General features: G+C 29.0%; 52 protein-coding genes. 14 read left to right on the top strand and 38 right to left on the bottom strand.

Features of this window, described 5'->3' with window-relative positions; translation table 4 throughout:
- Positions 1 to 61 precede the first annotated feature (61 nt).
- Genes P695_RS0102110 through P695_RS06075 form a run of 8 tightly spaced genes read right to left on the bottom strand, consistent with a single transcriptional unit; the run spans position 62 to position 9,160 of the window.
- Positions 62 to 355, bottom strand: coding sequence for a hypothetical protein (locus P695_RS0102110; RefSeq protein WP_028126639.1), 294 nt, complete (start codon positions 353 to 355; stop codon positions 62 to 64).
- Positions 356 to 363: 8 nt separating this feature from the next.
- Positions 364 to 3,489 carry an Mbov_0399 family ICE element protein gene (locus P695_RS0102115; RefSeq protein ID WP_028126640.1) on the bottom strand — a complete coding sequence of 1,042 codons (3,126 nt, stop codon included), beginning with the start codon at positions 3,487 to 3,489 and terminating at the stop codon, positions 364 to 366.
- Between the two features lie 12 nt (positions 3,490 to 3,501).
- The gene (locus P695_RS0102120) at positions 3,502 to 4,935 is read right to left on the bottom strand and encodes an Mbov_0396 family ICE element transmembrane protein (protein ID WP_028126641.1); all 1,434 of its coding nucleotides are present in this window, start codon (positions 4,933 to 4,935) and stop codon (positions 3,502 to 3,504) included.
- Positions 4,925 to 5,320, bottom strand: coding sequence for a hypothetical protein (locus P695_RS0102125; protein WP_028126642.1), 396 nt, complete (start codon positions 5,318 to 5,320; stop codon positions 4,925 to 4,927). Before P695_RS0102125 ends, P695_RS0102120 begins: the two co-directional genes overlap by 11 nt.
- 4 nt (positions 5,321 to 5,324) lie before the next feature.
- Positions 5,325 to 5,909: a hypothetical protein gene (locus P695_RS0102130; RefSeq protein ID WP_028126643.1), complete on the bottom strand. Its 585-nt coding sequence runs from the start codon at positions 5,907 to 5,909 to the stop codon at positions 5,325 to 5,327.
- Complete coding sequence (locus tag P695_RS0102135) at positions 5,875 to 6,141, bottom strand: HU family DNA-binding protein (RefSeq protein WP_028126644.1); 267 nt, start codon at positions 6,139 to 6,141, stop codon at positions 5,875 to 5,877. The genes P695_RS0102130 and P695_RS0102135 overlap by 35 nt, the downstream gene beginning before the upstream one ends.
- Positions 6,134 to 8,980: an Mbov_0397 family ICE element conjugal transfer ATPase gene (locus tag P695_RS0102140; protein ID WP_028126645.1), complete on the bottom strand. Its 2,847-nt coding sequence runs from the start codon at positions 8,978 to 8,980 to the stop codon at positions 6,134 to 6,136. The genes P695_RS0102135 and P695_RS0102140 overlap by 8 nt, the downstream gene beginning before the upstream one ends.
- A gap of 12 nt (positions 8,981 to 8,992) precedes the next feature.
- The gene (locus P695_RS06075) at positions 8,993 to 9,160 is read right to left on the bottom strand and encodes a hypothetical protein (RefSeq protein WP_156922731.1); all 168 of its coding nucleotides are present in this window, start codon (positions 9,158 to 9,160) and stop codon (positions 8,993 to 8,995) included.
- 463 nt (positions 9,161 to 9,623) lie between these two features.
- Here P695_RS06075 and P695_RS0102150 point away from each other — a divergent pair, with 463 nt between their 5' ends.
- Positions 9,624 to 10,022: a hypothetical protein gene (locus tag P695_RS0102150; RefSeq protein WP_028126646.1), complete on the top strand. Its 399-nt coding sequence runs from the start codon at positions 9,624 to 9,626 to the stop codon at positions 10,020 to 10,022.
- Here the strand turns inward: P695_RS0102150 and P695_RS0102155 are convergent.
- The 11 genes from P695_RS0102155 to P695_RS0102210 all read right to left on the bottom strand — a co-directional run bounded on the left by P695_RS0102155 (position 10,000) and on the right by P695_RS0102210 (position 15,441).
- Positions 10,000 to 10,392, bottom strand: a complete 393-nt coding sequence (locus tag P695_RS0102155) for a P-loop NTPase family protein (protein WP_028126647.1) — start codon at positions 10,390 to 10,392, stop codon at positions 10,000 to 10,002. The two genes, P695_RS0102150 and P695_RS0102155, sit on opposite strands and share 23 nt — an antisense overlap.
- Positions 10,393 to 10,656: 264 nt before the next feature.
- Positions 10,657 to 11,223 carry a hypothetical protein gene (locus P695_RS0102165; protein ID WP_028126649.1) on the bottom strand — a complete coding sequence of 189 codons (567 nt, stop codon included), beginning with the start codon at positions 11,221 to 11,223 and terminating at the stop codon, positions 10,657 to 10,659.
- Positions 11,213 to 11,557 carry a hypothetical protein gene (locus P695_RS0102170; RefSeq protein ID WP_028126650.1) on the bottom strand — a complete coding sequence of 115 codons (345 nt, stop codon included), beginning with the start codon at positions 11,555 to 11,557 and terminating at the stop codon, positions 11,213 to 11,215. Before P695_RS0102170 ends, P695_RS0102165 begins: the two co-directional genes overlap by 11 nt.
- Positions 11,557 to 12,417: a ParA family protein gene (locus tag P695_RS0102175; protein WP_028126651.1), complete on the bottom strand. Its 861-nt coding sequence runs from the start codon at positions 12,415 to 12,417 to the stop codon at positions 11,557 to 11,559. The genes P695_RS0102170 and P695_RS0102175 overlap by 1 nt, the downstream gene beginning before the upstream one ends.
- Before the next feature lie 78 nt (positions 12,418 to 12,495).
- On the bottom strand, positions 12,496 to 12,747 hold the full coding sequence (locus P695_RS0102180; RefSeq protein WP_028126652.1) for a hypothetical protein: 252 nt from the start codon (positions 12,745 to 12,747) through the stop codon (positions 12,496 to 12,498).
- 272 nt (positions 12,748 to 13,019) lie between these two features.
- On the bottom strand, positions 13,020 to 13,427 hold the full coding sequence (locus P695_RS05395) for a single-stranded DNA-binding protein (RefSeq protein ID WP_051437336.1): 408 nt from the start codon (positions 13,425 to 13,427) through the stop codon (positions 13,020 to 13,022).
- A gap of 16 nt (positions 13,428 to 13,443) precedes the next feature.
- Positions 13,444 to 13,734 (bottom strand): hypothetical protein, encoded by a 291-nt coding sequence (locus tag P695_RS0102190; protein ID WP_028126653.1) that lies wholly within the window; start codon positions 13,732 to 13,734, stop codon positions 13,444 to 13,446.
- Entirely contained in the window at positions 13,713 to 13,913 is a 201-nt protein-coding gene (locus P695_RS0102195; protein WP_028126654.1) for a hypothetical protein, read from the bottom strand. Before P695_RS0102195 ends, P695_RS0102190 begins: the two co-directional genes overlap by 22 nt.
- 22 nt (positions 13,914 to 13,935) lie before the next feature.
- Entirely contained in the window at positions 13,936 to 14,610 is a 675-nt protein-coding gene (locus P695_RS0102200; RefSeq protein WP_028126655.1) for a hypothetical protein, read from the bottom strand.
- Between the two features lie 202 nt (positions 14,611 to 14,812).
- On the bottom strand, positions 14,813 to 15,097 hold the full coding sequence (locus P695_RS0102205; RefSeq protein ID WP_028126656.1) for a hypothetical protein: 285 nt from the start codon (positions 15,095 to 15,097) through the stop codon (positions 14,813 to 14,815).
- A 5-nt stretch (positions 15,098 to 15,102) separates the two neighbouring features.
- Positions 15,103 to 15,441 (bottom strand): hypothetical protein, encoded by a 339-nt coding sequence (locus tag P695_RS0102210; protein ID WP_028126657.1) that lies wholly within the window; start codon positions 15,439 to 15,441, stop codon positions 15,103 to 15,105.
- Between the two features lie 487 nt (positions 15,442 to 15,928).
- On the opposite strand from P695_RS0102210, the gene P695_RS0102215 reads away from it, so the two are divergent.
- From P695_RS0102215 to P695_RS05400, 5 genes are all read left to right on the top strand, one after another.
- The gene (locus tag P695_RS0102215) at positions 15,929 to 18,214 is read left to right on the top strand and encodes a type 2 periplasmic-binding domain-containing protein (protein ID WP_028126658.1); all 2,286 of its coding nucleotides are present in this window, start codon (positions 15,929 to 15,931) and stop codon (positions 18,212 to 18,214) included.
- Entirely contained in the window at positions 18,214 to 20,112 is a 1,899-nt protein-coding gene (locus P695_RS06390) for an ATP-binding cassette domain-containing protein (protein WP_028126659.1), read from the top strand. Before P695_RS0102215 ends, P695_RS06390 begins: the two co-directional genes overlap by 1 nt.
- On the top strand, positions 20,113 to 21,150 hold the full coding sequence (locus tag P695_RS0102225) for a carbohydrate ABC transporter permease (protein ID WP_028126660.1): 1,038 nt from the start codon (positions 20,113 to 20,115) through the stop codon (positions 21,148 to 21,150).
- An 8-nt stretch (positions 21,151 to 21,158) separates the two neighbouring features.
- Positions 21,159 to 22,388 carry a carbohydrate ABC transporter permease gene (locus P695_RS0102230; protein ID WP_028126661.1) on the top strand — a complete coding sequence of 410 codons (1,230 nt, stop codon included), beginning with the start codon at positions 21,159 to 21,161 and terminating at the stop codon, positions 22,386 to 22,388.
- Between the two features lie 405 nt (positions 22,389 to 22,793).
- The gene (locus P695_RS05400; RefSeq protein WP_051437338.1) at positions 22,794 to 24,254 is read left to right on the top strand and encodes a uracil-xanthine permease family protein; all 1,461 of its coding nucleotides are present in this window, start codon (positions 22,794 to 22,796) and stop codon (positions 24,252 to 24,254) included.
- Positions 24,255 to 24,541: 287 nt separating this feature from the next.
- Here the strand turns inward: P695_RS05400 and P695_RS0102240 are convergent, their stop codons facing one another.
- From P695_RS0102240 to P695_RS0102270, 7 genes are all read right to left on the bottom strand, one after another.
- The gene (locus P695_RS0102240; protein ID WP_028126662.1) at positions 24,542 to 25,510 is read right to left on the bottom strand and encodes an ROK family protein; all 969 of its coding nucleotides are present in this window, start codon (positions 25,508 to 25,510) and stop codon (positions 24,542 to 24,544) included.
- Positions 25,511 to 25,786: 276 nt separating this feature from the next.
- Positions 25,787 to 27,313: a lipoprotein gene (locus P695_RS0102245; protein WP_028126663.1), complete on the bottom strand. Its 1,527-nt coding sequence runs from the start codon at positions 27,311 to 27,313 to the stop codon at positions 25,787 to 25,789.
- A gap of 458 nt (positions 27,314 to 27,771) precedes the next feature.
- Complete coding sequence (locus P695_RS0102250; protein WP_028126664.1) at positions 27,772 to 28,635, bottom strand: type II restriction endonuclease; 864 nt, start codon at positions 28,633 to 28,635, stop codon at positions 27,772 to 27,774.
- Between the two features lie 12 nt (positions 28,636 to 28,647).
- Positions 28,648 to 29,478 (bottom strand): DNA adenine methylase, encoded by an 831-nt coding sequence (locus P695_RS0102255; RefSeq protein ID WP_028126665.1) that lies wholly within the window; start codon positions 29,476 to 29,478, stop codon positions 28,648 to 28,650.
- Between the two features lie 87 nt (positions 29,479 to 29,565).
- Positions 29,566 to 30,075 (bottom strand): topoisomerase DNA-binding C4 zinc finger domain-containing protein, encoded by a 510-nt coding sequence (locus tag P695_RS05405; RefSeq protein ID WP_035026272.1) that lies wholly within the window; start codon positions 30,073 to 30,075, stop codon positions 29,566 to 29,568.
- A gap of 203 nt (positions 30,076 to 30,278) precedes the next feature.
- A complete protein-coding gene (locus P695_RS0102265; protein ID WP_028126666.1) occupies positions 30,279 to 31,067 on the bottom strand; it encodes a TatD family hydrolase in 789 nt (262 codons plus the stop codon).
- Positions 31,068 to 31,159: 92 nt separating this feature from the next.
- Complete coding sequence (locus P695_RS0102270; RefSeq protein ID WP_035026274.1) at positions 31,160 to 31,972, bottom strand: TatD family hydrolase; 813 nt, start codon at positions 31,970 to 31,972, stop codon at positions 31,160 to 31,162.
- Between the two features lie 280 nt (positions 31,973 to 32,252).
- Here P695_RS0102270 and P695_RS0102275 point away from each other — a divergent pair, with 280 nt between their 5' ends.
- Positions 32,253 to 33,215: a GMP reductase gene (locus P695_RS0102275; protein ID WP_028126668.1), complete on the top strand. Its 963-nt coding sequence runs from the start codon at positions 32,253 to 32,255 to the stop codon at positions 33,213 to 33,215.
- A 117-nt stretch (positions 33,216 to 33,332) separates the two neighbouring features.
- Here the strand turns inward: P695_RS0102275 and P695_RS0102280 are convergent, their stop codons facing one another.
- From P695_RS0102280 to P695_RS0102300, 5 genes are all read right to left on the bottom strand, one after another.
- Positions 33,333 to 35,681, bottom strand: coding sequence for a S8 family serine peptidase (locus P695_RS0102280; protein WP_028126669.1), 2,349 nt, complete (start codon positions 35,679 to 35,681; stop codon positions 33,333 to 33,335).
- A 6-nt stretch (positions 35,682 to 35,687) separates the two neighbouring features.
- Positions 35,688 to 36,764 carry an AAA family ATPase gene (locus tag P695_RS0102285; protein WP_028126670.1) on the bottom strand — a complete coding sequence of 359 codons (1,077 nt, stop codon included), beginning with the start codon at positions 36,762 to 36,764 and terminating at the stop codon, positions 35,688 to 35,690.
- A gap of 275 nt (positions 36,765 to 37,039) precedes the next feature.
- A complete protein-coding gene (locus P695_RS0102290) occupies positions 37,040 to 37,858 on the bottom strand; it encodes a hypothetical protein (protein ID WP_028126671.1) in 819 nt (272 codons plus the stop codon).
- Positions 37,859 to 37,965: 107 nt separating this feature from the next.
- Positions 37,966 to 38,772: a hypothetical protein gene (locus P695_RS0102295; RefSeq protein ID WP_028126672.1), complete on the bottom strand. Its 807-nt coding sequence runs from the start codon at positions 38,770 to 38,772 to the stop codon at positions 37,966 to 37,968.
- Between the two features lie 139 nt (positions 38,773 to 38,911).
- Positions 38,912 to 39,283 (bottom strand): hypothetical protein, encoded by a 372-nt coding sequence (locus tag P695_RS0102300; protein WP_028126673.1) that lies wholly within the window; start codon positions 39,281 to 39,283, stop codon positions 38,912 to 38,914.
- Between the two features lie 462 nt (positions 39,284 to 39,745).
- Here P695_RS0102300 and P695_RS0102305 point away from each other — a divergent pair, with 462 nt between their 5' ends.
- The 4 genes from P695_RS0102305 to P695_RS0102320 all read left to right on the top strand — a co-directional run bounded on the left by P695_RS0102305 (position 39,746) and on the right by P695_RS0102320 (position 43,775).
- Positions 39,746 to 40,561 (top strand): hypothetical protein, encoded by an 816-nt coding sequence (locus P695_RS0102305; RefSeq protein WP_028126674.1) that lies wholly within the window; start codon positions 39,746 to 39,748, stop codon positions 40,559 to 40,561.
- 178 nt (positions 40,562 to 40,739) lie between these two features.
- Positions 40,740 to 41,528, top strand: coding sequence for a hypothetical protein (locus P695_RS0102310; protein ID WP_028126675.1), 789 nt, complete (start codon positions 40,740 to 40,742; stop codon positions 41,526 to 41,528).
- A gap of 190 nt (positions 41,529 to 41,718) precedes the next feature.
- The gene (gene mnmE, locus P695_RS0102315) at positions 41,719 to 43,074 is read left to right on the top strand and encodes a tRNA uridine-5-carboxymethylaminomethyl(34) synthesis GTPase MnmE (protein ID WP_420855368.1); all 1,356 of its coding nucleotides are present in this window, start codon (positions 41,719 to 41,721) and stop codon (positions 43,072 to 43,074) included.
- 8 nt (positions 43,075 to 43,082) lie between these two features.
- Entirely contained in the window at positions 43,083 to 43,775 is a 693-nt protein-coding gene (locus P695_RS0102320; RefSeq protein ID WP_169728736.1) for an alanine--tRNA ligase-related protein, read from the top strand.
- Positions 43,776 to 43,823: 48 nt separating this feature from the next.
- Here P695_RS0102320 and P695_RS0102325 read toward each other — a convergent pair whose 3' ends face one another.
- The 4 genes from P695_RS0102325 to P695_RS0102340 form a co-directional block, all read right to left on the bottom strand.
- Positions 43,824 to 44,162, bottom strand: coding sequence for a hypothetical protein (locus tag P695_RS0102325; RefSeq protein WP_028126678.1), 339 nt, complete (start codon positions 44,160 to 44,162; stop codon positions 43,824 to 43,826).
- 28 nt (positions 44,163 to 44,190) lie between these two features.
- A complete protein-coding gene (locus P695_RS0102330) occupies positions 44,191 to 46,293 on the bottom strand; it encodes a PTS fructose transporter subunit IIABC (protein WP_051437341.1) in 2,103 nt (700 codons plus the stop codon).
- A gap of 10 nt (positions 46,294 to 46,303) precedes the next feature.
- Positions 46,304 to 48,064 (bottom strand): class I mannose-6-phosphate isomerase, encoded by a 1,761-nt coding sequence (locus P695_RS0102335; protein WP_035026277.1) that lies wholly within the window; start codon positions 48,062 to 48,064, stop codon positions 46,304 to 46,306.
- A gap of 196 nt (positions 48,065 to 48,260) precedes the next feature.
- On the bottom strand, positions 48,261 to 49,577 hold the full coding sequence (locus tag P695_RS0102340) for an ATP-binding cassette domain-containing protein (RefSeq protein WP_028126681.1): 1,317 nt from the start codon (positions 49,575 to 49,577) through the stop codon (positions 48,261 to 48,263).
- Between the two features lie 289 nt (positions 49,578 to 49,866).
- Here P695_RS0102340 and P695_RS0102345 point away from each other — a divergent pair, with 289 nt between their 5' ends.
- From P695_RS0102345 to P695_RS0102355, 3 genes are all read left to right on the top strand, one after another.
- Positions 49,867 to 50,661, top strand: a complete 795-nt coding sequence (locus tag P695_RS0102345) for a hypothetical protein (protein WP_028126682.1) — start codon at positions 49,867 to 49,869, stop codon at positions 50,659 to 50,661.
- Between the two features lie 242 nt (positions 50,662 to 50,903).
- Positions 50,904 to 51,578: a hypothetical protein gene (locus tag P695_RS0102350; protein ID WP_028126683.1), complete on the top strand. Its 675-nt coding sequence runs from the start codon at positions 50,904 to 50,906 to the stop codon at positions 51,576 to 51,578.
- A gap of 764 nt (positions 51,579 to 52,342) precedes the next feature.
- Entirely contained in the window at positions 52,343 to 53,026 is a 684-nt protein-coding gene (locus P695_RS0102355; RefSeq protein ID WP_028126684.1) for a hypothetical protein, read from the top strand.
- Positions 53,027 to 53,114: 88 nt separating this feature from the next.
- Here P695_RS0102355 and glpK read toward each other — a convergent pair whose 3' ends face one another.
- Genes glpK through P695_RS0102370 form a run of 3 tightly spaced genes read right to left on the bottom strand, consistent with a single transcriptional unit; the run spans position 53,115 to position 56,569 of the window.
- Positions 53,115 to 54,623: a glycerol kinase GlpK gene (gene glpK / locus P695_RS0102360; protein ID WP_028126685.1), complete on the bottom strand. Its 1,509-nt coding sequence runs from the start codon at positions 54,621 to 54,623 to the stop codon at positions 53,115 to 53,117.
- A 10-nt stretch (positions 54,624 to 54,633) separates the two neighbouring features.
- On the bottom strand, positions 54,634 to 55,806 hold the full coding sequence (gene glpO / locus P695_RS0102365) for a type 2 glycerol-3-phosphate oxidase (RefSeq protein WP_028126686.1): 1,173 nt from the start codon (positions 55,804 to 55,806) through the stop codon (positions 54,634 to 54,636).
- A 10-nt stretch (positions 55,807 to 55,816) separates the two neighbouring features.
- The gene (locus tag P695_RS0102370; protein ID WP_028126687.1) at positions 55,817 to 56,569 is read right to left on the bottom strand and encodes an MIP/aquaporin family protein; all 753 of its coding nucleotides are present in this window, start codon (positions 56,567 to 56,569) and stop codon (positions 55,817 to 55,819) included.
- Positions 56,570 to 57,671 lie beyond the last annotated feature (1,102 nt).

The raw sequence follows: 57,671 nt of genomic DNA on the forward strand, positions 1-57,671 counted from the left end.
TTCACTATTTTTTATTCATATAACCGGATTTATGGTTTGAAATTGGCATATAGGTCAAACATTAAAACAAAGCAGATTTTATTAAAGGATTAAATAAAATACAAAGAATAATTATTGAAATTAATATGATTAAACACATCAATATTAAGCAATATTTAAAAATTTTGTTTGTATTATTGTTTAAAATTTTTCTTTTTTCTAGATCGCTTCTTAATTCATTTTCATTAAAGTCTGATTCTTTATCTAATTTTTTTATTTTTTTTCTTATAATTAGGTAAAAATAAGTTGTTGTTCCTATCAAATAAATAAACAAAAGGACCAAACCTATAATTAATGTAATTTGTTCAAATTTCATAAATTCTCCTATTTCAATTTAAATTTCTTCATTTTTTTACGTCTTTTGACAAACATGATTGTGAAAATAGTTCCAATTGCAACAATTGGTAAAATTAACAATCATCAAAATCCACCAAAACCTTTATTGCTTTTATCGTCAATAATTGGGGGTTCTGGTTTGTCTGGCTTTTCAGGGGTTGGTTTCGGGTCTGGAATATGACTGGATTTTGGGTCATTAATAATTTTATAATCAGTTCCACCCCCTAATAACACTGTTCCGCGAATAGCTTTGACTCTTACCCACATTGTTTCAAATTTTTTAGCATTTAAAAAATCATTAATATATTCTTTGGTACTTAATTCCTGTTCAATATCTAATTTGTTCCCATTAATAAAAATTGCATAATCTTTTCCATATTGATATTCAGGAATAACTTTATCAACTAAATTTCCAGTGACATTTCCATTTTCATCTTTTTCTGGAATTTGAATTAATGTTTCATTTTTAGCCTTACGATATAAGTCTAGGGTTTCTGAGACATAATCTAATAAATAATTTTTATAGAAACTTTCATTACTGTTGCCTTCTTGTTGCAATCATTTCCCCCAATTACCTTCATGATTTTTAAATTTAACAGTCGACAAATCAACATATAAATCCTCATCAAAACTTATATCATTATTTATTCCGACAGTTAATGAATTAACGATATTTAAGGATTCTGGAGTTGAGACAACCTTTAAATCCAACTTTTCAACAGGATTTTTTTCAGAAATACTAACAAATTGACTTAAATCCATTTTTTCAAAAGGAGTTCCATTCATCGATTCAATTGTGTAATCTTTTTGATAAATTGAAGTACCAATCCCAAGCATTTGTAATTTTATCTTTTGAATAATATATTCTCTTGCAGCTAATTCTTCTTTTTTTCTCATCGGGAAATAAATAGGACTTCAGTTTTCTAGATTAGCACGGTCATCTTTTTCTGGATCATAAGTCATATGCCCATTGATTGCTGCAGACACATATTGACGTCAATATTTAACTATTTCTTCATATTTAATTAGCTCTAACTTTTCAGTTGGTGTAATTAAATTATTTGATAACATAAATGTTCTCAAGTGTCCTCCACTGGGAACTGTGAACCATTCGTGGACTTTAGAATTTTTTTGAGAAGCTTCCAAATCTAAAAAACGACGATAATTTTCTTTAGCACTATCTAAAGTAATTATTTTATGGATCGCAGAACCTTGTGTTGCTAAAATATCCTTTCCGTTTGGGGGATTTTGAATACTATTTTCTCCTCAAGATGTTTTGTTGACATTATCTTTTAAATAAAAAATGTAATGTCATGTACCTGGGTTTGAAAACTGTAATTCTTTTTTAACGTCAACAGTTTCCCTATGTCCAATTTCTTGAAAGTTTTCGGGATTGATTTCTACACGTTCAATTTTTGCAAGTTGCTCCAATTGTTCCTTCTTAAATTCATATAATATCCCTTTGTTGACAACATATGCTTCTGCAAAATATCCTCAACGATAATCACCATCAGCAATTTCTCCACCAATAATTTGTCCATATCTATCTTTGGGATCAATTAAGAAAGGTTCTTTTAATGGTTTTTCGTTTACAAAAATGGATTGCGTTCTTGTTCCTGTTTTGGGATTAATATATGGGTCATATAATTCATTTTTCACACCCCCAATAAATGGTTGAGTTAAAACCCACTGGTCATATTTATTTTTATCACCAGGTGTATTTTGTGGGTCTCACCCCATTCATTTGAAGTCAACGTTTGGATTTAAAGAATTAATTTTAATTGTTCTTTTAAATTCTTCCTTGCCATCAACTTCAACAGTGATAACGTAAGTATTCTTATCATCCATTATTGAATCAGTCGTACTTCTTCCATCAGTTAATGTTGCTGTAAAAACATTTTGTCAAACTTCAGTGTCTTTTCCATTAACTAGCAATTTCTCATTACGATTGTTTCCTGAGGCAAAATTGATTGTCATCGCATTGTGATAAATAAAAGTTTGTTCATTTGCCCCTGTTTCTTCATTCTTTTTTTGAATTAATTCAGGCACATCTTCAACGGTTTTAGCAGGATTTGTTAAATCCACAACCTTACCAGGCTTAATTTCTAAACGTTTCAAAAAATTCATATCTCAAAAGTCTTGATCAACAATCAACTTTATTTTTGTTGTATATCTCAAAAATTCTTGATTATGTAACATGTATACTGTTGTCACTTCATTTTTAATGCTATCCCAAGCAACTAATTGATATGTCACCCCATAATCTTTATATGCCGTTCATTGACTGCCAAAACTTTCTTCAGCTCTGATTCTCAATAATTTGTCAATTTCTGTTTTATTAGCCTTACCAGTTGGTTTTAATGTAGCTGGGTCAATTGTACTTTCAGAATCAATTGTTGAACCAGTTCTAGAATGGTATGTAATGGTTTTTTGGCCATTATTAATAACTTGCTGCTTAAATTTATCTAGATTGTATTTCGATGAAATTTTAAAATTATTTGCTTTTGTAAAAGCAATTGTTTCATAATAAGCGCATGAACCTCCATTTTTCCAAACATTAGCTTCCATATAAATAGTTATTTCAATATCATTATCAGAAGTATTCATACTATAATAACTCACAGAATTTGACCTATCACGAGCATTAGCACCATCATCTTTATAAAATTTTGTTTTGTTGTAATTTTTAGACAAATCTAATGTTATTAAATCTGGATGAGTACGAAACTTAAAACCCAATTTGTCATCAGTGTGTGAATGTGTCAAATCAAAAGAAATGTCTTTATATTGATTTTTAAAATCATCAATATTTTTAGCATATTTTGTTGTATCAATTGTAATTGAACTTTGGGTAGTGTTATGAGTTGTGTCTCCATTGGTTCCACAACCAGAAGTCATTGCTTGTGCTTTTGAAGTTCTCACTTCTGTATTTAGTTCTATATTTGGATACATCGGATTCACGACTCGTGCAGATTCACTTTGTGCAAATCTATTTTGCAAACTAACATTATTTTTTTCAATGGTAGGTTTTGAAGTTTTTGAAAAACCAGCACCAATAAAAAAACTCATTAAAGTTAATAAAACTAAAAATAATTGATTGAATATTTTTTTCATAATTTTTCCTTTCTAAGCAACTCCACCAATAACATTGCTTGCAACACCTTTAGCAGCACCACCAGGTCCTCTAAAGGCACCACCCTTGACAACACTACTTCCAAGTCTGGAAGCAGTTTGTGCATTAGCTCTGGTATTTGAACCAATTCTTGAGTAGTTTGAATTTTCTCCAATTGAACTTTCAACTTCTGCTGCTATTTTTTTAATCCCCATTAAAACAGCGATTGTAATAATTGAACTAATTAAAGGTTGAATAATAGTACCCACTTGTCCAGTTGCTGGAGGATAGGCAATTAAACCCTTCATTCCAGCAGCTACAGTTGTAACTAAATTGATTCCAAGCATAATGACGGCAATTGAAATTGTTTTAGCAATGATTTTTTCTCTTGTTTGATTAAATCTAGTCCCCCCATCAAACGCACTTGCACAAGCATAATAAATACAAGTAATAAATGTGAAGAATAATCAAAATGTTTTTTCCAACACTGAAACAAAAATTCCTAAAATAAAGATTAAAGTTGGAATAGCTGCTGCCATTCCGACAAATCCTCAACTTAAAAAGGCTTTAATTACAGGTTTTAATATTGCTGGTCCTCCTGAACCTGGTAATGAACCAGCACCAAGAAGTATATTTAAAATATGATATCGAGCAAAGAAATCACCAGATTGAATTATAGGTGCTCCAAAAAACAATAATTTATAAAGATTATCTGTAATTGCAAAATATTTATCATTTCCATTTTTATTTACCATAAAAGAAATGTATTCAATTCCAATGTTCAAGGCCGTTCCTAAAACAAAGAAGCCAACAGGAATTGCAAAAATATAAATAACTATTTTAACACTTGCTAAGCTTGCTTCCCTTAATCGCATGCCAACTGTTCGCTTATCATCCATATTTACCATTGAGATAATTTGAAATAAGAAGATAATAACTAAAATTAAAGGTACAGAAACAATAACAACTCAAAACGCTAATGGTATATTTTGAATATTTCATTCTTGTCCTCCAAAAATTAATTGGTTAATTCCTCCTGTTGAAAAATTAATTAACATATAATTCATTAAATATGAAATATACATAATAGGAAGAGTAAACATTTTAAGTAAAGTGATCATAAATTTCTGGCTTTTTGCTTCATTCATTTGTTTTAACATAAAAACTAATCTATCAAGAAATTCTTGCTGGTTCCACCCAGGAAATCCGGGAGTGGGAGGTAATGGAAGAATTGGTGTAGTTCCACCAGTTCCTGGTATTCTTGGTTGCAATGATCTATATTGCAAACTACCAATTTTATTTGTTATGTTAATAACTTCTGGAATTTCGGAGTACAAAAAAACAAAAAACATAGTTAATAAAGCACAAACTACAAAAAATATAAAAGCTTTGTTGTTTTTTTTCTCTTCTTTAATAAAACCTCTCTGTTTTTGTCTACTAAATAACATAGAAGAAATCCTGGATTCTAGGACCGATAAAACTTACTAATGCTTTAGCACCACCTCCAATAGTTCCACCAGTTAGTCCCATATTTTTTCCGATTAATGCTGAAGCAAAAACACCACACAACGGCACAACAACGCCTAAACCCACCATTGAGATAACTAAACCGATTAAGTGTTTATTGTATTCATCTTTTTTCTTTTGATTGTTTGCTGCGGCTGCGATGTTTTTTTGAATTAACATTCAAATTGCTACAGCAGCACATGCAATGAAACCAATTCCTCCAAATGCTGTAATTGCAGCTAGAATAATTCCTCCAATATAATCAGCGGGAGCTTGAAGATTTGGTAATTCAGCATCTGCTAAAAAATTTATTGTATTTAAAATCATTTTTCTATTTTCCTTTCTTGAATAACACTGTTTCAATAGTGTCGTTATTCGAATCTTTTCGAATTTTATTGTGTCATTTTTCAATGACTTGTTTTTTCATATTTTCGAATCCAATCGGGGTATCAAAGTATTCTTGTTTGACATCTCCAGATGGATCTAATGTAGCTTCAAAATAATCTGGAGCTAACGATTGCAAAATTGGTAAAATATAATTCAACATTTCTGTTATATATTCCATTTTGCTAATTAAACTAACTGTTGTTAGATTTTGACGCATGGCATTTTCTTTGTCTGCTTGATTTGTTACTTTTATTACAGCTTGTGCTGCAATGTCAGCAATTTCATCAGTTTTATTATCAAATAATTCCCTTTTCATTCCTCGAACTAAAGCATTTAAATAAAAATCATTTGTTTTAGGTTTGGGAGTTCTTTTTCCAGAATCTTTGTGTGCTAAAATTTTTTGTTCAATAAAACGATCAAACTCATAAATAATTGCTTGTTGTGCATCTGTTTTGAACACAATTTTTACTTGTTCTCTTTTGGGTAAACGTTTATTATTTATTGGATTTTCTATTTTGGATTTTGACATTTATCTCACCCCTTTCATTAAAATTTGTAATTTGAATTATTTGGATTTCTCATTTACCCCCATATAAAATTTTATTCAAAATCTCAACTTTACCAATTGGTGTGATAACCACACCTTCTTCAATTATTTTTTCTAATAAATGTGCATAAACACTATTGATTATTTTTTTAGCTTTAACTTGAGTTAAACCAGTACGATAAGCAAAATCTTTAATATATTCACTTTTAAGCATTGTCTCGTCCTCGAATTATATCTTTCTCCACTTTATTCAATTCCACTTGAATACAGTGTCTGTTATTGCTATTTTTCATAAATACACCACGTCCTTGACCAGCATTAAGAATATATTTCATTTCTTCTTGGGTCAAACCACCATCTTGGGTGAATAATGTATTAACATCTTCTGCCCCTTTGGAGTTACATAACATAATTAGTCTTGCTGGGGTGTTAGTTAAAATAGCTTGAGTTTTTTTACTACTTTCTCCATCTTTGATAAAGTCTTTAACATCTTGAGTAATAAAAGTTAACCCAGCATAATACTTTCTAAACATTTTGACAGCTGAGTGAATAAAGTTAAGTGTTACTTCACTATCATTCATAAACTTATGCCCTTCATCAATTAGAAGAGTTTGTTTTGGTAACATTGCAAAAGCTTCTTTTTCTGGATAAGGATGTTTATCTCTTTCAAATTGTTTAACAAGCTTGGCAAATTCAATATCATTTTTAATTCTTAAAGTATTAAAACGATTAGTTACATATGCAAATAGTAAATGTAATAAGGCATTACGAAGTTTTAGATTCGGAGTATCAAAGATTGCTTTAATGTTGTAAACAGTTAATGTGTAATTGCCAATTTCTAATGTTGAATGATTATTTAACAACAACTGATATTTTCCATTATCTAAAAAGTCTTGCGACAATGTATAAATTCATCTTTGGTGCATGACTTTTTGGTCTGGAGCAATAGTTTTTAATTCCAATTGCATTAAGTTAATTAAGTCAGTCATAATTGGAAAATCTTTAGTTTTTAAAGTATCTAAAGTTAATCTGTGATCAAGCGCATTTTTAATAGCTAAATTATTCATATATAAACTTGCTACTTCTTTGGTTAAATAACCAACTTCATAGTCGTTTGCATCTGGATACAATAGTTTAAATCAAGCTTCTAAATTAGTTAAGTGCATTTGCATATCATCAACCAAACTAGAACTCATTTCTTCGTTTGGTGTTGCTAAAATTTGCAAAGGATTAATAACTCCATCTTTAGTTCCAACAGAGACCACTTGTTCACCTAAATTTCTAGCTAAATTGGAATATTCATTTTCAATATCAAAAATGTGTGTGTCAACTCGATTCACAGTATTTCAGATAGCTAATTTTTTAATTGTATGAGATTTACCTGAGCCACTTTGCCCAACAATAATAAAGTTATGCGAAGTTGTTAATCCCTCAGGATAAGCAAACTGGTCATAAATAATCTGGTCACCAATTAAATTGACACCAACATATAAACCATTTTTGTCATTTAATTGTTGAGAAACAAATGGATATCCTAAAGCAATTGAATAGGCCGGAATATAACGAGAGATATGTTTTTTTAAGGGTGTATGTGGTTTTAAAGAAAAATGTTCTAAACCTTCAATTTGACGGTTTAATAGTTCATTTAATGACATTCCACTTTTTTGCAATTCGGCACTCATTGTTAAAACTTGTTCTCTTAAGTCGTCTTCAGTATTGCCAGAAAGAATAATCATTGAACTTACTTCTTTTAATTTTTCTCGTCCTGTTGCTAAATCAGCAACAATTTGGGAATACACTTGATGTTCATATTCCATCGCTTTAATATCAACAACTTTTGTTTGATTAATACTTTCTTGATTACTTTTTAAATTCATTAAGTTACTACTTAAGAATTTGTTTTCATTGACTAAAGCTTCTTTGACAGATATAACAACACTTGTCGTACTTCTAAAGAGGGTTGTTAATCAACCTAACCCAACATTCATTGGATATTTATTAATTGTTGCGGTTTTAAAGTATTTTTCTTCACCATTAGCTTGAAAACAATTACGTTTAAATGTGATTTCTTTAAAAGCTAAAAATTTCCCTAAATCATCTTTATTTTGCTCAATTAATGATGGAGAAATCGGGTCTGCTAGTGGAGTGTAAACCCCAGCAATTAAATTAACATTTTCATAATAATTCATTTTTTTAGCAGATAAACCTTTTTGGTTTAACAAAGCAGTAATGCGATTAATTTCTGTCATTAGCTCTTTTTCTTTTTCACCATACAAAACCAAATGATAACGATCTTCTAAAAAGTCTTTACGATTATCTGTTGCTTTGTAAACATATTTTTTTGTATATTCTTCTAAAACCTTTCGTCTAGAAGAATATTGTTTAATATCAATTTTTTGTTGCTCAAATAATTCGTCATTCACATTAATCAGGCGAGAAATATGTTTGTTGTTTTTATCCCTATTTGACATAACCGACAATTTCACAATTTGAATATCAAATTCTGAATTGACAAAAATATCTCAAAAAGCTTCAACCATTAATTCTTGAGAAACTAAATCTTCTTGAAAAATGTTTTTTCCTTCAAAACTAATTCCACACATAAATAAGTTATCTGTTTCTTTAATGTTACTTAAGATTAAAAAATCTTTAGCCGCATCAATTGAAGAATTTCAATTAACTTTTTTATACGCATTAAATTTTCTTGTTGTATAAATTTCATCTTCAAATTTATAATGTTTTTTATCAATTCTTCGAAAAGAAATTGATCACCAAAATAAATGATACATTCTCACACTATTCCCAGAAACTGGGGATGGCATTAATGGGAGTAAAAATAAAAATAAGATAATTAATACAATTATAAATTTAACAACAATATCAATAATTAGACTTCCCAAACTTGGAATTGCTAAAGCAATTAAAATTCCCACCACAAGACCACCAAGAGCCATAACGATATCTGTTCAAAGAATTCCTCATTTAATTGTTGATTTTTGTGGGGGTTTAGGAATAACTCCTGTGAGTTTCTTTTCTATTTCTTCATTTTCCATATTGTTTCCTTTCTATTCTTTAATCTTTTTCAATAGTTCTTTAAATCCCGCAGTGCACACACGAGACGTTGAAATTTTAAAACTGTTTTTTTCTTCAAAATACCTTTTTAACTCCAACAACATTTCTTGTTCTTTGGGAGTTAAATAGATTGAAGTTTTAATAGCTTTTTTTGTTGACATTACTTCATCTCCTTTCTGAGTTGTTATGTAGTATGTAGTTTATTTTCAAAACCTAAATAACGTTTTAAAAATAAAAAAACATAGTGCTGATATACACTATGTTTTTATTGTGATGTAGGAGACTCCCGAGTTTCGCTTCACCGTCTCCTACCCGCTCGCTTTTCCAGTTAATTTTTATGTTCATCACTTCGTGAAAGGAGAAAAAATATGAAAAAAACCAACTGAATTAGGTTGGTAAAATTCATTATAAAGATAATTGTGCTACTCTTATCTATATAGATTTTACCATAACCACCAAATTTTTTGGTGGTTTTTTTCATTTTCTCCTTTGTCTCCGACTTTAACATAAAAATTGAACTTGCATGAGCTCGCTAACCTCTGCCCACCCACCCGCGATGGGTTTCTTTAAAACTTTAAATGATAAAATATCCTAGTGTTTTAAAACACTAGAAAGGAGAAAAAAATGTATCAAATAATTTTAAAAGAAATGAATGATGATAGTCTTATTGACGCGCCTTTTTCAAAAGAAGATTCGACAATATTTTTGAGTGGTATTGGCACAACTCAAAAATCTGAAATTATTCTTTCTACAATTTTAGAGCAATTATATTGAAATAATAAAATAACTTTAATTGTAAATTCATCAATGAATAATACCTTTACCTATATTTATGATGAGCATAAAAAAATAATGATTAACAATTTGTTTTGAATTGGCACTTTAGAGGGAGCTGCATCAAATGCTTTAATTAGATCTCTTAAAAAAACTTTTAAAGTTTCTGAAAACGAACTTGAAAGTATTATTAAAAATTTTAAATTAAATGGTGAACAATCATCAATTAAAATAGTTTTTGAAAAATAATTTCAAAATCTTCTTGTGAAGATAAATATATTTTATTAAGAGGAAGTGTTAATATTTCCTCTTTTATTTTATAAAATTGTAATTCTAAAATATGTAATTCATCTATAAAAACTATAGCAGGCTTGTTAGTATTTTTGATTTCTGAAATTAAAATGTTTAAATCTTGTGTAATTAACATTTTTTTATTCGGTAATTTAGAAAAATATTCATTTTCTGGATCTAAAATAAAAATATTATATTTTTGATCATCAATATTTTTTAATTCATTAACAATTCAACTAGTTTTTCTACTTCCTGCTTTTCCATTTATGAAAACAACATCATTTTGTTGTTGATATTTCATATAAGTTATAGTTAATTTTTTACTCATATTCTTTCTCCTTATTTTTTATTCTTATTTAAATCTTTTAATTTAGTTTTTTTAGCACCACTAAATATTGGTGACGATTCAGGTCTATTTGAATAAAATCTATTCTTGTTATTTCTCACTTGTTTACCAGTAAATTTTTGTTGGCAAGTTGGGCATTCAAATAGCACAAATGTGCTTTTATGAATTACCTTGTTTTTAAAACTTTTACAATCCTCATTTTGGCAACGGTAATTTATAACTCTTATTGGTTTTCTTCCAACAATGCTACTCATGATTATCCCCTTCTTTCTTTAAAAGATAATTATCTTCTGCTTTAACTAGTGCATCATTCATTGCTCTTAAATTGAAATCTTGTTTTTTATGTTTAAGAAATAGTTTTCAATAAAGTTCCCATTTATTTTTTGCTGGATATTGCTTATTTATTCAAATAAGAAAAATGAACAAGCAAGGGTTGAAATTAAATAAAATAAGACTAACAAGAAAGTAGGTTTTTGTATCTAGCTGATATTTAGACATATCTCAATTTTCTGCTTGTTTTAAATGCTCAATAGTTGTTCCAACAATTGCTACAAACATAAAAAACCAAAATGCAATAACTGAAGCCATCAAAGTTAGACTCAAGATATAAAATAGCATTCTTTTTCACATATGTTTTTGCCTATAGTTCATTTTAAATAAGCCAAACTCATCACTAATTTCATCGTGTGACTTGTTTTCAAAAATATAATCAACTAAGACTTTATTTTTAAGTGTTGTGTCTCAACAATCACTTTTGAAATTCAATTCTTTTTTAAATTGCTTTTCTTCTTTTGTTTGTTTTTTAATTTTCATATTTTTCCTTTTTTGTATTTAAAATTTCATTTTCTAATCCAATTCTAAAAATTTCAGAACGATTATACTTTAAACCTTTTTGAGCATACATCTCTTGAAGTTCTTGTTCTAAAGCAATTGCTTCAACACTTAATCAAATTGTCATATGACCAGGTTTACCAGGAACTCTTGCTAAGTTGTTAGTTGTTCTTTTTGGTTTAACGTATGTAGTAGTATGTAGTGTTTCAGAAGGATTGTTAATTGATGTATCTAAATCTAAAAAATCTAATTTCTTTTTCTTTGTTGTTTGAGCAAACTTTGCTGTTTGTGACAAATCAATAGTTTCTTTAGCCATTATAATACTCCCTTCTTGATCATTTCATTTACTAAATTTTTAAAAGGATTACCCTCAATCGCTTTAAGATTTTCTTCTTCAAGAAATTTAATTAATCCTTTAGTTGGTTTTCAATTATCAAATGTTTTAATATCAACAACCGATTTACCACCAGTAATTGTTGATTTTTCAATATTAGTGTTTTCTGGAATAAAAGTCGTAAATTTAATTTTTTCAATTAATTCAATCTTTTGTGCAGCTAATAACATTTGTTTTGACAACTTGTCTGATTTAATACGGTTGAGAATCACCCCATTCATATTATTTTGAATTTCATAAGCTTCTGCTTTTTCATTTCAATCATCTCAATTCTTGAGAAAACCTTTAATCGCAGATTCACTACGATCCATGACTTGAATAATGCTGTCAGATGCCAAATAAGCATTTAAAACATAAATATCTCAAGCTGGATTTAAATCAATGAATAAGTAGTCAAAAGAATTATTCACTTGTTCAAATAATGCTAAGTTTAGAGCTAAAATCTTTTCGCTAGCTACTTGAGATTTAATAATATCAGTTTCGTTATATAAATCACGACCCCCAGCAATTACAAAAATATTTGGATTGCTAGTTGGTTCTATTGTTTGTAGCAAAACCTGATGTAGATAGTTTTCGCGATTTTCTTTATTGGCTCGCTTTAGTCAGTGTTTTGAATATGACTCACTAGAATCAATATTGAAGTTATCTGTAATGGTTGCTTGACCATCTAGGTCAAGCACTAAAATCTTTTTGCCTAATTCTGCAAGAGTTTCCACTATTGCTTTTGTAATTGTTGTTTTACCAACACCACCTTTATTTTGGTGAATTGTAATTGTTTTCAATTTTCTCTCTTCCTTTCGAGTTCTATGTATGTACTATGTAGTACATAATTAATTTATTTATAGTCTTCGTGACTTGTTCTAATTTTGTTGGGTTGAATCAACATTTTTAAATATGTGGATTTCAATGACAACTGAGTCAGTTGCGTTTTTAATATTGGTTGAAATTAAATCAACTTCATAATCCAAGAATTTCAGATCATGTTTCTTATTCATAAACTCTTTTAGTTCAGAATAAGGATTGGCATTTAAAAAAAATTCTTGGTCCTCATTAAGCACCATCAGATATGTTTTTTGATCATAAATCTTTTCTAATAAATTTTTTAAAAGCATCTGTTCTCCTTTTCAAAAGAAAATCTTATTTGATTATTTCTATTGTGGTTGGATTCTATTCAATCGGAATAACAAAAATTATCACAAAAGATATTTGAATTCTTTTCAATAATGATATTCATCGATCAAGAATCACAGTTTTTAATATGAATTGTTCCATAGCACTCTGCACATTGGCTAACTTCCTTTTCGGGAAAACTATCAAATTCTTGATTGCATGAATTACATTCAAATGTAGTTCTTTCGCTTATCATAATATTTAACCCTTTCTTTTATTCAAACAAAGCAATTAGTTCTTCATCTGTTTTATTAAAGTCAACTGGTTCTGGTTCTATTTGTTCATTTCCATTAATAGTTTGTTCTTTATTGTTTTTAGTTTTTGGTTCTAGGTATTGAATTCGTTCAACAGTAACGCTAGTAGTAGTTTCAAACTTACCATCTTTGTTACTATTTCTCACACTTAATTTTCCTTCCACACAAATTAAACTACCTTTGTGTAAAAACTTAATCATGTTCTCAGCATTTTCATTAAATGCTAAACAATTGATGAAATTGGTGTATTCAGCACCATTTCTGTATTCTGATACAGCTATTGTAAAAGGGGTAAAACTTTCATTTTTAACTGTTTGTTTTAATTCTATGTCTTTAGTAATACGACCAATTAAAATTACTTTATTCATTTTTTTATCCTTCTTTCTATTTTTTATTTGTTTGAATTTTGATTTGTTTTTGGGTTTCTGGTTCTTGTTTATTAGAATTTAAAATTTTGTCTGCTTCATTTAACATTATTTCTAAATCTGTTTTAGGAGCTCTCCCCATGTACACTTCTTCAGCCTTGCCTAAAAGAGCAGTTAAATTAATTTGTCCTGGTTCAGTACCACTAACCTCTTTTTTAAATTTGGCTGATTTTAAAATGTTTTTTTCTTGATCTTTAATTTCACTTCATAAGATGTCAGCCTCTTTATCTAATTTTTTGCTTTTACTCATACTCGTTCTCCATTTTTCTTTTTTTGATTTTTTGTTAATATAAAAATATTTTTCATGCTGTTAAAGCATTTTTTAGTAGAACACTCACTCTCCAAGGTTATTTGACCTTCATTATTTAAATTTTGAATAACAGGATTGTGTTTTTTACAAGCTTGACATTCCCAATAAATATCTTTCATATTTTTTTACCTTCAGTTCTTTTTATCTTTTTTTAGTTTTTGTAAATTCTTGTATTTCTGTTTGGTTATTTTTAGGTTTTAAAATTGAATCAGCAGCATTTAAGGCCTTTTCGGTATTTAATGAAACTTCTTTAATTTCTTTAAGCAAATTTGATACTTCATTTGTTTTGTTTGTAAATGGATTAAAATTCATTCCAAATTTTTTACTGTAATGTTTTTCCATTAATTTTATGAAGTTTTTAATACCCGGGCTTCTAACTATTGATTTATACACAGAAGAGTTTTTTTCTTCTTTGTGGGTTCTTGTGGAAATTTCAAAATCTTTTTTTAATCCTATGCATCTCTCACCATTATTAGAAAATCACACTTCATTTGCCTTTGCTTTATTTACAATATTTATTTCTTTCTTTGTAAGTGGTTCTAAAATAAAATTAGATTTGCTTATGTGAAACTCACTAGAGTTGTTTTGTATATAGTAATAATCTCTAGAAGTTAATATAGTTCCATTTGATCTAATTATTAATCAATTAGTATCATCATTATCTTTGTTTGATAATAAAATTAAATTATATTTATTTGTAGCCTTATCATAACTTATAAAATATCCAGGTCTAATTTTTTCATCTTCGATTCTTTTGCTTTTACCGTGAATAGGTACTCCCGGAAAAATTTTTGGTTTTTTATAATTTTTGCTCATTTTTTAAAAATAAAAATCAACACTTCCAAAAGCGTTGATTAAAATGAATCATCAATTTAATAAATTAACCTTAATAAATTGACTTATAAAAGAATAACGGGTAATCGAACTTTTATAAATCTAGTTGTTCGGAACCACCCCGAACCTTGCATAAACATCGTTGAGAGGCTTTAGCTCACATTTATAATACAACACTTTTGGGTTAAATTCTATACTTATTGTTGTTTTTATTTGCACTTTCTATTTTTTTCTTTTTATTTTTTTGAATTCTATCTAAAGCAGATAAGATTTCAATTTTGTTGTAAGCTTCACTTTTCATGACTGAATTTAAAATTCAATAATCATTATGTGTGAGGTTAGTTTTGTTAGTTCATTTTTTAGATTTGTTTTCGAACTCAATTATAATTTCATCAATAGCTAGTTTGATATCGTCTTGAGAATATTTATAATCAAGAGTTTTTAAGTATTCATAATATTTTCACTGCATTAGTTCTATTCCTCCACTTCATTATTAACATCGACAAGATATCATTTGAATGTATTATCCGATTCATGCATGAATTGATGTTTTTTACTAGGTCAAATATTTAGATAAACCTTTAATGAGGGTACTATCCCGTTTCTCATATCTTCAGATAACTTGATCATTTTTAAAATTGTTTGATTGTCATATGAATGAGCCCAGATATAACTGATTTTTAAATCTGGTTCTTTAATCCTAATTTTAACTTTTACTCATTTTGAATCTTGATGTTGAATCGAATTGGAATAAATGATTTGTTCTAAAATAATGTTTTCTAAAGTTAAATTAACTTTAATTTCTTTTTTCAATTTTCTCTCTTCCTTTCGAGTTCTATGTATGTACTGTGTAGTACGTACTCTAATTTTTGAAAAGTTCAATTTCAATATCGAGTTCTTTTCTTTCTTTGTTTATTTCTTTCTTTAGTACTTTTAAGATACTTAATAGATATTAGATATTGATATTAGATATATATAATAGATATTAGATATAAGATATTTATATATAACTAAGTTACTTATAAATACTAAAAATTGATTTTTGCCATTTTAGAATTTTTAACATAGTGTATATTCAGTTTTCAAAGAACACACTTTCTCCCTGATACGTTCTGTACACTTCCCAACCCAGATTAACGGCTGATCTCAGAAATTAGCATTTTTATTTGTCCCCGATTTCAGCGCACAGGTACAAACAGACAATTAAAATTAAAAAAGTAGGTTTCCCTACTTTCCCCTACATCCTTTTTATACACCCGCACCAATTTTGGTTATTGCTTTAATTGCCGGGTTGTGAACAATGGTTTCTTCATGAACTTTTAAACAAAAAGATGGTGTGATTCTGGAATTGATGGGTTTAAAAGTTGATAAGGTTGATGCTTATAAATTGATTGCCCAAAAATTCAATGAAGCAAGACCACAGAATAAACATAAAGTGAAAGTGGTTGTCACTCCCGGCAATAATGTCCAAAACGAAATTGCCTCAGGCCAACCATTACCAAACTTATACAGTTCTTATGGAGATGCTGTTGTTAAATTTGATGCCCTTTTAAACTTAGTTGGCAAAAAAGATGTCGTGGTCAATATGGCCGAAGCTATTAATTGAGATACAAATTATCGCACCAACCAAGCCGACCCACTAACTCATAAAATTCGTTATGTTGACCAATTTGCCCAAAACAATGCCAAAAATGGAAATCAACTAACGAATGGAAAAAGTTTGGATGAAATTACACATGTGACTAGTGATCAAAATATTGATCGTTTTAGACCATTAAAAGATTCCTTTGTCACTGAAGGAACATACAATGATAAATTATATGTTGCACCGATCACTAAATCGGGAATGAATGGGATTGTGAATAAACGTTTATTAAAAGAATTGGTTGAATTAATTACTGGCCAAACCCAAGATTGATTAAACGTTGAGAATTATGCAAAATTTAATTATTTAAAATCTCGACAAATGGGTGATTTGGTTTGGCCAGTTGATGATGACCCAACACAAAATAATCTCGCTGAAGGTGATAAATATAAATTAACACCAGCCAATCGTTTTAGAGATGTCAATAAAACTTTAAAAGAATTAGTCACTGCTTTTTTTGGGACAGCTCCAATTGATCAAGATCCTGAAGATTACATCGCAAACGCGATGCAAGATATGTCTGTTTTAGAGGTGTTATTGACAGCTTATACTAAGTTATTACACACTCAACCACATAACAAAAACTTTAGACAAACTATCGGAATGGCGATTGATGATGAAGCTGGTTTTATTTATGCGATGCAACAAAATTTAAAACAAGAAAAAGAGATTTATGAATGAGATAGTCGTAAAAATTTTGGTCAAACTTTAAAACTTAATGACCAAACTGGATCTAAAGCAATTAATCAAACAATTGATTTTTATCGTCACTTTGCTAAAATTTCTCCCCTTGATTCAGAAGCTGGTGGGGCAGGAACATCCGATCATGGTTTTGGTGGTTTAGGAACCAAAGGACAGGCTGGAGTTTATTATTCAGATAAATGAGTTTGAGGTGGAACATTAACTTATTATGGTTCAACTGCCGGAAACCCTTATTGAACTAAAACCTCAAAATGAACTGATAAAATTTCTGGAACATTAAAGGTTCCAGAAATTAAATTGGATCGCGATTACACCACAGAATTTGTCGCTGCTCTGAGCGATGAAGATAAAAACAATATCGATTATAAAGTTAGTGAAGCTGATAAGTGAGCAGCGATTGTAAAAAAAGATAAAAATAATAAATTTTATTTATCAGTTGAAAAAACTTTAAAACCAAGCAAACCAAATGATAAACCACGAGTTGAAAGTGTCAAGCTTAATTTAACCACAACCGGGGAAACTAAAATTGAAACCAAAAAAACATTTGGTGTTTTTGATACAGATATTGCTGTGGTTTCTTCACCAGGTTATATCAAAGCAGAATCAACAAGTAAAAACACCGAATTAAAACCACTGAAAACTATTCCTAACCTTGTCCAACAAGGTCCAGGATTTGCGATGTTCAAAGATCCGAACCAAAACAAAAATGAAATCGCAATTGACTTTTTAAATTACTTTTTACAAGCACAAAACAACACTGATTTTGCTTTATCTTCTGGGTATATCCCAACTAATCATTATGCTTATTTTAAAACTCAAGGTGAAATACCAAAAGTGGTTCGAACAGAAGATTTTAACTATTACATGCAATATATTAATTATGGTTTAAAAGGTTATAACCCCAAAGATCGCTATCAAGGTGAATGACCGGCATCAGTTAAATTATTTGAACCAAAAGAATCATTGAAAAAAGTTGTTCTTGGTGTGGTGTCAAATAAATTTAAATTTTGAACACAAAGTCCAAGTCCCTTTGGAGATATGGTGAGACACCAAATCATCTCCCCTTGAATTCATCAAATGTATCGCATCGAAGGTTCACATCCAGAAGTCAATATGACTCCTGAAACTTTCTGATCTGAGCATAACATGGAAAGTATCAAGGTTGCAATTAAAAACATTTACCCAATTTATGGGGCTTTAGAATTAGAATCAAAAAGTCAAAAAGGAGAACAAACATAATGAGTATCAGATTAAGAAATATCGTTGTGGATTATGGTAATGCCATTGCGATTAATAACTTATCACTATCAATTGAAACCGGAGAATTAGTCTCGCTCTTAGGTCCTTCAGGATGTGGTAAAACCACCACTTTAAATGCCATTGCTGGTTTAATTCAAACTACCCAAGGACAAATCATTTTTGATGGAGTTGATGTCACTCAACGTTCTCCCCAAAAAAGAAATATTGGTTTAGTTTTTCAAAACTATGCTTTGTATCCGCATTTATCAGTTTTTAAAAATATTGCTTTTCCCCTTTATCAAAATAAAAAATTTAAGATTGAAATTGGCAAAAATAATAAGCTAATAAAACTTCAAATACAAAATTTAAAACAACTTTCTGCTTCAAATAAAGCTTTGCAATTTCAAGAAGAAGTTGATAAAAACCTGACTAGCATTATTGATCAAATTCAAACCAAGTTTGATCAGATTACAACCAACCAACTAAAAGAAGTTCAACAAATTTGTGATGATAATGCGATTGCGATTTATGGAACTCATGAATTTAATGCTTTCCGATCAAGAATGTTTACTATTTGATATGATGCTGCCCGTGCTTTTGCAGAGCAACAAAAATATGATTTATACCAAACAATTTTTAAAATTTTAAATAGTAAAATAGAACAAATGAATCAAATGATTAATGAGCAAGATGCGCATTTAAAAATTGATTTCATCTTGATCCAAAATCAAAAATATCTCCAAATCGAAAGAATGGAAGAAATCAAACATAAAGTTGGGGCAATTCAAGAATCAATCAAATCTAATGAAGAATTATTACAAGATGAAATCAAAGGAATGGTTAAATTATGAAAATTACAAGGAGTCGCAATCAAGTGATTGGTCACTCTTGACCAAAGAAAAGAAATCATTGATCAACATGCCAAAGAGTATTTAACTTGAACCCAAGAATTTGTTAAAGAGGTTCAAGAATTGGTGGAAAATCTAGAAAACCATCAAACTATTTTTTTGAAACCAATTGAAAAAGCTTTAATCACTTGTAGTGAAACTAAAGTTGAACCAATCGATGTTCATGCTAAAACTCAAGCATTAAAAGCACAACTGAAAAGCTTTCGCCAAGAGGTGAAAAAAGCTGTTTTAGATGTTGCTGAAAAAGTCGAAATCACTAACCAACTTCACAAACGACCAAGTGAACTTTCTGGAGGCCAACAGCAACGTGTTTCGATTGCGCGAGCAATTGTTAAAAAACCAAAAGTGCTTTTATTAGATGAACCACTATCTAATCTAGATGCTAAATTGCGTGTTTCAACTCGTGAATGGATTAAAAAATTCCAAAAAGCCACCGGAATTACTACTATTTTTGTGACTCATGACCAAGAAGAAGCAATGAGTATTTCTGACAAGATTTTTGTCATGAGTCAAGGCAAACTGCAACAAGGAAATACACCAATGGAAATTTATTCTAAACCTGAAAATGTTTTTGTGGCTAACTTTATTGGGACTCCTTCAATGAACTTCATTGAAGGAGCAAGAGTTAATGAAGATGGCATGGTTTTTATCGGAGATATTTCCTTAGGACAAATACAAAATTCTCATTACTTTAATAAAGAAATGATTGTTGGAATTAGACCTGAGCATTTTGAATTAGCTAATTCCAATGCCTCAATTATCAAAGCAAATTCCAAACCAATTTATGCCAAAATTGACCTTATTGAAAAACTAGGTCGCAGCGAATATATCAAAGCAATCTTGCTTGATACCAAGCAAGAAATTCGTGTTATTTATGATGCTAAAACTGCCACTTCTAAAAATGATGAACATATTGAATTAAATGTTATTCAAGGCCATGTTTATCTTTTTGATATTGAAGATGAAGGCAAGTTAGTGGAGGTGATTTAAATGGCAATCACTAGTTTAGAAGAAAAATTAAATCCATCCAAACCAACCACACTTACATCATCAACTTTATCTGCTCAAGAAGTTAATAAATCTTTGAAAACTAGATTAACTTCAATGAGAACAAAAATGAAAGCCAAAAGAACAACCAAGCGTGAAGATAATGTTTTTTTGCAAATGATTTGAATTACTCCCGCTTTAGCTTTTATTGCTTTGTTCATTTTCTTTTCAGCTTTTATTGTTTTTAAAAATGGATTTAACTCTTTCCCATTAGATATTAAATGAGCCTTTACTTTTAAAGTGTTTGAAGTGGTGGCCCACGACCCAACATTCCAAAGAGCTTTAATTAACTCATTGTTATATGTGGTTGTGACTGTTCCAATTGGTCTTGTCTTTTCCATCGGAATTGCCAAAGCACTAGCATCGTTGTTAAGTAAAAGAACATTTTCTTTCTTACAAGGATTATTCTTTTTACCATATGTCACTAGTGCGATGGCTGTGGCGATGGCCTTTGCTTTCATGTTCAGTTCTAATTCAGCAGGGATTTTTAACAAAATCTTTGGGCTTTTTGGAATTGAAGCAATTAAGTGATTAGAAGATCCAAAATATGCGATTTTAACCGTTTTAATTTTTGGTATTTGGCGATCATTACCGTTTCAAATTGTGATGTTAACCACCGCTTTCATGCGCATTAACACTCAGTATTACGCTGCCGCTAGTGCTGATGGCATGAAAAAATGAAAACAATTTTGAAGAATTAGTATTCCCCAAATTGTACCGACAATCATTTATTTAACAACCGTTGGCATCATTGGTTCATTTAAAGCTTTTCCATTAGGATTATTTGGTTCTGAAAAAAAGGCTGAATCAGTTAATGCCCAAACTATTGTCTTTTGAATTTATGACCGCACCACTGGAACCGGGGGAATTCAATCCAACCAAATGGCTGGAGCAGCATCTATCATTCTCTTGGCAATTATTTTAGTTGTGACCATCATCAACCGTCGGGTAGCCAAAGTATTAAGTAAAAGATATCGCTAGGAGGAATTATGACACCAAAAAATAACCAAGATTTGACCCAAACTACTTTGGCCCAACAGTTAACTAATGTTAATCAACAAGATAATTTGCAAGCTAGTCGCTTATTAATCAAAAAACAAAAACATGATTTAACAGTTGAAAAAAATCATCAACGCACTTTGTTTTGAGAAAACAAAAAAAGCAAAGCAAGCAATACTTTGATTAAAACGTTGATTTCGCTCTTTTTTAGCATTGAATTTTTCTTAAGAGAAAAATTCAAAAAAGTCAGACATTATTCATTTTTAAAACTTGTGCATAAGAAAAAAGAATTTACCTCAAGAATGGCTGGCGAAAACATTAAAAGCAAACTAATCATGATGTTGATTAGATTTGTCTTTTTAGCCTTGATGGGGGTAATTGTCATCTTTCCATTCTATTGAATGGTTTCAATTGCTTTTCGTTCACCAACCGAAATTAATGATGCAGCTTCTGGTCAAATGTCACTATGACCACAAACTTGATCACTTGAAGCTTTTAATATGTTATTTAATAATCCAAAAGCTGAATTAAATATCACCACAGCCATCGGAATCTCATTTGCTGTCAGCATTACTTCGATTGCTACCCAAACTTCCATTTCTTTAATTGGTGGATTTGGGATATCACACTTAAGAACACGCGCCAACGAATTCTTCGTCATGGTCTTGTTAGCAGCAATGATGCTACCAGGTGAAGCATTACTTGTTGGGCAATATTTAATTGCCACCAAGTTAGATATGAAAGAAACATTTGCAGCTTTATTTGTGCCTTTTTTAGGTAATGCATTCACTATTTTCTTATTTATGAATGCTTTTGATGGAATTACTGATTCGATCAAAAAAGCGGCGAGAATTGATGGGGTTTCAGATTTTAAATTCTTTTGAAAAGTAGCTCTACCTCTTGTTAAACCAATTATTTTTACATCTGTTTTGATGGCTTTCATTACTTCTTGAAATTCAATTCTATGACCACAAATGGTAATTATTGAAAATAAAAAACTCTATACACTACCAATGATTTTATGAAACATTATGAATTCAACTGGTGACCCACAAAGTGTCTGAGCTATTGATTTACCTGATGGAGGAAAATTAATGGACCCACAAAATTTAAAAATGGCAGCTTCGATTATCGCTATTGTCCCAATGTTTATTATTTTCGTTTTAACTAAGAAATATCTAATTCGCGGAATTACTAATAAGAACGGATCAAAAGAATAAGCTTAATTTTGTTTTAAAAAATATAAAACCACTTTGATTATCGCTAATTAATAACCAAAAAACCAATCAAACCAAGCAAAAACCTTTGTTTTTATAAAGGTTTTTGCTTGGTTTTCATCATTCTTTCAGAACTATATATTCAATCATTTTACTATTAACAGCTAATTTAATTTATATTCTTATAAGGTTTTGCAAAGATAAAATATTTTTTAAATTAATTGTGTTTTTTCAAATTAATTTGCTATCATTTCATAAGGGCAAAGGATATTATGGAAAAATTAACAATTTGAAATGGTTTAGGCAAGATAGCGAAGTTGCACCTAGCAATTCAAATTTTATTTCCTATATTTTTAAAAACTAATCATTTATTTGATTAGTTTTTTTATGCTAAAGAAAAGGAGAAAAATGAAAGAAAATAAAAACACAAAAAACATCGTTGTTGAAAACAACGATTCAGCAGAAAATAATATTCATCTACTTTTAGACGTTCATGAACGTCCTAAAAGTAAGGCGCAATGAATTCTACTTTCATTGCAACATGTTTTTGCCATGTTTGGTGCAACAGTTTTAGTTCCATTGATTATCAATGGAATTGCAACAAGTACAAAAAATCCTGTCTATCCAGGTGAAGTGATGAATATCTCGATGGCTTTGTTTTGTAGCGGGGTTGGAACATTGATCTATATTGCTTTAACAGCTGCTAAGGTGCCGATGTATTTGGGTAGTTCATTTGCTTACATGAGTGGAATTGGGGCTGCTTATCCATTATATGGTAATGCCACATTTGTCGCAATTATGCTTGTTGGGGTTATTTATATAATTTTTGGAACTATTATCCATTTCCTTGGAAAAGATTTTTTAGAAAAAATCTTACCAGCTATTGTGATTGGTCCGATGATTATCATCATCGGAATGAGTGTTGCTCCCACAGCAATTAATAACACCGGTTTAAATTCCAACAATTGAACAGAATCATATTCAAATTGAATTGGCATTGGAATTGCGGCATTTACATTTTTAGTAACAATCATTGCTTCTTTGAAATTAAAAGGTTTTGGTAAAATGGTGGCGATTATTATTGGCGTAGTTGCGGGGTATATTTTCAGCGCCATCTTACACTTCGCCATTCCAGATGCAAATATTTTAAATGTAGATTTATTAAATAATACAAGTAAGTGGGAATGGTACCCATCATTTAAAGGTTTTTGGAATGATATTAAACCAAGTGATATTGGTGCTGCTATTTTAACAGTGACACCATTAGCAATTATCGCAATGGCTGAGCATATTGGCGACCACATTAGTATGGGTTATTTAACTGGTAAAAATTTTGTTAAAAACCCTGGCATTCATCGTACTTTAATTGCTGATGGTGTTTCAATTATTTTTGATGGAATGGTTGGAGGACCACCAAATACAACATATGGCGAAAATGCGTCTGTTGTTGGAATGACAAAAGTTGCGTCGGTTTGAGTTACTGGATTGGCCGCTATTATGGCAATTATTCTGTCGTTTGTCGCCCCAGTTAACCAATTGATTTTAATGATGCCAAAACCGGTTATGGGCGGAATTAGTATTATCATGTTTGGTTTTATTGCAACCAACGGAATTAGAATTTTAGCTAAAAATAATATCGACTTTCAGAATATGCGTAACATTATTATTATGTCCACCGTTTTAGTAATAGGTTTAGGTGGAGCAGTATTAGGATTTACTTCAGGAAATAGTAAATTATTATTATCAGGATCTGCTTTAGCAGCATTTATTGGCGTGATCTTGAACTTAGTCTTACCGCAAAATATTAATCAAGGTTTTCATATTTATCACTATTTAAAAAGTAAATTTAAATCTCGAAAAAAAGATTAAACTTTGCTTTCTGAAATTGATTCTTGATTAACAAATGTTGTGATGAAATTTAAAAAGTCAACTTAGATTATAGTATCAAAAAGACACCATCTTGAAAAAATAGTGTCTTTTGCATTTCACATTTAAATAAATTTAGCAAATGTTAAAGCGACACCCCATATAGAATCAAAGGTTTTTTAATCATTCATGCAACGATTATCTTAGGGGATGATGTTTAAAACTAGCATTTGCTATTGGGTGTGTCATTTGATGTCTTTTTTTATACGTAAAGTTAGATTTTATTTTTTTTATTTATCTGTTTCGCTATTTTTCAAAGCATAATAAGCAGCTCCAATAAGTCCAGCTTTATTTCCTAAAACTGCTTGTTTCACCAAGATCTTATTTTGTTGAAATGGCAAAAGTAATTTGTTTAAATCATGACGAATAATTTCTAAGAGGTTCTCCCCCATTTGGCTTCCACCTCCACCAACAATGATTATTTTTGGATTCAAAGCAAAAACCATTGTTGACATATGAGCAACTAAAGGTTTTAAACATTTACTCAATAAGTCTCTGATTACTTGTGGTTTATTTGCTTGTTGATATACAACAGCAATTTTTTCCAAACTTAGATCTTGATGAGGATGAAAGTATTTATTTAACTCTTGATTGTTTTCGATTTTTAAATAATGTTTAAAAGTTTTAGCTAGACTAGTCGCTGAATTTGCAGCTTCCAAACAATTTGGCAAACCACAAGTACAAGCGAAAATGTTTTGGTGATTGCCACCATGTCCAAATTCACCAGCAAAACCGTTTTCACCAAGAAAAAGTTGACCATTCAAAATGATTGCTCCACCAATTCCAGTGCCTAGAGTATAAAAGATTTCATTGGCAGTTTGGTTTCCGGCACCAACTCAAAACTCTCCCAAAGCGGCAGCATTAGCATCATTTAAAATAAAGATATCTTTCACTCCTAAGTCATAATTTTTCAATTCAGCTTTTAAATCAAAATCAACTCATCCTAAATTGTAAGCCCCTAATATCACTCCAGTTTTCACATCAATAAAACCTGGTGTGGCAAAACCAATTGCTTGAATATCACTTTTAAAATCATAGTTTTTGCTTGCTAATTCTTTTTTAACTTCACTAATTAAGTGCGGCAAAAGTTGAACCACGTTATTTCCAATCACAAAATCGTGTTCCACAATTCCTTGTTGATTCACAACACCAACTTTTGCACTAGTTCCGCCTAAATCAATGCCTAAAAACTTTTTCATACTAACTCCTTCTTATCAAATTTTGATTCTCTTATCGAGATTGAAAATATTTTATCTACAAGTTTAATTTTAGATGTTTTTGTTCTGTTTGAGATAGTTTTATCAAAACATTTTTATCAAAACATTTATTGTTAAATTTTCAAAATCTAAAACGCGAATTGCTATTAATATAAAAGAACCTTTCACCATTAATGTTTTTGTTCACTAACATTTAATGTTCTAATTAAGAAAATTAAATTTAAAAAAGTCAAACAAATGTAGTTTGACTTTAAAACTCTAATCTTTGCCGTCATCAAATCACTGTATTGTGGCTATACCAGCATACTTATTATGAATAGGACTAATCTGAATTCAGGCTTTACTTTTTCTGATGTTAAATGAGATGTAATCAATTTCATCACGCTTTAGTTTAGGTAATCTTTGACGAATTGTTGGATGATTAAAGAACGCATTCAAAAGATTCTCTGGGTTAGGATGGTGAAAATTACTAAATACTATTTTTAGATCACCCTCTTTGAAATATATTAGTAAGTTATAAGATAGTAGAAACGAACCCATATATTCTTCATTGTTGTCTTTGACTTTGATGACTGCATGGCTGTTGGTTGGGTAATCTTTAATTTCAAAGTCAGAATTACTTAAATTATCATATTTTGACAATACATCTGAATTATGATTAACAAAGACATTAATAAGATAATCACGTTCATAACCAATTAATTTATCAAAATCTACTTGTAAAACTGAAAGCTGGCTAATATCTTTTTTTAACTTAAATGTCACATTAAATTTTTCTTTATAAATTTGATTATCCCCCAAGACTTCAATTGTTGCTTTATTTTGGAAATCATTTTGGATTACATGAAAATTATCAATTTGTAACCCATCGAATTGCGGAACATCATTATTTACTTTCATAAAAGCATTAATAATGGTTTCATCTTTGCTATTATTTAATTTTGGTAATTTGGTTATTATTTGGATAATTTCGTTGGCGTCGGTTTTTGTTTTAAATGTTAAATTAAAGCTACCTTGATAATCTTTGTTACTTGCCTTAATCAAAATGGTGGCACTTTTTTTAGAAGTAACGTTAATATAGAGATCTTTTTCTTGCAAATTATTAACCTCATCTTGATCTTTTTTATTTGCTTTATAAAAAGCTAATAAAATTGTTTCTGGGTTATTTTTCTGGATTTCATTTAACTCCACTGTTTGGCTAAGATCTTTTTTCAATCCAAATTTAATATTAAAAATGCCTTGATAATTTTCATCACTTTCTTTAATAGCAATCTTTGCTGAAGAATTTTCTTGATCAATATTTATCAACAAATCTTCCACCCTTAATTGATTGATTTCTTGTTGCTGCTGTTTTTCTGTTTTAAAAAAAGCACTTATGATTGTTTTGTTTTTGCTGTCATTTATTTTGTGCAAGTCAATTGTTTGACTAAGATCTTTTTTTAATCCAAATTTAATATAAAATGAGCCTTGATAATCCTTGTTACTTTCTTTAATAGAAACAATGACAATATTATTAGTTTCTTGTTTTTTTAATTCAAAATCATCAACTCCTAATTCGTGAATTTGTTTAACGTGTTGATTAATGTTAATAAAAGCTTCAATAATTGTTGTTGCCTCTTTGCTCTTTAATTTTGGTAATACTTTGACCACACTTTCTACTTGACTAATATCTATTTTTGTTCGATTTGTTATGGTTGTTATACTTGGTTTATCACAAGCCACTACAGTCAACATTGTAGTTCCAATAATAGAAAAGATTCCAAGCATCGTTAATAGTTTTTTCATTTTGAAAATCCCCTTCTTTTATACAAATGAGAATCACTTCTCATAATAGATTAGGGAAAAAAGTTCAAAATTTTGCATTTTTTTAAAAAAACTTTATTTTTCAATGATTTTTTTAACGAAATTAGCACTTTTTACAAAAAACCCTTTTTCAAGGGGTATCCTTGACATGATTTAATTTAAGATTGTTGTATTTCATTGATTCATCAAAGAATTGGCTATTCGGCTTTGATTATATGTTTTAGAGTTTTGGATAAAATTTATTCAATAAAAGTTGAGTAAAAAACAAAAAATGTCTCTAGACTGAACCCATAAGAGTAGACATTAAATAAAAAACGTTTATCTCTATTAGTTTACTACAAGATTAGAGTATGCTAAGGACACCACATGCCAAAAAACCATCAATAAAACGTGTATATCGGCACACCCTTTTTATTATTTTACAACATAATATATCAAGACTATTTCAATACTTTATTTAAAATACCTTCTTCAAGATCTTTTAAAATATATAAGTGCTCAATTGAATCATAAGTTTCATTTAAATTATTTTTCGCCTGTTTCCATCCAATTCCATCAGTAATTCAAATAAAAGTGACATTTTTATTATTAACCAATTCTCCATTTAAGCTTTTATAACTTCTAGCAGTTTCATTTAGTTTTGAACCATTGCTACCATAAAAATTTACTTCAATTAAATAGATCATTTTGTTAGTTTTGACAACAAAATCAAATCTTTTTTCAGCAAATTTTACATTTTCTTGATTATGAAATTCAATATCAACACCATATGTTTCTTTAATATCTTTTTTACTAAATTGTCGATGATAGACAATATCATGAGCAACATTGGAAAGAAAATTTTCAACAATGTTTTCCATTGATGTTCCAGTTCTGTTTTTTCTGGCATTACTATCCAAACCAACTTCAACCCCAAGAATATAGTCATCAATATTAGAAATTTTATTTTCAGATAATAATCTGAAAATCCCAGTTTCTTGTAAGAATTTTGTATATTCTTCAGGTGCATTATTATTCTTTTTAAAATCAAAGATTTTTAATTTTTCATCAATCACTCCGACTTGATTATTTCTTAAAGCTAACATAATTGGAATTGCTTTAATTACATCTGGATTTTTATCCATCAGTTTTAAAAACTCTGTTTCAATCTTATCCAATGGCACGCCATTTAAATTATTTAAAATATTCAATTCATCTCTATATTCCAATACTTTAAGATATACTTTTTCAAAATCTGTAAAATACTTATAATCAGCAATGGTTGGCTTTAAATTTGCCATTAAATCTTCAAAAGTTTTCATCATTTTTACCTCATCTTAATAATTATAAATTATTGTTTCTACCCCAAATCTTTGGTCACTTTTAGAATTGATCATACGTTTAACATTAACAACATCAATTTTAAAGTCTTTATATAGCTCATTGATTAAAGGTGTGTTGTGATTTGTTAACATCACATAACATCCTCTCTCACTTAGTTGATGAGCTAATTCAGCTAATCTTTTTTGACCCTCAACTCCAAAAGGATTTTTCGTATAACTATCGAATGTTGTGGCATTAATTAAATCATAAGGTGGGTCAAAAAAGATAAAATCACCTTTTTTGGCATGTTTACAAATTTCAGCAAAATCACCATTATTAATCACAACTTTTTTATTTAAGAAGTTGTGTAAATTAATAATGTTTTCTCGATCATATAAATTAATTTCTAACTTTCCATTTCAAGGAGTATTAAAAAATCCTGACTTGTTCACACGGTACAAACCATTAAAACAAGTTTTATTTAAATAAATTAATCTTGCTGTTTTTTCTAATTGAGAAATTTGGTTTCAGTTTTCATCTCGATCTCAACTTCTCATTTCATAAAAATATTCTTTGGGATTATTTTTATGAGCTTCTTGATGTTTATCAAGAAGCTTCATTAAATTAAGATGATCATCTTTAATTGTTTTATAAGCATCGGTTAGTTCTGTTGAAATATCATTAATATAAGTTTTATTTTTATTTTGAAGTGCAAGAAAAACTGCCCCACCTCCAACAAATGGTTCAAAATAATTATTAAAATGCTCAGGTTTACGAACATTTATTTCACTTAATAATTGTCTTTTTCCACCAACTCATTTGATGAAAGGATTAATTTTATTCATTTACTCTCCGATATATTAATTATAAATGTTTTATCAAAAATTATCATTCATTAAAAATAGAATATTTTTGGAATTTAAATTAGTTTGTTACTTGAATATTTCGTTGTAAGAAATATTTTTTCAAACCATATCCTCTAAATGATCACCTAGAATACAAAAAAGTGAATCAGGCTCACTAAATATCATGAAAGCACCTTGTAAAACACCACAATTAACACATGTATTGGCTGGATATTTAGCCCCCACTGTTTTAGAATACATTTTTTTAATTGATGGGATGTTTGCTAACATTCAAGTTGTTATTTCATCCTCAGAAGAATGATCAGGACCGAATAAATCTCCAAATTGTTCAAATTCTTTTATATATTTAGACAATTGATAATTGATTAGATAAGCATATACAGGTGTTGTTTCTTTACACTTCCAACATTCTCTTTTTCAACAATAAATATTCACCCCTTCTTTGCTTAAAATATTTTTAATAAATTCTTTAGAATTTATAGTTGTTTTACACTTGGGAAAATTTGTACACCCAATAAAATACCCATAACTTCCATGTTTAAGTTTCAAAACTCCTTCATCATTAGTACATTTCATTTTTAATACTCCTTTATTTTAGCTAAAATATTTTTATGTTTTACTTACTATTTTTTCAAATAGCTTAAAAATATTGCACATTAGTCTTAAAAAACCCAATAAAGATAGACCATTAAAAACTATAAACTAAAACCAGTTTATAGTAATGAAATTATTCAATTTCAAATATTAAGTTTATGTTTGGGTTTTATAAAAATTATAGATTATTTATTAATGCCAAAAAAACTTGTGGCATTTTTTCTAGTGGCTGCAATTAATTCTTCTTCATTCATGTTTTTTAATTGTGCCAATATTCTTGTTGTTAATGGTAAAAATTTTGGATAATTAACAACTTTGTCATATGGTTTAGGAGCTTTGTATGGTGCATCAGATTCAACCATTAAGTTTTTAATTGGGATGTATTTAATAACTTTTGCCAATTCTTTATTACGAGTTACTTCTCCATTAATGGAAATATAATATCCTAACTCAACTAGGCGGTCAATTTGTTCTTTAGTCCCATTAAAGTCATGAACAACAACTTCTTTGCACTTGAAACTTTCAAAAATTTCTAGAGCATCATTAAATGCTTGTTCAGATTGACCAACATCTTTAATATGAGCCATAATTGGTAAATTATGGCTTTGAGCAATTTTAATTTGCATTTTTAACGCTTCTTTTTGAACCTCAATATAGCGATCAGTTCTTGAATAATCTAAACCAATTTCTCCAATTGCCACCACTTTATTAGCATTCGCTAAAATATCTAGTTGTTCATATGCTTCGTTGGCAAACAAATGCACATCATTGGGATGAATTCCCACAATTGCATAAATATTGGCATGCTTTTCTGCTTGGATCACTGCAATCTTTGAAGATTTGATATCAAATCCGACATTATTAATCAAATCAACGTTTGCTTCAACTGCTCCGCGCACAATATCAGTTGAAGAAATATCTAAGTCTAAATACAAATTATCGTTTAAGTGCGCATGTACATCATATATTCCCATTTTATACCCCTTATTCTTTACTTTAATTATCACATTTTTCTAAAAAATAAAAGCAATAAATTCACATCAGTGGATTTATTGCTGGTTTACTTTTATTTTTTAGTGGAAATCATAAATGCTTGGAAAGCATTTTTTGTTGTTGATTGAATCACAAACGCTTTCTCTAAACCTTTTAATTGGGCAATTTTTTCAATTGTATGGACAATCATTTCTGGTTTATTCATTTCCCCACGAAATGGATGCGGAGTTAAATACGGAGCATCAGTTTCTACTAAAATCTTCTCCATCGGAATTCATTGGGCTGCTTCTTGAAGTTCTTTGGCATTTTTAAATGTCACAGCTCCGCCAATATTAATATAACAACCAAGGGTAATGAACTTTTGAGCATACTCTTTATTAGCGGAAAAACAATGGACAATGACATTTGGTTTGTTGGGGTAGGTGTTTAAAATTTCAATCACATCATCATAAGCTTGGTATTCATTTTTTTGATCACGAATGTGGAGCATAATTGTTAAATCATGTTTAATTGCAATTTCTAATTGCTTTTTAAACATGATTTTTTGCATCGCAATATCTTCTCTTGTGTAAAAATAATCCAAGCCAATTTCCCCAATTGCAACAACTTTATTATCTTCAACCAAACTTTCTAATGTGATTAAATCTTGGTCGTTGTGTTCAACAACAACGTTGGGATGAATTCCTACTGCTACAAAAACATTAGCATGTTCTTGAGCTTGTTTAATTGCTAAAATGGAAGATTTAACATCAAAAGAACAATTTAAAAAATAACCAACACCTTTATGGTTAGCAGCTTTGATTAGTTCAGCTGTCGTGATGCCAAGGTTTTCATACATCTCATCATTAAAGTGCGTGTGAGCATCAAAAATTAAATTAGTTTTCATAATTTCTATTATAACTAATAAAATCGTTTTTATGAATAGTTGGTCACTTTTCTAAATTCATTAGATAATTTAGTTTTAAAGTAGTTTTAATTTTATTATGTTCAACAAAACCAAAATTTTCAGTGTTATAAATGTAAAACACATCACAACAACCATGATTAAAATAAACTAAAACTCGAAAAAGGAAATCTGCAAGATTTTAGGCTTTATCATTTATAATTAAATAGTAATTAATCAAGAAAAATTCTGATTAAAAAATGAACGATACTAAGGAGAACAAATGAAAGCATTTGATTATGAAGATATCCAATTAATACCAGAAATGTGTATTGTGAAATCAAGAGGTGAGTGTGACACTTCAATAAAATTAGGAAAACACACTTTTAAAATGCCGGTTGTTCCGGCAAATATGGCAACTGTTGTCAATGAAGAGTTATGTGAAAGATTAGCTGAAAGAAACTACTTTTATGTGATGCATCGTTTTAATATTGATGTGATTAATTTTGTGAAAAAAATGAAAGCTAAAAGTTTAATTACTTCCATTTCAGTTGGTGTAAAAACTGGTGATTATGAGATTGTTAAAGATTTAAAAGCTCAAAATTTAATTCCTGATTACATCACCATCGATATCGCTCACGGACATTCGTTGGCTGTGCGTGATATGATTCAACATATCCGTCAACAAATGGGAGATCAAACTTTTATTATTGCTGGAAATGTTGGTACACCATCAGCTGTCCGTGATTTAGAATATTGAGGAGCAGATGCAACTAAGGTTGGTATTGGTCCAGGAAAAGTATGTATTACTAAATTAAAAACTGGTTTTGGAACTGGAGGATGACAACTATCAGCTGTTAAGTGATGTAGTAAAGCAGCAACTAAACCAATCATTGCTGATGGAGGAATTCGCGTCAATGGTGATGTTGCTAAATCAATTCGTTTTGGAGCAACAATTGTCATGATTGGTTCTTTATTTGCTGCTCATGCCGAATCACCAGGAAACACTGTCGAAATCGATGGGGAATTATATAAAGAATTTTTTGGTAGTGCTAGCGAATTCAATAAAGGTGAAAAACGTTATGTTGAAGGTCGCAAAGATGTGATTAAAATTCGTGGTTCAATTTTTGAAACATTAACTGAAATGGAACAAGATTTACAATCTTCAATTTCTTATGCTGGTGGAAATAAATTATTAGACATTAGAAAAGTTGATTATGTAATTTTAAAAGATTCTAATTTCTAAAGTTTTAAAAATTAGAACTTAAATAAGAAGTGTAAAACCTTAGGAATTTTTCCTAAGGTTTTCTTTTTAAAAATAGAGTTATATTCTGGTGATGTGATTATTAAAAATGTATGATTTTTAGGCCTTAATTTTAACCCTTTCACGTTCAATGTTTAATATTTGTACATTTTCTTTAGAAAAGTTAATTAGTGAATCTTTTTCAATTTCAAACAATTTAATAACAACCCCAAAATTCACGGGTTCTGGATGATTAAACAAGTCTAGACAAGATATCTCCATATCAACAACATTTTCTATTGTATTAAAAGTTTTGACAAAATATTCATCTATCTTGTCTTGTATTTTAAAATCAATCAAAACTTTATTAGGGTTATATTTTTTAAAGTCTTCTACTAAATTTTTATTTATTTGTTCAAGTTGACCCATTGGATCAATTTCAGCTTTATCTTTCTTTTTTGGTTCTTTGGGATTTAAAACGTTTTTTCTTTTGATTTTTGGAAGACCTTTTTCGGTAACAGAGACACTACTTATTAATGCTATAGAAATATCACAACTTGAATACTCATCACCAACAAAAACGTTTGTGTTTGTAGTATAAGAAATTGATGTTGCTACTAAAAAATTTCTATATTTCTTACCATTTTGGGTATTCTTAAATGGGAGATAAAATTTTTCTACTATTTTTTTACCAGGTTTAATTTGTCCATCATAAAATAATGTGATAACACCTTCACCATCTTCGATATTGCAATTAATCGGGTTGGTTTTTCCATTTTTAATATTTAATTCATGTTCTAGGTTAACATAGGCTTTTAATGAATTTATATTAAAACCATATTTTTTTATTAAATGGGCACATTTTCTGGTTAATAAAGGTGCAGAGATTGATGTACCATCTTCATGATAATTAATATACCCCGATTCACCCAAAGTCCAAACCGTATCATTTAAATTTTCATTTTCTTGGAGTGAATTACCGAAATCATAAGAATTGGGTTTTGAAAATAAGCCAAAAACTTTCATTTTACCAGTATAATGACTTTCTTTATTGTTGTTCTTTTCATCTTTGAATATAGAACCAACTGTTAATGCAAGTATTGAATCTGATCCATATGAAACAACATTGTTATTACCTGCGGCAATAATTATAAGAACCCCATTTTCTTTTTGTATTCTATCAAGTTGTTTACCCATTTCTGAAATAGATAAATTTCTTTTTAATGGTGTTGAAGCATCAAAAACCGATAAATTTCATAGTTTAATATTGGGGTTATTAATTATAATTTCTTCTGTTGTTTTAATAAAATATGACATTTCCATTGTGCCTTGAGGTAATATTCCAAAATGTTTTACTTTAAAAAACCCAAGCCCATCTTTATATTTTTTATTATTAAAAGCGTCATTACCAGCAATTAGTGTAGAAACCATTGTTCCATGGTTTCAATCTTTTTGTTCATTTGATGGCAATGGTGTGTTTTCTGATTCAATAAGTTTAGTCCACGGATCTTCGATACAGGCATAACTGTCAATGACACCTATTTGAAAATTCGGAATTTCCTTATTTTTAAAAGCATTTTCAATTTGTTGTTTTATCATTTCATTATTCAATGCTTCATTTGGGTTTTGTTCATTATCAAAATCTTTATTATAAGTAATTTTATTTTTAGTTGCTGTATTAATAAGAAAAGGAAATTCTTGGATGATTTTTTCTAATTGTAATTCATCCAAGTTTAAGATTAAATCTTTTTTTGATACATATACATCTTCATTAATCTCTATATTCTCACTTTTAAAAATTTTATTAATTTTTTCATAATCTAGTATCGAATTAAATCTAACAAAGAAGTCCCCTTTCGTTATTAGTTCTTTATTTGTTTGATATATTGAAATTTTTGTTAAATGCATCATATCAAGCAAAATGTCTTTTATTATGGTTTTGGTCCTAGATTCATAATAAACATCATCACTTTCTAGAATTTTTTCTATCTCTTTATCTTTTTCTGAAACCCCACTAGATGATTTTAAAATACTATCGATTTTTGTGATTGTTGCTTCATTATTATTAAAAAATTTTATAACAATTTTAATGTGAGTTATTGTTTTCTCTATTGCTGTTTTATCAACTAAATATGTTATTTTGATCGCATCTTCTAAAGTGTTGTCATAATTAAACACATATTTTGAATCTATTTGTTTAAGTGGGTTTTTAACAACATTTTTAAAAAATCGTTTGAACCTATGTCCTTTACCTAATAATTTACTGAAATCACAAGTTATTGGTAATTCTAAAAATGAATTTGCAAAATCATCAAATGTTTTTGTAATATTAAACAATGAATTGATTATATTTTCATAATGTTCAAGAGAGATTTTCAAATTTCGATATTGAGGGGTCCCTCCTCCGTTTTTTTCAAATACACTTTTGATATTTTTGAATTCATTTAACTTATAGATTTCATTTTTCATAAATAATTATTTTTTTCCTTCCAATATTAAATTATTTGCAATTGTTCTTCTATCCTTACCTAAAATGTTACCTATTTCTGAATAGTTAAGATCCATTTCTGATAATTCTTTAGCAGTAATATTTGTTTTATTAAACAAATATTTAATCAGGTTTTGATATATGTTTTTACCTCAAAACAAATTTTCATCAATTATGTTATCAATAACCGAGTAATTGATTGTTTTTGAAAATAAGTCTTTTTCATCTTTAGAGTAAAAAGAGATGATTTTTTCAATTATTCCATAATCAAAATTAATTTGATTTTGTTTAGCTTTACTAGTAAAAATGGTTTTAAAATAATACGGATCAATTTCGTCCATTTCGATTTTGATATTGAATCGACGTAAAATCGCTTCATCAATATATTTACTTTCATTTGTTATACCTATTATAGTGATTCCTTTTTGCAAAGAATCAAACATCATATTAAAACTACCAATCATTCTTCTATATTCATCATTGTTAATATTTTCTCTATTTCCTAACAATGAATCAATTTCGTCAATTAAGATAATTCCATTAGCGGATATCTTTTCAATATCTTTTTTTAAAATATCGATATTTTTATGTGTGTCTCCTAAATAAGAAGAAATTAGCCGAGAGGCTTTTAAAAAATAAATCGGCAAGTTTGTCTTGTGAGATAAAAATTTTACATAACTCGTTTTCCCAGTTCCGGGTTTTCCAGTTATAAAAATTTTGATCATTCTTTGCTTATTCACCATGTTTTTTTGAATTATGTTTACTAATGTTGGTGTGTTCTCTGGAAATGGATCCAAATAATTTTCTTCATCTAATGCATTTTCAAAATGTTCTAAAATCTCTAATTCTTCAATGATTTGTACTTTTTGCTTTGTTTTAGCTAATGATACTTTGTTTTTATTTATTCCAGCATAACTTAATATTGCTTCGTAATCTTCGATACTGTCGTTTTCAAGTAAAAAATTTTGATATTCAATTCTAACCTTATTTAGTTCATCTTTATTATTTAAAAAATAATTTTTCAAAAAATTTAAAAATAATACCCTTTCTTTTTTGTTTTCCATTCTATATACTCCTAATCCTAAATATATTGTACAAAATTAATCAATAAATGTACTTCAAAAGACAATGTTTGTACAACTTTCAATCATAAATGTACAATTATCTAATATTTATCCACATTTCTTAAATTTATAATTTTTACAATTGTTAATAAAACCAAAACTTTTATTGTCATTTTTGATTGTGTAGAATTATTTTTTCCGTGTTTAAAACACAAAAACAAATTGCTTGTTTTTGTGTTGATGTTAGTGTGGTTCCATAAGTTAAATTTGTGAAATTAATTATAAGTTTTTTGAGATAATTTTCTAAAAACTTCAAGTTTTCTTTCTCTATCTTCAAGAAAATCATAAGTTTTATTTTTGATATTCATTTTTTCATCTTCGATGATTAAGATTTTTTCTGATATTAATAAAAGTGTGGCTATCAATTTAGAAAAGTGTGCAAGCCAATTTAGAAAATCATTGGCTTGTTCTTCTTGCCTAAGTGTTAAAGGAAATTCTGAAAATCTTAAATCTGAAAATAAAACAATCATAAATTTATATGTTTCTTTCATTAAATCAAAAAACATATCAGAATCATCAGATTTAAATTTTGCACGAATGAAATGTTTTCAAAGTTCTTTTAATCCAACATACATATATGGAGGAACGCGCTTCTCTCTTATGTTGTCGTATTGATCATCAAATACTCAATTTCATAAATTATAAATGGTTTGTTTAATTAAATCAGATTCACTATTTCTATACCAACTAATAAAATTTGATTGCTCTTTTAATACATTGTTGTATTCTTTCGCAAAGATTGAAATTGCACTAGTAAAAGGTAATATATCACGCATTATGCTTACTCATGTGCTATTTTCTTCTTCTGTCCAATTAGATTCTTGTTTTCCTACTCTTACTTTTTTCATGTTTTTGTTATACTCTTGGATTGCTTTTCATACTCAATCATGAAGAGTTCTGACATTATGGGTGGAATCCCAAACTTTTATCAACTCTATTATTCTTGTATCTTCATTTTTTGAATAACGATATTTTACAAGCAAAATTTCTTCTTCAATTAAAGAATTTAGTAAATCATTATATTTAAATTTCATATTGTCTCCTTATGGTTTTGTTTATTTTGAAAATTTGTTAAATCACATCATTAAGAGTTACTTAGTTATTCCTATTTTGGTATTTATATTTCTGATAATATTGAATCCTAATTTATTATTTCTTTTGATGAAGTTTTTAATATTTCTAATTGTTTTTCTCATTCATCAAGAAAATCATAAGTTCTGAAATTAGTCCCTGATTTTTTGTTTTCATTTCTTGTAAATTTTTCTAAAATTATGAAATAAGTCCAAATGCTTGTTGCATTGTGGTCTATAAACTTTAAGAATTTTCTACACAATTGTTTTTGTCGAGGTGTCAAACCATCTGGTCAGATTTGTAATTTTTTAGATAAATCAATCATAAATTTATATGTTTCTTTTGATGCATTTATAAGCAAATCAATATCATTTGTGGCATCCAGTGTTTCTCTAAAAGTTCTATGAAGTGTCATAACATAAAGGCTCATGAATGCAGGGGTTCTTATACCGGACATATTCATCGATTCACTTTCGAATACTTCGTAAAATAAATTGTAAATGCATATTTTAACTATTTGATAATCAAGTGATTCTGGTAAAACATTGTTGTCTAGGATATCTCGATATTCTTTCATAAATCGTAAAATCGCATTGGTAAAAAGAATCAATTCATCTAGTATTGTTAATCAAATTAAATCTTCTTCTTCAGTTCAATTTGAAATTTTCTTAGTAGCTTTCAATTTTTTCTTATTTTTTACATATTCTTCCTTTTGATAAACGAAGTAACTATTTAGATTTTTAATATTGCGTTGTGAATCGCAAACCTCTAATAACTCTTTGATTCTTGTATCTTCATTTTTTGAATAACGATATTTTACAAGCAAAATTTCTTGTTCAACTAAAGTGTCTAATGCATCACCATATTTAAATTTCATAATTTCTCCTTTGCTTAATATTTTAATCTTACACCACCTTCAATTTTTTTATTTGAAATAAGAATAATGAGAAAAGAATAATGTAAATTTGCTCATTCTGCATTCAAAAAAAGAATCTATACTGTAATGTTTATGAGTATTATATTTGTTTTAAAACATCGTAAAATTTTTTCAATAGTGTTTGACCACGTTTTTCAAGAGCATTGAATTCTTGATCAATGTCAGTCAATACATTGCCGTCAACATCAAATTCAATCATGGGATATTCATGATAAAAACTTGCTTCTGGAGTTACTCTAAAACCAATTTCAATAACATTTTTGTTTTTATCAAGAAAAACATCATAAATCTGAATTCAAATTCTTTGTTTAATTCCAGCCAATAATCTAAACATTTTAATTTGTTGTTCTTTTCATCGGATATCTTTAAATTCTCCAGCCTTTCGTTGTTCAACACCATTAATATATAAGTTAAATGGGTCAGTTTCAAAATTTTCTAATATAAATTCCATGATTTTTTAATCCTTAACTATTAAGATTATTATACTAAAAAGGTTCCCCCTACTTCTTTTTTAGAAAATTTATTTAACTAAACTAATAAATAAATCTAGTAAAGAATATAATTAAGTTGTAAGATAAGGAGCAAGAAATATGAGTTGTGAATTAAGTTGCAAAGATTGTAATTGCCGTTGCAATTGCAAACGCGGTTGTAATAAATGCTTACTATGCAAATTTAGAAAAAAAGATCTTCATGGTCCTAAAGAAGTAAAGGCATAAAAATTTTCATTAGTTTAACTAATTAAAATCATGAGTTAACGCTCATGATTTTTTAATCTCCCTTTTATGCTTTTGCTTTGAAACTACTTTGTGCAATTTGAGCAAAGTAGTTTCAAAAATATGTTTAAGAAAAAGATTATTTTTAATCCGAAACACAGATTTAGCTAAATGTTAAAATTATTTTAAGGGGAGTTAGTATGAATCCTGAATTTCTTAATTTATTAAAAAACATTGTTGATGATGAAATCTTAATCATCAAATACAGTATGTATTTACCAACTCATGATCTGCGTATTAAAGGTTTGTTTCAAGAGTGAGATACTAATCATGATTTTAAAACTCTGTTTACTTGGCTTGACCAACAAGTAGGTGATGAACCAAAATCTGCTGATGAACTACTTGATGAAAAAGTAGTGGAATTTCTCAATCCTCGCTGAACAGATATTTATATTCGCATGCATACGATTATTGCCACTATTTTAGCTTTTATCAAAAGTTATCAAACAATGCGTAGAACTCATAATCATAAAAGACTAACCGAATACCAAAGAGCACAAATTACAATTGCTCGTGGTATCACCAAGGTTTATACACAAGGTTATGAAGTTCTAAATAAGCTAGAAGTTCCGCTTTTTATGCAAACAGAATTAACCACAATTCTTGAATATTTCACAAATGCCAAAGAACAATGATTAGAATATGATTGAATCCTTGATTACACTAACGAAATCTATGTTTATCTTGCCTTACTTATTGAAAATTTTAAAAATACCAAAGTTCAATTAAATAAAAAGCAAAAAGCCCAAGCTGATAATTTTATTGAATTACTCCAATATATCTCAACTAGTTTTTATCTTTTATTGTTATTGTTTGAAGGCTTGTTCAACATCGAACATAAAAAAATGGGGATTGAGGTTGAAGAAGTTTACTATGCCCGCACTTTTGAAAAAGAAGAGAAATTAACCAAACTAAGAAAATGATTTTTAAAACAATCTCAAACCAAAACTAATTAAGCGTGAGATTGTCATTTAAGCTTTTGGAAATAAACAAGGTTTTGAGTACTTATTTCAAGTCCAAAATGTTTTTTAAAGATAAAAAAGTAATTTTAAAAATTAATTCTATAATGAAGTTTGTTTCATTATAGAATAAAGATTCATCACAAGGTTAAAATTATTCTATAAAGGAGTTTGTATGAAACCTGAATATAATGACTTATTAAAATCTATTATTGAAGATGAGATTTTAATCATCAAATATAGTATTGATTGACCCACTTGTGATGTTCAGGTGAAAGCGATGTTACACGAATGGGACACCAACCATAATCTCCAAACTTTTCACAAATGACTCAATGAACAAGATGATGAAATCAAACAAGCAGTAGTCGGTTCAATTGATCCACTTTGACTTGTCATATACATCAGATTGCACACCGTAACTGATGTCATTTTAGAGTTTATGAAAACTTATACAAAGTTGATGAATGCTCCTGATTATCAAAAACTTTCAGAATATGAAATGATACAAATTGTTGTGACAGCTGGGATTACCCACATTTATGAGCAAGGTTTTAGATTTTTGAAGAAATCTAAAATTCCATTATTTATGCAAAAAACGTTTGCTAAGATCATGCATTTTTTTCAAAAAGTTTTAAATAAATTAGCAGATTGTGACAAAATACTTGATCATGCAAATGAACTATACATTTATTTATCGAGTTTAATTTTAGAGTTTGAAAATACCGAATTTTCTTTAACCGATCCAGCAAACGAGGCTTTTGATTTTATCGAATTAATAAAATATCTTGCCACAAATTTTTATGTTTTATTATTGATCTTTGAGGGTTTTGTTTTGATTGAACAAAATAAATCAAGCATCCCTACTGATAACGTTTTTTATCAACGCACCAATGAAAAAGAAGAGAAATTAGAAAGACTTAAAGATTCATTTTTAGAACGTTCTAAAAATGAATTGAATTAACTTTTTAATAACAAATTAAAAAGTTAATTTACTATAAGTCACAAAAAGAAAAACAAATAAGTCTAATTAGATTGGAATATTTAGCTAATTCAGGTGTTTAGTGGTGTTTAATTTTGGTTTTTTTAAAACTCTTATTTTTATTTTTAACAAAGTGAAATTATAATATTAATTAATAAGGAGAATCATGGGTATTAATGTTATTGACACAATCGTGGCACCAGCCACAAACATTTCAACTCAAGCCATTGCTTTGATTAGAATTTCTGGTGATGATGCTTTTAAAATTTTTAATCAAATAGCTTCAAAACCAGTTCCACATAAGGGTGGTATTTATTTGCGCAAACTTTATGAACAAGACCAATTAGTTGATGAGGTGGTTGTTAATGCTTATGTTGCTCCACGTTCTTTTACTGGAGAAAACGTCATTGAAATTGCTTGTCATGGTGGAGTGTTAAACACTAACCGCATCATTAAATTAATTTTAAATAATGGTGCCAGAATGGCATTAAAAGGTGAGTTTAGTCAACGTTCATTTTTAAATAATAAAATTAACTTAATCCAAGCCGAAGGAATTAATGATTTAATCCATGCGACAAATGATTTAGCTTTAAAAATTGGTGTTGATAATATGAGTGGTGCCCATAACAAAGCTATTCTTGATTTAAAAGCAAGGGTGATGGATATTATTTCTCGCATTCAAGTTTTAATTGATTATCCTGAATATGATGATGTGGAAGGTTCAAGTAATCAAGAATTAATTGATGCTTTGATTAACATCAATATTCTAGTTAATAATTTATTAACCAGATCACAAATGGCAAGTAAATCAATTGAAGGAATTAAAACTGCAATTGTTGGGAAAACCAATGTTGGTAAATCTTCTCTTTTAAATGCTTTGATTAGTGAAGATAAGGCAATTGTCACTGATGTTCATGGAACCACTCGTGATATTGTTGAAGGCGTGATTAATCTATCAGGAGTGACTTTAAATTTAATTGATACTGCTGGAATTCGTCAAACTAAAGATGTTGTTGAATTGATTGGAATTAAAAAATCTAAAGACTATCTCAATCAAGCTGAACTAGTGTTGTTTGTTGTTGATTACCAACAACTAAATGATTTAGAAAACATTGAAATTTTTAATTTATTAAAAAATAAAAATTATATTTTAATTGTTAATAAGGCTGATCAATTAAACGATCAACAACAAAACGAAATAATCCAAAAACATCCTGATGCTATTTTCACAAGTGCTTTAAAGGATGATATTAATCAACTAATTAATAAGATTAAAGAAAAATATAATAACGATGAATTATTAAAATCTGATGAATTAATTTTAATTAATATTAATCAGATTAATTTAATTGAACAAATTAAATTAAAATTAGAAACAGCATTAAATAACATTAATAACTATCTCCCAGTTGATATTATTAATATCGATTTATATGATGCTTGGGGCTTATTAGGTGAATTAACTGGTGAACAAATTGAAGATGAAATTATTGATAACATCTTTAGAAAGTACTGTTTAGGAAAATAATTATGTGAATGGATGAAATTAACACAAGTGAAATCAAAGCTGCAAAAACAATTTTTACAGGTTATGAATCATTACAAGAAAAGGCAAAAATTGTTTTTGTCAAACCAGTTGAAGAAGGTGTTGTTTTGGTGTTTGTTCAAACACCATTCTATGCTCGCGGTGGCGGTCAAATTGCTGATCTTGGCACTATTGACCAACACCAAGTTATTGAGGTGAGAAATTGAGATGGGTTTTATCTACATCTTGTTGATACTAAAAAACCATATCAAATTGGTGAACAATTAGATTTGATTGTTGATTTTGAAAAACGTCAAAATATCTCGATTTTACACTCATTAGCTCATGTTTATTGAGGTGAGATTGAACGTTTATTAGATACCAAATTTGATCAAACTTATGAACTAATCACTCATGATGATGCGACCTTGGAAATGGTTTCAACTGAAGAAAAATTTATCACTCCCGAGATTTTAGAAGAGGCAATTAAAATAGTTGATCACGATATTAAATTATCGGTGCCAACCTCAATCTATTTTGAAAATAATGATCTTGATAAAAGGGTTGTAACTTGAAATGGCATTTCCAAAGATTATTGTGGTGGAACACATGTGAAAAACACCAGTGAATTAAAATCAGTGGTGATCTTAAAGTTTAAGAAAAAAGCTGGCAAACACCGTATTAAATTTACTTTTGAACAATAAAAAATACTCAGACATCTATTTTGATAGGTGCCTGAGTATTTTTAAATTTTATTGAATTGGTTGAATTATCAATTCACCAATGATGTGTGGTGAATTTGTCATTGCTTTAACAATAATTTTACCAGTAACTCTTTTTTCTACTAGACCAACGATTTGGTAATCGTGATTTAGTTTAAGTTTATTAACTCTTGTTTGGGTCCTCAGTTTTTGTTTAATCATTTTAAGTACAACCTTTTTAGATGTACCAATTTTTAAATTGGTAATTTCGATACCTATTGAAATATCTTTTTGAGTTTTTTGATTAGGACACAAACAAACTTCAACACAACTTGTGCAAGCAGTAATTCCGACTATTAAAGAACTCAACCAAAATAATATTTTTTCCATTTGAACTACTCCTTTTTTACTTATCAAATTACTTATCTATTTTGAATAAATTTTTCTTTTGGGTTTTATTTGGGATAGCTTTAGCATCCTTGTTTTTATCAGCAATTTTCAAAATTTGGGTTTGGGTTTGCACCTTACCTCTTTTCCAATCAATTGTTAATCAACAACCATAAATTAAACAAGTGGTTGCTGTCCCAACTCCAATTGCTAATAAAGCAAGTGCAGTTTGGACACCATATGGAACCGCTCCTAAAAAGACAACAATTGGTCCGGTGTGAGCAGCATAATCTTGAATCATGAATGCTCCACCCATTGCCCCAGCAACTCCAGAACCTAAAACGTTGGCCAAAATAACACGTTTTGGGTCTTTGACCGTAAATGGAATCGCTCCTTCTGAAATCCCGATCAATCCCATCACCAAGGCGGAAATTCCTTCATTGCGTGCTTCTTCATCAAAAAATTTTCTGAAAATAATTGTTGTGACAAACATTCCTAATGGTGGTACAGCTCCGGCTGTTGCCATCATTCCCATTGGTTGATAGACTTTTTCAAGAACCAATGCTGAAACTGTGAAGAAGGCGATTTTATTAACCGGACCACCTAAATCAAATCCAGACATGCACCCAATTAAAAGTCCCATTCCAATTCCGACACCTAAACCAATGCCACTAGCATTATTCAAAATATGGGTTAAGGCATCTTTAAATTTGTTCATCACTCATCCAATTGGTGCACCAATGGCATAAACAAATAAGAATGAGGCAACTCCCCCAACAACAATTGGGATGAAAAATAAGGGCATGACTGGTTTTAGATTTTTAGGAACTTTTCAAGTGTTGATTCATCGCACTAAATAACCAATCGCAATTCCAATCATAATGGCACCTAAAAATCCTGTTGGAGTAATCACAGCTAACCCACCAATTGGATAAAACAATTTAGGTGTGTTTCCCACAATGCTTGCAAGCATTGCAGGCACAATCGCTGCTCGCCCACCAATAGAGTTAGCAATATACCCACCCAAAATTGGGATCATTAAGAGAAAGGCTAATCCACCAATTCCACTCATATAACTTAAAAAATGATTTCCAGCTAATTTATGATTCACAGGATCAATTGGAGATGTTCCCGGATCACCTGGTAATCATTCATTACCATAAATAATTTTGGTTAAACCAATGGAAAGGGCTAAGAAAATCCCTCCCACAATTACCATTGGCACCATGTATGAAACCCCTGACATCAAGTGTTTCATAATGTTCACTTTTTCAGTACTTTTATTTGTGTTGAAGTCACCAACTTGACCTGCAGTTTTATTATCACTAGGTTCAATTGTAAAGTTCGTTTCAGCTTGTTTAAAAACCTCTTCAGGGTTTTTAATTGCTGGAGTGACCGAAGTTTTGTAAATTTTTTTACCAGCAAATTTTGCTGTTTGCACTCCGATATCACTGGCAATGATAACTCGGTAAGCTTGTTTTACTTCTTCAGGAGTAATTTCATTTTCCACCCCACTTGCCCCATGAGTTTCAATTTTCACATCAAATCCATGACTCTTACCATAAGCAGTTAATTTTTCTGCTGCTAAATAAGTATGGGCCACCCCAACTGGGCAAGCAGTAATTCCGACAATTAATTTTTTGCCAATTGGTTTTTCACTTATAACTTTAGCAATTTTATTTTGGGGAAATAAAATTGCTTTAATTTCTGAAAATTTTGCTGTTTGTTTAAGTTTTGTTTTATTATTTGCATTTAAGAGTTTAGTTGCTATTTCACTTAACAGCTTTAAGTGCATATTATCCACATTGGCCTTCGGAATCATTAACACAATTGAAACCATTGTTGGCTGCTGATCAAGTGATTCTCAATCAATCCCTTTTTTGTATCTAACAAAAAAGATCGCTGGTTTTATAATTTCTGCAATACGGGCATGTGGGATAGAAAACCCATCTTCAAACCCTGTGCTGGCTTCATTTTCACGAGCATTAAATGCTTGGAAAATTTTTTGTTCATTGTTCGTAACTCCTAATTTAAATGCTTGTTTAGAAATAAATTTTAATGCTTCTTTTTTGTTTTTGACATCAATATCTAAAAAGCAGTAATCAGCTTTAAATAACGTTGTTCTTGTTTCCATTTTTTCCTTTTTAAATTTTTACGTATGTTTTTAAAATTTTAATTTTTTGTTTATAATCGCTGTCATTTTTAATACTATATTTTTCAACCCCTGCAGGAATCACCATTACTTCTGCATAGTGTAATTGGAAACTCGGAAATTTATTCTCTTTGGAATAAATTTCCACACTTGGTCCTTCAACTAAGTGAATTAAACAAAAGTTCCCATCACTTGTTAAATCAATTTCTTTTTTAAATGTATATCGCTCTGTTCTAAAAAACTCACGATTGCTATCCCCAGTAATTTCGTGTTTAAATTTATTATTCTCTTCAAGTAAAGTTGTTTTGTTATACAAAACATTTTTACTGTATTCTTCATTAAAATCTAAATTAATATTTTGCATTGCTTTATCAATTTCAATTGCTCGTGGTTTACCATCAAAATCAACTCTCCCTCAATCTCACATTCTTAATGTGAAAATATAAGGATTTCCGCTAATTTCTAAAACCATCGAATCTTGACCAGCACAATGGGGGGTACCAGCTGGGATTAGATAGTGATCATGAGTTTTGGCCGGCCAATGGTTAATGAATTTTTCTGCATCAAATGTTTTACTATGATAATTTGCCTCAACTAAAGCATCTTCAAATTCTTTTTTATTTACATTATTTTTAAAACCTAAATAAACAGTTTGATTTTGCTTGCCACCCAAAATATAATATGATTCATCTTGTGTGAAATTCATATTAAAATTCTTGTAAATAAATTCACTAGTTGGGTGGACGTGCAAGCTTAAATTTTGACCTTCCACACAATCTAACAAGTCACTTCTGATTGGTCATTGTGCTCCGAAACGAGCAAACACTTGTTCACCTAAGAATTTAACTGGGTTAAATAACATTGTGTTGATAGCTGGAGTATTAAATAATTTATTTTGAATTTTAAAATTAAGCGAATTTTCTTCAGCCACAAAATCAAAACATCAAGCATAGTTTTGTTGGCTTCGATCAAGATTCATTACCTCTTTCATTCATTGTCCACCCCAAACTCCAGGGTCAAAGAAAGGCACTAAACGAAATGGTTTGTGAGCTAATTTTGCTAGTTCCTGACGATAATCATTTCCACTCATCATCTTGATTTCCTCATCAACACTAGCATCAATTCAAAAATCAATCTGTTTAAAAATATTTTGTTTGTGTTCATCCAAACTTCTCCACTCAATAAAATAACTTCTTTTATATTTTCGTTTTGGATCTTCTTTAAAATTTTTAGCATTCCAATTATCTTGACCAGCTCTTTGACGAAGTTGAATTTCTCAACGATTGATATCAAAGTAGAAAATGTAATCTGCTTTTTTAAGTAAACTTGCCCCCACTCCATAAATTAAAGTAACCTTGGGTTTAGTTTTTTTAGTTTGTAATTTTTTTAGTTTTTTTGCATCAAAAAAACTAAGTAATGGTAAAAACACCATTTTCCCAAAAATCCGATCATCAGTTAATCAATAATTAATCATTTCCAAAGTTTCTTTTTCACTCTTTTTAAAACTATCAGTTTTAATTTTATGATCAATATTTAACTGATTGATGATTTGTTTTTCGATTAAATCAGCGTTAATTCCATAGTAGTAATCAAAGGCAATAGTTAAATTTTCATTTGACCAACCTCTAATTAATTCATTGATTTTTTTTATTATTTGTTTATTATCAAAATGCAATTTGACATCTTTATTTTCAACCTCAATATAGGGGTTTTTCTCATAATTTGAGTCCCCATATTTTAAATATTTAGTCATTATTTTTTCCTTATTTATAACGAAATACACAAAACAAAAATGTGTACTCAATATTCTTATATCACAATTATTTTTAGAAACTTGAAAATGCCAGATAAAACAAAAAATATAATTATGAGGAAAAATGCCTTTGCTCTTTATTAGCCAAAAAAGCTACAAACTTTTTGTTTGTAGCTAAATAATTAAATAAAGATTTTTAGATTAAAATTTTTTTATTAACATTAATATTGTCGGCAAAAACAAAATCATGAGTAACTAAAATAATTGTTCCCAGATATCTCTTTAATGCTTGTTCAATCAAAACAATACTTCTCACATCTAAATAATTTGTTGGTTCATCCATAATTAAAATATTTGTCTTGCGATTAATCATTAAGCTTAAATTTAATTGCATTTTTTCACCTTCACTTAATTCAGAAATTTTTTTGAAATATGTGTTTTCAGAATATTTAAACTTCGATAATAATGTTCGAATATTACCAAATTCATTCTGGGCATTTTGGGCAATGTATGCTCTAACAGTTAATTCTAAATTAGCGTCACTCATTGTTTGTTTTAAATAACCAACAACAAGAAAAGGATTATTTTTTTGCATAATTTGTTCATAAATTTGATTTAACATTGTGGTTTTACCCGCACCATTTTTGCCATGAATTAAAATTTTATCACCACGTTGGATTTCCAAATTATGACTTTCTATATAAAGTATTTTTTTATTAAAATCAGAAATATCAAAATTAAAATCAACCTTTTTCTTAAATTCATAAAGATGCGGTGCTTCTTCTAATTTTTCTAATTTAGTTTTTAAAGCTTTAATATTTTTATCCACACTTTTTTTACCTTGATAATTGAAACTATTAATCAACTTGGCATCTGATGCGCTCATGCGTTTTGGTTTGCGGTCAGTATTTTGAGAATTTCTTCTTCTCATATTGAGATTTTTTTCAATTTGTTTTTTTTCTTTGGAATACTTGAAAAAGTCAAGTTCTTTTTGTTTTTCCATATTTTCTTTTTCATATAAATATGAATCATAATTCATATTAAATTTATTAATTTTATTATCTTCAATTTCTAAAATTGTTGTTGCTGTTTGTTGAATCATTTCTCTATCGTGAGTAACTAGAATAATTACTCCTTTAAAATTTTTGATGGCTTTAAGTAAAAATTGGCGGTTGTCTTGATCGAGATGAACACTTGGTTCATCAAGGATTAATAACTCACAATTTTGATTAAAAGCATTAATGATTTGTTTCTTACTATATTCACCACCACTAACATTTATTGTGTTTGGTTGAAAATAGTTTTGTTCAATGTATGTTGTGGTGAAATTATTTTTTACCAAACCTTGGTAATTGTTTTCTTGACCAGAGATGATTCTCATTAAACTTGATTTACCGACTCCATTATCGCCGATTAAACCAATCACTGCTTGATTATTTTCTATAACTAAACTTTCAATTTCAAAAATGAATTGATCATTGTATGAAAGTTTTAAATTGCTGATTTGTAACATCTGTCCACCTCCTTTGTGAAGATAGTAAAATTAATTATTTTGTTAATTAATTTGATGTGTACATTTAATCAGCCTTCTTTCTTTTTAATATAAACATTATAACAAGTAAAAAATTAAAATAAAAATGTTGCATATCATGTTGAATTGTAAATGATATTGTCGTAATGAATTAGTAAATAAAAATGTCGCATATCAATCAAAGGTAAAAGACAAAAAACAAAGATACTTTATTGAGAATGTTTAAATAAACTTTTCGTGGGGTGTTAAAATTAAATTATTGAGGTTGAGTATGAAATTTAAATATAATGATTTATTAATTTCTTTGGTTGAAGAACAAGTGTTATTAATAAAATATAATTCCGAAATTAATCAGGAGATGAAAGTCAAGGAGTTAATTAAGTCATGGGATTCAACACATAACATTAAAACTTTTCAAAAAGAAATTGAAAAACAAATGGTTAAGTTTGTTAAATATAGAGAGAAATTAAATGATTTTGAATTAAGTGAAATGGATAGTTTTGTTTGACCTTCTTTATTAATTGAAATGGGTCGTTTTACAGATACGCTTTTAAATTTTGTTGAAAATTCAAAAAATTGAGTTCATCCATCAGGTGATGATGAACTCACCGAATATGAACTATCACAATTAGTGCTTTTATTTCAATTAAAAGATGAATATATGATACATGTCCTACCTTTAATGGAATTCGAGGTACCTAAATTTATGTCTGAAGGTCTTGATAATCTCCAAGACCTTCTTGGTAAAGCCTTAAATAATTTTGGTGATTTTGATAAAGTTATTAAACAAACAAAAACAATTTACCAATATGGTTCTGATTTATTAGATGTTTTGCAAAATACAGCTGAATTATTAACAGAAAAAGACGTTGCGCAAGCTAACCAATTTTTAAATTGGATTATAAGTTTTAAAGACACGATTTACATAATAATGTTGCTCTTAGAAAAAATCACAATCATTGATGATGACGCCAATGGGATTAATGACCAAATTTATGAAATAAGCGATGCTCGAGAAAAACAATTAGAGATGTTAAAAAAGCTTGCTGTAAAATTAGAAAACTAAAATTCTTTTTTTGTAATATCGATTATAAAAAAAGAATTATTTAAAAATGCTAGACAAAATCTAGCATTTTTAAATTTTTAATTTTAATTTTGAATATTTGAAACCTAGCGAGAGATTTGGAAGTATAATTAAAGCATAAAGTTCTTTTGAATAATGAACCGAGAAAAATAATAGTAAAAATATTTAGACAGCTATGAGAAAATACTTTATTAAAGTAGTTTTTCATATTAGAAAGGTAATTTATGAAATCAATAATAATCTTAAGTTCTGGGCTAATGTCAGCAAGCCCAGTGGGTGCTACAATTCCTCAAATTGTACAAAAAAATAATGTTGACATTAATGTTTATTTAACAAGCATTTTACCAATTTTAAATAAAGAAATTAACATAAAAAATAAAGCACAAATTAAAAACATTCTCTTAAGTGCTTTAAGAGAAAATAACGGGGCTTTATCTTTGGATCAAAAACAAATGGTGACAATTGGAAATCAAAAACTAGAAACAATCTTTTTAAGTACTAACTTTTATCAAATTATAAATCAGTTATATGTTTCTAAAATAATTGTGTTTGAAAACAATAAGTTTGAATTCAAATTACCACAAGCAACTAACACTCATGGATTTTGAATAGAAACATATTGGTATTGATTTGGATATTCCAAATTGCATTTAGATGATACCTTAACTAAAGATATTTCAGACCGTTTTCAATCTGTTTTTAGTGAAAGTGATGCAGCAGAAGTCATTAGTCATGCAATACCGGATTTAAATGGAAAAGACACTCTAATGTGATCAATGGGGAAAGCATTATATTATTATGGTGGAAGCAAATTTATTGATAATTTAAATTCGGAACATCATGGTATTTGGTTTGGTACATGAGCATACATTGGTTCATATGGACCTTGAGCTCAATAACAAATAGTTTTTTTGAATCTTGTTGCGTTCAAACAAAACACATAAAGTTTATATTTAAAAAACTAACTCTTAAAGTTGATTTTTTAAATGTTTAACGCTTTTGAAAAGACCGTTTTTCCTAAAATGGTATATAAAATGGTTTATAAAAATTGATTGCAATCAATAAAAAACCCTTATAAATAATTGGGTTCATGGTTTTTATAATTTCCTTTTTTTAAAAAATAGTCTATATGACTTTAAAAAAATGAAAGGAAAAAACAACATTTATTATTAAAATATAAATTGTGTTGTATAATAAATACGAGTCGGGATGCTTAGAATGTCCCAGACATACTCGGGAAGTTCGGGTGAAGAACACCTTATGTTGTGTTCACGGTTAAGATAGTGAATGGTTAGTGCACTACTATCACCTCGCACAAGGCATCCACTAACAGTTGTCTTGGATATTTATTAAACAACACTTTAATTAATTTAAAGTGTTGTTTTTGTTTATTTATATGAAACCAAAACAAGGATTAATAATCGGTTAAAATAAAAATTATTTTTTGAAAGAAACTAAATCTTCTAAAAAAATAACTTTTAATAAATACTTTTTCAATAAATATAGTTGTTTCAAATAACTAAGTCATGAAAAAGGATTAAAATTAAATTCATAGATCACTACCATTTGGCAAGTGATACAGACAATTAATAAAATAACGTTATAATTTATAAAATAACACTTTAATTAAATTAATTAAGTATTTTTGAATAGAAAGGAAATTATGAAACTAACAATAATTTTAAGTTCTGGGCTAATGTCAGCAAGCCCGGTGAGTGCTACAATTCCTCAAATTGTACAAAAAAATAATGTTGATACCAATGCTTATTTAACAAGCATTTTACCAATTTTAAACACAGAAATAAATAATAAAAATCAGGAACAAATAAAACAAATATTCTTGAATGCTTTAAGAATAAACAATAATTCCTTATTTTTAGACAAGGAACAAATAAAACAAATTAAGAATGAAAAACTCATAAATATTTTTTTGAGTAACCAGTTCTCACAACAATTAAATAACCTATTTACCTTTAAAATAATTGTTTTCCAAAACAATAAATTTAATTTCAATAGTATTTCTAATCACCAAACAAGTAACACTAGAGGATTTTGATTAGAAGAACCCTGGTATTGATTTGGTTATGCTAAATTTCACTTTGACGATCAATTAACCAAAAGTTTGGCTTTTGAATTTAGTAATGTATACACTAAACTTGAAGCAAAACTTGCTTTACTTGGGTTAATACCAGAATTAAAAAGTTGTCCTTTGGCAGCAGATGCAATGGCTGTAACATTATTTAATAATGGCGGCACTAATTATATTAATTCAGTCAATTCTGCACATAAAGGTATATGATTTAGTTCATGAGGATTTATGGATGCTTATGGTCCTTGATCTGAATAATCATTTTTAATTGAAAAACGCTAGCACAAGAGACTAGCGTTTTTCAATTGTGTCTTTTTAAATTTTATTATTAAAATTTAAAAAGATTTTATTCAACATCTTTAGTTCAACTAAATGTTCGACGAACAGCTTCGTTTCAACCTTTGATTAGTTTTTTAGATTCAGCTTCAGAAATATTTTTTTCTAATTCAAAATCAACTTGATAGTTAGCTTTGATGTCATCAATGTTTTTTCAATATCCAACAGCCAAACCAGCTAAATAAGCGGCACCCATTGCAGTTGTTTCGACATTGGTTGGTTTAATAACTGTCGCTTGGGAAATGTCGGCTTGAAATTGCATCATAAATCTATTGTTTGCAGCACCACCATCAACTTTTAATTTAGTGATTGGTGCTTTCATATCTTTTCCCATTGCTGAAATGACATCATTTGCTTGATAAGCAATGGCTTCAAGAGTGGCACGCACAATGTGTTCACGTTTTGTTCCGCGATCTAAACCAAAAATTGCTCCTCTTGAATATGAATCTCAATATGGGGCTCCAAGTCCTGTGAATGAAGGTACCACATAAACACGGCGGTTATCATGAACTTGTCCGGCATATCATTCGGTTTCTAGTGCATTATAAACAATTCTTAAATTATCTCTTAATCATTGCACAGCAGCTCCGGCAACAAGCACTGAACCTTCTAGTGCATAAGTGATTTTATTATCATAAGCTAAAGCAACAGTTGTCACTAATCCATGAGTCGAACGCACAATTTTTTCCCCAGTGTTCATTAGAATGAAACACCCAGTTCCATAAGTGATTTTTGATTCGCTTGGATTGACACACAATTGTCCAAATAAGGCTGATTGTTGATCACCAATTGATGAAGCAATAATAATTTGGGTTTTATCTGATTTAGATAATAAACCAGGATAAGTTAAACCATAATTTTCACTACATGATCTGATTTCTGGAAGCATGTTTCTTGGGATATTAAATAGTTTTAATAAATCATCATCTCAATCATTTGTTTCAATATTATACAATAATGTTCTTTGTGCATTAGTATGATCAGTTATAAATAACTCTCCACCAGACAATCGATAAATCAATCATGTGTTAATATTTCCAAACATTAATTCACCATGGTTTGCTAATTCTCTGGCACCTTCAATATTATCTAGAATTCATTCTAATTTGGTTGCTGAGAAATATGGATGCACAATCAAACCTGTTTTTTGTTTAACTAAATCAACTTCTGCTTGACTATAACCTTCAACTTTTTTGGCTGTTCTTTGGTCTTGTCAAACAATCGCATTGTAAATTGGGAGTCCTGTTGTTTTGTTTCACACAACAACAGTTTCACGTTGATTAGTAATCCCAATTGCTGCAATTTGTTCACTTTTGATTTTTGATTTATTCATTGCTTGAATTAAAGTTTTGTGTTGGGCATTTCAAATTTCCACAGCATCATGTTCAACTCAACCTTCTTCAGGAAATAATTGTGTGAATTCTGATTGATCAACAGCAATGATTTCACCTTTTTTATTAGTGATAAGTGTTCTAGCACTTGTTGTTCCCTCATCAAGGGTAACGATATATTTTTCCATGTTTCCTCCTTTATGTTAATGGTAAAATACTTTTTTGTCTTGGGTCATAATTAGGTTTAATTTCTAATTGACCAAGAATTTCTTCCACCATTCCACAAACCATATCAGCAATAGCTGGTGCTGATGATATGCCTGGGGATTTAATCCCCGCGACATTAATAAAGTTTTTATCTTGTAATGCGGATTTAATATAAAAATCATCAGATGCTAAATGAATAGCTCGTGAACCAGCTAAAGTTTCAACTGTTTTTTCGATTCGTAAATTTGGAATAATTTTTTTTCCAATTTTACCTATTTCATCAAATTTGACTGAAGTGACTAATCTAGTTTCTGCTTTTGGAACATTGTCTTCACTAGTTGGTCCCACAAGAATTCTCCCATCAAGAGTTGGGGCAACAAGTACCCCTTTCCCATGGATGGTTGGCACCATAAAAATCACTGAATTGACAACACCAGATTCAGTCTTTTCTAAAATGCGATATTCACCACGTCTGGTTGCTAAATTAAAATCTGGATAACCAGCCATTTGAGCAATCACATCAGCATAATGCCCGGCCGCATTAATAATAATTTGACTTTGATATGTTTCATTTTTTGATGTTGAAATCAAAAAATGATTATTTTCTTTTTGAATTTGGATCACTTTGGAATTAACTTCTAAAGTTAACCCATTTTTAATTGCATTGATTAATAAAGTTTGCGTTAATATTTTTGGATCAACTGCAATTGATGAGTTGCAAACCAATGCCCCCACTGCGTCTTGAGAAATGTTTGGTTCACGAATTTTTAATTCGTGAGCACCAATAATTTCTAATTCTGATTTATCTAAACCATTAATTAAACCACGTTCAAACAACATTTTTACATGTTGCATTTCTTCAATATTAAAAGCCACCACAGTTGAGTTGATGCGAAGATATGGAAAATCCATTTCTGCAATTCAATCTTCATAGCGTTTTTTACCAAGCACATTTAATTTAGCATTTAATTTACCAGGTGTAGCATCAAAACCACCATGAACTAAACCAGAGTTTCCTGATGTTGTTTCCATACCAACTCTGGCATCACTTTCTAAAACAACAATTTTTAAATTATATTTAGCAAGTTCGCGAGCAATTGCTGCTCCAATTATTCCAGCACCGATTACGACAATGTCTGTTTGTTTAAATTTTTTATTTTCCATGGTGATTTTCTTAAATTAAGAAAAGTGCCCCAACAACAGCTCCCGCACATAATGGTGCGACAACTGGAATTCAACCATATGATCAGTCTGCTTTTTCTTCACGATTTGCAAATGGTAAGAAGATTAATAATTGATAAACAATTCTTGGTGATAAATCACGGAATGGATTAATCGCATATCCAGTTGTTCCAGAAAGCGAACACCCTATTCCTAAAACAGTCATTCCAACTAATAGTGGTCCAACAAATGAAGGTAAAGCAGCGATTTTACCAATACTTAAAATAAAGGTAATTAGAACTGCTGTTCCAACAAATTCTGAAAAGAAGTTAACTCAAATAGTTCTGGTTTGTGGTCCTGTTGCATGCATTCCTAAAACTGATTTTGTACCAAAATCTCCTGTTTCTTTTGAAAAGTATTGTTTAATGTGATCAAAGTAAAATAAATCTACAATAATTTGACCAACGATTGCTCCTAAAAATTGAGCAATTAAAATGATTGGTAATAAGTTTCATTCTCCAACCCCTTTTTCTCAACCATTAACAACCATTGCCATTGTTACGGCTGGATTTAAGTGTGCTTTACCGCCAAGTGCAGTAGCGATAGTGGCCCCAACTGCAACTGCGATTCCTCATCCTAAAGCAATCATCACAAATTGGGTTTTATATCCTTTTGTGTTTTTTAGAACGACGTTCGCAACAACGGCGTTCCCTAAAATAATTAGTAACATCGTACCTAAAAATTCTGTTAAAAAATGTGTTCCCATTTTTTCACTCCTTCTATATAATTCTCATAATTGAATAATATTTAATCTATATAATATTATATTTAATAAAAATCATTTAGCAAACCAAACCACAATGAAAACCATTGAAAATAGGCATTTTATAAGGTTCAAATAGGTAATTGACTAACCATATTACAATCACAAATAAAATCAAAAAAACCGATTAACAAATTTGTTTTAAGAAAAAAATTGTTTTTTATAATGTGTGTTTTCGGGTTCTGTAAAAGTTTTTAAAGCATTAATTTATTAGATGTAGTGTTGGATTCATCCATTATCTTTTACTGGTTATTATTCTAAAAACACTATTATTAAGACCTTGTTTATAGGAATGTTTTTGTGTTAATGTGATGTACTTAAGAGCTTTTAAAATGAGTCTTAATTGCTAACTTGGTGTTTATAAACTAGTTTTCCTATATTTAGTGGCTTAAAACTATATTTCAATTACAACAATTCGGTCTTATTGGTGATATTGTTAAAGTTTTGAAGATTTGCGAATTGTGTGGATATGAATATTAGTTTCTTAAATGAGTTAATTTTCGATTGGTTTTTGATTACTGATTTAGCTTTGGTGCTGATCTAAAACTTATTCTGTTACTTCTTAAAATAGCTAAAAAAAGAAAATTAAAATAGGTAAATTCGTTTTGTAATTTTTCAATTTTTACTTAATTTATTGAGTAATTAATTCTAAAACCAAAAACCAATTAGAAACCAATCTAAAACCATAAAAATCACCATAAAATAAGGGTTAAATGGTGATTAATATCAAAAGAAACCAATCAAAAATCAATCAAAAATTAATTCAATAAGTTTTAAATTTAATTCTGCATACTTATAATAAAGATGTTTTTTTATAATCTTAATATTTCAAAAATTAAACTAGATAAATAACTGTAACTAATTTGTGCTCAATTCTATAGCTATTATTATATGACTAAGCCAAGAGACGATTCATTTATTTACCCTCAATTTTTCATACTTAATTTAATTAATGATATTTGTTAAATGATATCAGAGTTTAAGTGTTATAAATCCAAACTATCTACTCCAACCCACCTTAATCGTCATTTAAGCCTTTAAATTC

The organism is Williamsoniiplasma lucivorax ATCC 49196 (genome assembly GCF_000518285.1).
GTDB lineage: Bacteria > Bacillota_I > Bacilli_A > Mycoplasmatales > Mycoplasmataceae > Williamsoniiplasma > Williamsoniiplasma lucivorax.